The following is a 57,671-nucleotide window of genomic DNA, read 5'->3' as shown; positions in this document are numbered from 1 at the left end:
CGTAAGGTTCAGACAATGGTCGTCAAGCCGGACGGAACGATGGTTGCCTCCATTACTCCTGACGCGCCGCCGGCAGGCACTGGTGCCGCCGCTGCTCCCGTGGAACGTCCCGGCAACACAGCAACGGGGCCTGTCTCAGCGGATGATCCTGTTGCTGCACTTGCGGGAGGAGATCCGGTTGAGCCGGAACCAGCGCTTGCGCCAGAAGCGCCAGCCGCTGCGGCACCCGCTGCTCCAAAAGCTCAAGTTGCGGCCAAGCCGGTAGAAACGAAGAAGATCACACAGGAAACAGTCGCCTCGGTTGCGCCGAAAAACGTTCCCGTGGTGGAATCGCGTCCTGCGGAACAGCCGCTCGATATTGTTGATCGCGTGCCAGCCAAAAATGCTCCTGCACAACAGGTGGCTTCGGCTGCACCTGCTGCTGGAAGCTATTTCATCCAGGTTGCTTCGCAGCCAAGCGTTGAGGGTGCGCAGAAGACCTATGCATCGCTGTCGCAGAAACATGCGGGCGTTATTGGCGGACGCGGTGTCGATATCAAGCAGGCCGAGATTGCAGGAAAGGGCACATTCTATCGTGTACGTATCCCTGCCGGCTCGAAGAGCGACGCGGTGAATTTGTGCTCCAAGTACAAATCCGCAGGCGGAAGCTGCTTTGTGACGCAATAGACCGAACAGACAAAAATAAGAGAAAAGGCGGCCAGTGGCCGCCTTTTCTTTTTGTGCATTGAAGCAGTAGACTCCCAATATGAGCGAATCAAAAGCATGGATTGCCGGTACCACCGGCCTGAAACTGACTCCGGATGAGATTGCGTTTTTTCGCGATGAACGTCCTTGGGGTTTTATTCTTTTTGCACGCAATGTGAGCGAAGCTGCACAGATCGAAGATTTGTGCGCGCATTTGCGTGATCTGGTCGGGCGCAATGATGCGCCTGTGCTAATCGACCAGGAGGGTGGACGTGTGCAACGTTTACGCCCGCCATTGGCCCCTGATTATCCATCGGGTTCGGCGCTGGGCGCTCTCTACCGCGAAAATGAGGAGAAGGGGCTGCGGGCGGCTTGGCTTTTGTCCCGCCTGCATGCGTTTGATCTATTGAAGCTTGGCATTGACGTGGATTGCCTGCCAGTGCTGGACGTGCCGGTGGCAGGTGCCAATGATGTGATCGGTACGCGCGCCTATGGCAAGCATCCGGACATTGTAACAGCCATGGGCAGTGCGGCAGCAGAAGGATTGCTGGCGGGCGGCATGCTGCCGGTCATGAAACATATTCCCGGTCACGGCAGGGCCTTTGCTGATACGCATCACGAGCTACCGACCGTTGCGACCGGGCTGGATGAACTGGCTGAGCATGATTTTGCGCCCTTCAAAGCGCTATCGCATCTGCCAATGGCCATGAGCGCTCATGTGATCTTTTCAGCGGTCGACCCTAAATATCCGGCTACGACGTCTGGTAAGGTGGTCGAAGAGATTATCCGTGACTATATAGGCTTTGACGGGCTTTTGATGAGCGATGACGTCTCCATGAATGCACTTTCTGGGGATTACTTCGACCGAACCAAAGCAATCTTTGCGGCAGGATTGGATATGGTGCTTCATTGTCACGGGATTATGGAGCAAATGACGGCGGTTGCCTCATGCACTCCGGAGCTGCAAGGCAAGGCACTCGAACGGGCGGTAAAGGCCATAAAATACAAACGGAAACCCGACGCTTCCAGTGAAGAAGAGCTCAGGGACGAATTCCGCAGCATGTTCGAGGCGGTTGTATAAAGTGCGATAACAGGGAAGCGAGACAGGTTTGGCAGTTAGCGAAAAAAACATGAATGGCAACAAAGCAGCTCCAATGGAGGCGCTTTGGGAGAGCCAGGTTGATCGCGCTGCCGGCGAGCCTTCCCTTGTCATCGACATTCAAGGGTTTGAGGGGCCGCTTGATCTTTTGCTGCATCTTGCGCGAAATCAGCGCGTCGATCTGGCGCGAATTTCTGTTGTTGCCCTTGTTGAACAATATCTCGTGTTTATCCGGCAGGCACAGGCCCTTCGCCTTGAACTGGCGGCTGATTATCTGGTCATGGCCGCCTGGTTAACATATTTGAAATCGAAGCTGCTCATCCCGAAAGCTCCGGGTGAAGAAGGTGAAAGCGGCGAAGAACTGGCCGCCACTTTGCAATTCAGGCTGAAACGGCTTGAGGCAATGCGCGACGCGGCGATGAAGCTTATCAACTGCAATCGTCTTGGCCGTGATGTCTTTCCCCGTGGCATGCCGGAAGCTGTTATTGTTGATCAGACAAATGCTTACTCAGCCACGCTATATGAGCTTCTGACTGCCTATGCTTCACAAAGGCAAAAGCGCGCGACCTCGCATGTGCAGATTGCGCGGCGTTCCGTCTGGTCGCTCAAGGATGCTCGGGAAATATTGATGCGTCTCGTTGGCGAGATGAAAGACTGGACCGCGCTGGACCAATATTTGCTGGAATTTATTACGACTCCGGCAGAACGTGCTTCGGCAATAGCAAGTTCTTTTGCTGCAAGTCTTGAAATGGTCCGCGAGGGACATCTGGAAATCCGCCAGACGGGCGCTTTCAAACCGATCTACCTCCGCAACCGGCCGGAAGAACCAATGAAGGATGTGGTCAATGGCTGATCCTGCAAATGACGATGTCAAAATTGACAGGCAAGAGGCTGAGGACAACTGGAATACGGCAGTCAAAACATCAGACGCGTTGCGAATGGTTGAGGCGATCCTGTTTGCATCGGCGCAGCCTGTAACAGAAAAAGCCCTCAAAGAGCGCCTGCCATCGGATGTTGACGTTGCGATGTTGCTGGGAGAGTTGCAGGAAATATACTCCAATCGCGGTATAAATCTGCGGCAGGTTGGTGGTGCGTGGGCATTCCGCACTGCCGCAGATCTTGCATTCCTGATGAATCGCGAGGCTGTACAGCTCAAGAAATTGTCGCGGGCAGCTCTCGAAGTGCTTGCTATCATTGCCTATCACCAGCCGGTAACGCGTGCGGAACTCGAAGATATTCGCGGTGTTGAAACCTCCAAGGGCACGCTTGATGTGCTGATGGAAACGGGCTGGATCAAATTCCGGGGGCGTCGCCGCACGCCCGGTCGCCCCATAACTTATGGAACAACAGCCTCGTTCCTCGATCACTTCGGGTTACAGGAAGTACGCGATCTGCCCGGCATAGATGAGCTGCGCGGGGCAGGGCTGCTTTCCGCCCGCATGCCAACCAATTTTGCAATTCCTGTGCCTTTCAACGATCCGGACGAACTGACCGAGGATGAAGATCCTTTGACAGATATCGATCTGGAAGAACTGGGCCTTTTGACACCTAAGGTTGAGCAGGAGTGACATTATTTCTCGCCACATTTGCGGCGGATAGTCCCTTAAGGCAAAATTCGTACCTCGCAAATCAATTCGGGCTTGCGCTGGGTTTACGCGAATGTGAAAGAACAAAAGCGACTTGTGTTTGAAAAGCACGGGGAAAAAGCTTAGATCAGCTCAAACCACTGGGCGAATGTGAGGGTAAAATGGGTAGTTTTTCAATCTGGCACTGGCTTATCGTGCTTGCGGTCGTGTTGCTTCTCTTCGGACGCGGCAAAATTCCTGAGCTGATGGGCGATGTTGCCAAGGGTATCAAGAACTTCAAAAGCGGCATGAGCGACGAAGATGCTGCGGACGCCAATAATTCCAAGACCATTGACAACACGACAAGTGAGCCAGTGAATTCAGTCAAGGAAAAGACCAAGAAGTCTTGAACGGTAAGGGCGGGAGCCTTGCCCTGCGCGTGGCTGAATGGCCGCGTTGTGGCTGGAGCATGATAAATGTTTGATGTTGGTTGGTCGGAAATACTGGTCATCGCGGTCGTTCTGATTGTGGTTGTAGGTCCGAAAGACTTGCCCAAAATGCTGCGTGCGTTCGGCAAGGCGACGACTAAGTTTCGGGCAACTGCAGGTGAGTTTCGCAAGCAGTTTGATGAAGCTCTGAAAGAAGCCGAACTTGATGATGTTCGTGGCATTATAAATGATGCAAAGAGCCTCGACCCGCGCAATGACATACGCAAAGTATTCGATCCCGTCAGAACAATAGGCGAGGAAATACGCTCTACATTGAAAGATGCGACGGATACGGCGAAGGATAATGTGGCCATTCCCGACCCATCAGCGCCCGGTGCCACGCAGGCGCAACCTGTGGTGATGGAGCCATTGCCGCCTGTTGACGAGCCAAAGAAAAAGCCGAGGGCTGCGGCCAAGCCAAAGGCAGCCCCCAAAACCACGACGACCGCTAAACCCGCCAGCGCGGGGCCTGCAAAGGCAGTCGCTGTTAAGCCAGGCACAACAAAACAGACTGTCACAAAACAGACTGCTGCCAAAGCAGCCGCAGCGCCGGTCAAAAAGACGGCTAAGCCACGTGCCAAGAGCAGTGATACGGGGACGAAATCTTGAGCAATACCGACGATGAAATCGACAAGAGTTCAGCGCCGCTGATAGAGCATCTGATTGAGCTGCGCCGTCGTCTTATCTGGGCTCTGCTGGCTTTTTTCGTCGCGTTCCTGGGTTGCTTCCATTTTGGCAAGCAGCTTTTCAACCTGTTGGTTATTCCCTATCAATGGGCAGTGGGCTGGGCAGGATTTGATCCGGCAAAGGCGCAGCTGATTTACACCGCACCACAGGAGTTTTTCTTCACGCAGGTCAAGATTGCCATGTTTGGCGGTATCGTCATTGCCTTCCCTGTTATTGCTTCCCAGATTTATAAATTTGTTGCGCCCGGGCTCTACAAGAATGAGCGCATGGCCTTCTTGCCGTTTTTGATCGCCTCACCAATTCTGTTTCTCATGGGCGGTGCTCTGGTCTACTTTTTCTTCACGCCGATGGTTATGTGGTTCTTCCTTGCCATGCAGCAGACCGGCGGGGCCGGTGAAGTGCAAATTTCCTTGCTGCCCAAGGTTTCCGAATATCTCAGCCTTATCATGACGCTGATATTCGCGTTCGGACTCGTTTTTCAGTTGCCGGTTGTGACGACCCTTTTGGCCCGGGTTGGGTTGGTCGGCTATGAAGGTCTCAGATCAAAGCGCAAATATGCGATTGTGATTGCTTTCATCGTTGCCGCGGTGATTACCCCGCCTGATCCTGTCAGCCAGATCGGTCTTGCGCTTCCCACCATCCTTCTCTACGAGATTTCCATCTGGATGGCGCGTCTGATCGAGAAAAAGCGTGCGGCTGAGACAGAAGCACAGTCGAGCGAAATCTCGTCCTGACACTCTCCAGTTCGCCGGGGTTCGCCCCATAAGATATAATTATTCCAGTACGGCTTTACTCTCATGCATGACATTAAATGGATCGTCCAGAATCCGCAGGCTTTCGACGCCGCAATGGCCAAGCGCGGAATGGAGCCGATTTCGTCGCGCTTGATAGAGCTTGACGAAAAGCGGCGGCAGTCCATAGCAAAATCTCAAGGGCTGCAGGAGCGTCGCAATGCCGCTTCCAAGGAAATTGGCAAGGCGATGGCCGCCAAAGATCAGGCTGCGGCCGATCAGTTGAAGGCGGAAGTTGCCGACATCAAGCAAGCACTAACTTCCGCCGAAGAGGAAGAGCGCCAGCTAGAGCGCGCGCTCACTGAGGCGCTTGAAGTGCTGCCCAATATTCCGCTGGATAGTGTGCCTCTGGGCAAGGATGAAAGCGGCAATGTGGAAACGCGCCGCGTCGGCCATCTGAAGAACTTTTCGTTTGAACCGAAAGAACATTTCGAAATAGGCGAGAAGCTTGGATATATGGATTTCGAGCGGGCTGCGCGCCTGTCCGGCAGCCGTTTTACCGTTTTGAAGAGCCAGCTTGCGCGGCTGGAACGGGCTCTTGGTCAGTTCATGTTGGACATGCACACGACGGAGCATGGCTATATGGAGGTCAATCCGCCGCTATTGGTCAATGACGATACGCTTTATGGCACCGGGCAATTGCCGAAATTTGCCGAAGATCTCTTCAAGACCACTGACGGCCGCTATCTCATCCCCACTGCCGAGGTGCCGCTGACCAATCTGGTGCGCGACGAGATTCTCGATATTCGCGATCTGCCAATCCGTATGACTGCTTTGACGGCTTGTTTCCGTTCCGAGGCGGGTTCCGCCGGGCGTGATACGCGCGGCATGCTGCGCCAGCACCAGTTCATGAAGGTGGAACTGGTTTCGATCACCGATGCGGAACGCGCCGTCGAAGAGCATGAACGCATGACTGCCTGCGCGGAAGAGGTGCTTAAGCGCCTTGATCTGTCATTCCGTACCATGACGCTTTGCACCGGCGATATGGGGTTCGGCGCGCAAAAGACCTATGATCTGGAAGTTTGGCTTCCGGGACAGAAATCCTACCGCGAAATTTCAAGCTGTTCTGTTTGCGGTGATTTTCAAGGCCGGCGGATGAATGCCCGTTACCGGCCAGAGGGCGAGAAATCCACCCGTTTTGTCCACACATTGAATGGTTCGGGCACTGCTGTTGGCCGCGCTTTGATTGCAGTTGTCGAAAATTATCAGAATGAAGACGGCAGCGTTACAGTTCCTCAAGCACTTGTGCCTTATATGGGTGGGCTGACACGGATCGAAAAAGCGGCTTAAACAAACGGGGTAGGGCGATGCGGATTCTCTTGACCAACGATGACGGAATTCATGCGGAAGGTCTGAGTGTTCTTGAACGTGTCGCCCGCCAGCTTTCTGACGATGTTTGGGTCATTGCGCCTGAGACGGACCAGAGTGGACTTGCTCACTCGCTGACGCTTTCCAACCCATTGCGGCTGCGCAAGATTGATGACCGCCATTTTGCAGTGAGCGGCACGCCGACCGATTGCGTCATCATGGGCGTCAAGCATGTGATGCCCGAGCCACCAGATCTTGTGCTTTCCGGCGTCAACTCCGGATCAAATACTGCAGATGACGTAACTTATTCGGGTACGATCGCCGCAGCCATTGAAGGCACTTTGCTGGGGATCAAATCCATCGCTTTATCGCAAGAGTATAATCTCAACGGTGGCGCTCGCGTCCTGCCATGGGAGATTGTGGAAGAGCGCGCTCCGGATGTGCTTCGAAAAGTGCTTGGTGTTGAATTGAACAAGGGCGTTCTCGTCAACATTAATTTCCCCAGTTGCCAGGCTTCCGAGATCGCAGGCACCCGCGTGACGGTACAGGGAAAGCTTTCGCACGGGTTGACGATTGAAGAGCGTCACGATGGGCGGGGTTTGCCCTATTACTGGCTTCGATATGGACGGGGTAAGGATGTGCCTGCCGAAAACAGCGATGTCGCTGCGATCCGCAACAACTACATTTCCATAACGCCATTGCAGCTTGATCTGACCGCGCATGAGATGCGAGCCGTTCTTGAGGAAACATTTATATGAAACCGGCCATGTCCGAGCGTGAAGGTTTTGCGGCTTTTGTGCTGCGTATGCGCAGGTTGGGCCTAAGCGACCAGAGATTGATGAGCGCTCTTGAGGCCACGCCTCGCATGAGTTTCGTGAGCGGTAACCTTGGCAATGTCGCTTATAGTAAGGGCGTATTGCCTATTGAGTGCGGAGAATTCATTGAAGGCCTGGACCTTCAGGCTCAGTTGATCAAGGCGCTCGAGCTGGAACCATCGCACCGGGTTTTGGAAATTGGAACGGGTTCCGGTTTTACCGCCGCCGTCATGGCCCGGCTTTCAGGACGTGTCCTATCACTTGAACGCTATCGCACACTGGTTGAGCTTGCGCAGCAGCGTCTTCAGGCTTTGAAAATTGAAAACTGTATTATCAAACATGCAGACGGGCGGTTGGGGCTCGCAAGCGATGGCCCCTTTGACCGGATCATCGTCTGGTCTGCGTTCGACGCTATGCCAAGGCATTTTGTCGATCTCCTTTCGTCCAACGGTATTTTGGTGGCGCCTATCGGCCCTGTTGACGGGGAGCAGACAGTTGCACGTCTAACAAAGATTGGCAGCCGTTTTGACCAGCAGGAGTTGATGCGCGTAAGGTTCCTGCCCTTGGCCGAAGGGGTTTCCTCGGCGCTTTAACCTGACTGCGGCCGAGCCAAGCGTTTACGAGCTTGGTGAATTTTTTGCAAATTTTCGAAAGTTTTAACGGTCGGGTAACATTAACGCGATCTAATGCGTCTAATATTCTTGTATGAGTACGGGCGGGATTAAGCGATGCGTTTGAGTACACTAGACAAAGCGTCACGGCGGTTGGCTCTCAATGCCGCCATTCTCACAGTTGCCGGCATTGCTGCCGGTTGCAGCTCCGGGGTGTCACGTTTCTCCAGTGCAGATTTCAGCTCTGGTTACAGTGATAACCAGAGATCGATCATGCAGACCCAGAACAGTGGTTCGGTGGCGCCGGTCGATTCAACCTACACTGCTTCGGTCAATAATGCGCCGATCCGCTCATCGGGCGGTGTTCAGCGCGGTAGTCTGCCGCCCGTTGGCAGCCAAAGCGCTTCTTCATTGCCGCCGGTTTCCTCGCAGCCTTCGCGCCCGGCTCTCGCTCCCGTTGCGAACAATGCGCCAGTACGTCAGCAGCAGGTCGCCATGGCGGCACCCATGCAGACAGCGCCCGCAGGGTCTGCAACTTTGAAGACACCAGATGGACGCGAAGCCAGAATGCCTGCCGCTACTGCGCCCGCGCAGGCCGCAGCAAAACCCATCACGACTTCAACGGCAAGCGGCACCTATAAGGTTCAATCCGGCGATACGCTTCATGCCATTTCGCGCAAGACAGGCGCGAATGTCGATGCGATCAAGCAAGCCAATAATATGCAGGACGGAACAGTCCGTCTCGGGCAATCGCTGATCATTCCGCCGTCCAATTCATCGCTGGCACAAAATGTTGCCAATACGATGAAGCCCAAGGGCGGCACTGACCAGGTGAAAACTGCTGCTACACCGCCTGTCGAACAGCCTAAGGTTGTAGCAAGCGCACCTGCTGCAGCTGCGCCTGCTACAGCCGCCGCCGGATCGGAAGCCAAGCCCTATACCCCGCCGCAAGCGAGTGAAAAGGCTGCAGGCGAAGCGGAGAAGGAAGTCGCATCAATTCCATCGGCTTCGGGTGCATCGCAATTGCGCTGGCCTGTACGGGGCCGCGTTGTCGCCAATTACGGCAAAGGTAGCGACGGCATAGACATTTCGGTTCCGGAAGGCACCCCAATCAAGGCCGCCGAAAGCGGTGTCGTGATCTATTCGGGCGATGGACTGAAGGAATTCGGCAATACGGTTCTGGTCCGCCATGATAATGGCTTGGTCACCGTTTACGGCAATGCGAGCAAGCTGAACGTTCAGCGCGGCCAGAAGGTCAAGCGTGGCGAAGAGCTGGGCGCATCCGGAATGACTGGCAATGCTACAACGCCGAAGCTTCACTTCGAAGTTCGCAAGAATTCGACGCCTGTCGATCCTACAAAATATCTCGAACTATAGTCAGTTCATTGATTTCCAAAAAAGCCCGTATTGTTTCGATACGGGCTTTTTTATTTTAAAGCTTTTTGCCAAGGCGCCCGGCAAGATCCTGTATGAACTGCCACGCAACGCGACCGGAGCGCGCGCCACGCGTGGTTGACCATTCAAGTGCCTGCGCATGAAGCTGATCTTTTTCCATAGCCAGATCAAAATGTGCGGCGTAGCCGTCGATCATTGCAAGATAATCATCTTGGCTACACTTGTGAAATCCAAGCCAAAGACCAAAGCGGTCCGATAGAGACACCTTTTCTTCTACGGCTTCCGATGGATTGATGGCTGTTGAACGCTCGTTCTCGATCATATCCCGCGGGAGCAGATGGCGGCGGTTCGATGTCGCATAAAAAATCACATTGTCCGGGCGGCCTTCGACACCGCCCTCGAGCGCGGCTTTCAATGATTTGTACGACGTATCATCATGGTCGAAAGAAAGATCATCGCAGAACAGGATAAACAGGTAGGGCGTATTCTTGATGATGCCCATCAAGGCTGGCAGGCTATCAATGTCTTCGCGGTGAATTTCAATGAGTTTGAGCGGGTGAGCGACGGCCGGAGCTTCAGCATTTACCGAAGCGTGCACGGCTTTCACAAGCGAAGACTTGCCCATGCCGCGCGCACCCCAGAGCAGAACATTATTTGCCTGCATGCCATCGGCAAACCGTTTGGTATTATCAAAGAGAATGTCGCGGACCGTATCGACACCTCTGATCAAGGAAATGTCGACGCGATTGACCTTATTGACGGGATCGAAACCGAGACGGGATGGGTTCCATACAAAACAATCGGCAATTTCCAGATTGACAGGCTGCGGGGTTGGCGGCGCCATGCGCTCTAGCACAGCAATCAAACGGTCAAGTTTTTCGCTCAGCAATTCCTCAATCATACCAGACATGCCCTTACATTCTTCAGTTTGAACGTCACTATCATGTTGACTGATAATGGAAAAGCAGTCGTGGTGGTTTTGTACTGTTGCTTTTGCCAGCTTAAACATTGTATTGCGCTGGTTCTGACTGTTTCAAATTTGATCTATCTGGAGGTTCTATGTTCGTAACTCCCGCATATGCACAGGCAACGGGTGCCGGTGGCGCTCCGGAAATGCTGATGAGCATTCTTCCCTTCATTTTGATCTTCGTGATCATGTATTTCCTGATCATCCGCCCGCAGCGTACAGCCGCGAAGAAGCGTGAAGAGCAGCTGAAGAATATTCGCCGCGGCGACACCATTATTACCGGTGGTGGTTTTATCGCCAAGGTTACGAAAGTTTATGAAGACACTGGTGAGCTCGACGTTGAAATCGGTGATGGCGTAAAGGCTCGTGTTCTTCGTGGCATGGTTGCAGATGTTCGCGTTAAAGGCGAACCGGTTGCCGACAACAAGAAATAAAGCTTAAGTGATGGGCGGCCCTGGAGCCGCCCTTCTGATTCTTGAGGTTGCGACCGTATGCTTTACTTTAGCCGCTGGAAGACTGTTCTCATCTGGACTGTGGTCCTTGCCGGACTGATACTTTCGCTTCCCAATGCCTTTACGCAGAGCCAGCTGGACAGTTTGCCGGACTGGCTACCCAAGAAACAGCTTGCTCTCGGGCTTGATCTTGAAGGCGGCTCACGCATGCGCCTGCAGGTGGATAAAGAACATCTGCCTGATACCGATGCCACCGTTGCAGTTCTTACGCGCCGTCTCAGCGAGCTTGGCTACGCCAACCCGCATGTTGTGACTGAACGCAATGGCCGGGTGTTGATTGAAGTGCCTGGTCTTTACGATTCCCAGCTACTCAAGGACATTCTAAGTCTCACAGGCGAATTAAGTTTTCGCATGGTCGATTCTTCCGTGCCCGTGCAGCAGGCGATAGACGGCACGCCGCCCGAAGGCGATGAGGTAGTCTACTCTTTTGACGATCCGCCTGTTGCCTATCTCGTCAAAAAAGAGCCGCTCGTTACCAACGAGAATTTTGTCGATGCACAAGCGGGAATTGACACGGCCACGCAGCAGCCGGTGATTACATTCCACCTCGACAGTGTCGGTGCGGATCGCTTCTCCAAGGCGACAAAGGCCGGTATCGGACAGTCATTCGCCATTGTTCTCGATAATCAGGTTCTCTCGGCTCCTGTTATTCAGGAAGCGATACCCGGAAATACGGGGCAAATTGCTGGAAATTTCGATCTTTCAGGTGCCAGCAATCTCGCACTCGTCATGCGCGCCGGTTCGCTGCCTGCCAGTGTAACTGTCATTGAAGAGCGCACCGTGGGTACTGACCTTGGTGCTGCCTCCGTCTCCTACGGGAAAATCGCTGCCCTTGTTGGCGCAGCATTGGTTATCCTGTTCATGCTTTTGACTTATGGGTTGCTGGGTGTGATCGCCAGCATTGCTCTGGTTGTGAACGTCATTCTCATCTTGGCCGTCCTGACATTGTTCGGTGCGCCGCTCACGCTTGCCGGCGTTGCCGGTATCGTTCTCACCATCGGAATGGCTGTCGATTCCAATGTACTTATTTATGAGCGTATTCGCGAGGACAGGCGGGCTGGTTTCTCGGTTATCCAGGCTATAGATTCGGGCTTCGCCCGTGCTCTTGCAACTATTGTCGATGCCAATATCACGACATTGATCGCAGCTCTGGTCCTCTTCACACTTGGCAGCGGCCCCGTGCATGGATTTGCGCTGACGGTTACCATCGGCATTGTCACGACATTGTTCACCACGTTCACTTTGACCCGATTGCTTGTTTCGGTTTGGGTGCAACGCTCCAAGCCAAAAGAAGTGCCCGGCGCGCTGCTCAAGCTTGTTCCTTACAATACCAAGATCGCCTTCATGAAGCTGCGGAGTTTGACGCTGGGCTTTTCCGCCCTTTCAAGCATTGCAGCGATTGCGCTTTTCCTGATCATCGGGATGAATTTCGGCATTGATTTCAAGGGTGGAACGATGGTCGAAATGCAATCGTCGGAAGGTGCAATCGATCTTGATGACGTCTACAGCCGCCTCGATGAACTCAATATAGGTGACGTGAAGATCGAACGCTTCAAATCCGACGACCGGGCGTTGATTACTGTGGGAAGTCAGGGCGAAGGCGAAGATGCGGAACAGACCGTGGGGGTCAAAATCCGCGGCGAGTTTCAGGACGAGTATAATCTTCCACGGGTAGATGTCATTGGGCCGTCCGTATCATCGGAATTGTCTCAAGCAGGCATTTTGGCTGTGGGCCTTTGCCTCGTCTTGATCTTTGCCTATGTCTGGTTCCGATTTGAGTGGCACTTTGCTCTCGGTGCTATTCTCGCAACGATCCACGATGTGCTGCTTCTGCTTTTGATGTTCATTGTCTTCAAGATGGAATTCAATCTCTGGAGCATTGCCGCCTTGCTGGCGATTGTCGGCTATTCGCTGAACGATACAGTGGTCATTTATGACCGGGTACGCGAGAATTTGCGCAAATATGGCAGCAATGTTTCGCTGTCCAGCATATTGGATGCGTCTATTAATCAAACGCTATCACGTACCATTCTCACGTCTCTGGCGACCTTTCTGGCCCTCATTGTGCTTTACCTCTATGGCGGCGATGACGTGCGTTCCTTCGCGTTGACCATCGGTGTAGGCATTATTGTTGCGACATACTCCTCGATCTTCGTTGCTGGCCCGCTATTGATGCTCTTCGGGCTGAAGGGCCGCGACGTCATGGATGAGCAGCATCCTGCGCCAATTACCGACGAAAGCAGGATTTAAAAGTGGCAAAAGGCATAGAGATTAGGGATGCGCATTTTCCAGGGCGCGCACCCATTGACGCTTATGGCAATGGCGGCTTTCGGTTTGCCGATATGTCACATCGCGGCTCGATCCTGTGCCTTCCTTCCGGGATACATGGCTGGGAGCCAAAAACACCGCCCGTACCGACTGTGGCTGATTTGGCCCTTGTTCTCGAACAATCTGCGGAAATTGAAATCCTGCTGGTCGGCACTGGTACAGAACTGCGCCGTTTGCCGGAAGAGTTGCGGGAAATATTGCGCAAGCACCGTATTTCATCCGATCCGATGAGCACCGGCGCGGCGGTGCGTACCTATAATGTGCTCTTGGCTGAAAACCGCGCCGTCGCTGCGGCGTTGTTTGCGGTGGATTAATTCTCCGGTCCGGCTATATCTCACCCCATGAATGTCAATGAAACTCACTGCATCCAGTTGCTGCGGGACGCCGATCCTGATCGCTATCTGTCTGTCTTATATGCACCGGAAGCCAAGCGGGGCGCTTTAGCGGCTCTTTACGCGTTTAATGTCGAAATCGCGCGGATTCGCGATTTGATTCACGATCCTTTGCCGGGCGAAGTGCGGCTACAATGGTGGCGCGATCTGATCAATGGCACAGAGCATGGTGCAGCAGCAGGTAACCCGGTTGCCGCCGCCCTTGTGGATACTATTCAAACATACAATCTGCCCCATGCGGCTTTCGACAATTATTGCGAAGCGCGGATTTTTGACTTTTACGATGATCCCATGCCGAGCCGAAATGATCTGGAAGGTTATTGCGGAGAAACGGCTTCAGCCATGATCCAGCTTGCATCGCTGATCCTTGACACGGAGCAGGCGGCAAAGCATGCCGATCTTGCAGGACATGCCGGTGTTGCCCAAGCCATCACAGGACTTTTGCGGAGTTTGCCGCTACACCGCCGTCGCGGCCAAGTTTATATACCTGCTGATGTACTTAGCGCTGTGGGGTGTACCTCGCAGGTCCTGCTGGATGGCACTGACCGGCAAGCGACCGAGCGTGCTGTCGCGGCCATGATCGCGCTGGCTGAGGATCATTTTTCCAAATTTCAGGCAGGTTCTGAAGGGTTGCCGAAATCTTTGCGCCCCGCTTACCTGCCCGTTTGGCTGACGCCCGTCTACTTGAAGCGGTTGAAAGCAAAGGGTTTCGATGCGTCGACCGAGATCGCAGAAATCTCACCTCTGCGCCGCCAATGGACGACGTTTAGAGCATCGATAGGTTGATTATTCGACTTGGCTGCAAGACTTATTCTGCGTGGTTCGACAAGCTCACCGTGAGGAAGGTTGAGGTTTGCAGGGAGTAGTTCTGCTAACTCATAGCTATCTATGCAGCCAAGCCACCTTCCTCATGGTAAGCAATCCTGAGCTTGTCGAAGGGCGAACTACGCATGAAGCTCATGCCACCTTGTTCTAAATATCCAGCTCTTCAACAAAGGCAGCGCGATCCTGAATGAACCGGAAGCGCGCGTCAGGACGCGTTCCCATCAGATCATCGACTGCAAGGCGCGTTTCATTGGCCCACTCTTCATCAATCTGAACGCGAAGCAGCGTGCGCTTCTTGCGATCCATCGTGGTTTCTTTGAGCTGATCGGCGCGCATCTCGCCCAGTCCCTTGAACCGGCCGATTTCGATCTTTCCACGACCCGTGAAAAGCGTCTTCATCAACTCGTCCTTATGGGCGTCGTTGCGCGCATAGGCCACTGTTCCGCCTTGAGCGATGCGGTAAAGTGGCGGGACGCCAAGGAACAAATGGCCATTGCGGATAAGGTCGGGCATTTCCTGATAAAAGAATGTGATCAAGAGCGATGCGATATGAGCGCCGTCAACGTCAGCATCGGTCATGATGATGATGCGATCATAGCGCAGATCTTCATCGCGATATTTTGACCGGGTACCGCAGCCAAGCGCTTGTATAAGATCGCTAATCTGCTGATTGGCCGTCATTTTTTCCCGGCCGGCGCTGACAACATTCAAAATCTTGCCGCGCAACGGCAGAACAGCCTGCGTCGCACGATCCCGCGCCTGCTTTGCGGAACCGCCCGCGGAATCACCCTCAACGATAAAGAGTTCTGCACCGAGCGCTCCGGTTTGACTGCAATCAGCCAGTTTGCCCGGCAGACGCAGTTTTTTCACCGCTGATTTACGGTTGACCTCTTTTTCCTGACGGCGTTTTACCCGCTCTTCCGCGCGGTCCACCACCCAATCGAGCAGTTTCGATGCTTCTTGCGGCGATGCAGCAAGCCAATGGTCGAACGGGTCGCGAATGGCGTTTTCAACAAGGCGCTGTGCTTCCACCGTTGCAAGCTTATCCTTGGTTTGGCCGACAAATTCAGGTTCGCGAATAAAGACGGAAAGCATGGCAGCAGATGAAATCATCACGTCGTCGGTGGTGATGATCGATGCCCGCTTGTTGTTCGTCAGTTCCGCATAGGCTTTCAACCCACGGGTGAGGGCGATGCGGAGTCCCGCTTCATGCGTTCCACCTTCGCCTGTGGGAATGGTGTTGCAATAGGAGTTGACGAACCCATCGCCGCCATACCAGGCAACCGCCCATTCCATTGATCCATGCCCGCCGGATTTTTCCGTCTTGCCCGCAAACATTTCGCGGGTAACTTGAAAATCCTTGCCCAGCGAAGCGGCCAGATATTCTTTTAGACCTCCGGGAAAATGGAAAACTGCTTTGTCCGGTGTCGGATCCTTGGGATCGAGCAGCGAGGGAGCGCAACTCCAACGAATCTCAACGCCGCCGAACAAATAAGCCTTGGAACGGGCCATCTTGTACAGGCGCGCTGGATCAAACTTTGCTTCCTGCCCGAAGATTTCTGCATCCGGATGGAAAGTTATGCGCGTGCCACGACGGTTTTGCACTTCACCCACTTCTTCAAGCGGGCCAAGCGCTATGCCGCGTGAGAAACGTTGGCGATAAAGGCGTCGATTTCGCGCAACTTCTACCTCAAGATGGTCGGAAAGCGCGTTGACCACTGATACGCCGACACCATGCAGACCGCCGGATGTTTCATAGACTTTGGAATCAAACTTACCGCCCGCATGCAATGTCGTCATGATGACTTCGAGGGCGGACTTATCCTTGAATTTCGGGTGAGCATCGACCGGGATACCACGACCATTATCCGTTACTGAGAGATAGCCGTTTTCATCCAGATCAATGTCAATAAAATTGGCATGACCGGCAACGGCCTCATCCATGGAATTGTCGATGACTTCAGCAAAAAGGTGATGCAGCGCCCGCTCATCCGTGCCACCGATATACATGCCGGGGCGACGCCGAACCGGCTCCAGACCTTCGAGAACCTCAATGTCCGACGCGTTATAATTACCGCTCGTTTCCGGAACGGCACGCGCAGGAGCGCGAGCCGGAACTGGCTTGGTCGGCGTAACAGGCAAAGCCGCAGCAACCTGTGAAGGTGCTTCGGTTTTTTGGGCCGGTGCTATTGCTTCCTGCCGCTCGCGTGCAGTCTTCACGATTGCTGAAAATAGGTCGTTAGTATCATCCATGGCAGGCCAGTATTTTATGGTTTCGAATCACTTTTAATCTTTGCATGGTTCCGGTTTAAACGCGATGGGCGTTCGCCATATGTTCCAAGGTTCGCCGCTGAACATAACGGTGAATCCCCATATTTTACGCTGCTTTGAGCGCTGCTATACGATCTTCCAGATTGGAAATCCGATTGCCGAGTTTTTCATGATGGTTCTTGAGTATGCTTATTTCGGCATTGATGGTCGCCGCATCTTCAGCGATATCCACAGGGGCCTGACCAATACCGTGCATCAACCATGTTGGCGTAACACCGAGAAACCCGGCAAGCATGACAAGCCTATTGGCCCGCGGCTCTGACCGGTCCGACTCCCATGCAAGGATTGTCTGGGTCTTGACGCCAATGCGCTCGGCAACTTGCGAAACACTCATGGATTTGGCATCGCGAGCCCGTAGCAGCCGTCCACCCATGGTGTCCATGTCAGGCGTTTCGGTCATGATATTCGAGCGAAAATTCATGGAATTCTCCAGTTTTTCTTATTTTTTCAGTCTTGGGAGGGCTCGTTGCACCATTTACGGCCCCAAAAGTCAAATTTTGCAGCTATTGCGCGAGATTGTTTAGGCGCCGAGATTGCTTTTTCTGGTGGAGCAGATATGCCAAAATTCCTACCAGCGGACTTTCTTCAGAAAGGTATTGGCGATGGAAAATACGACCTCACAACAGGTGCGGGGCGTTTCTGCGATGGCTGCCGCCATGTTCTTCCTGCCTATGATGGACGCTATAGCCAAATGGCTTTCGGTCTTTGACAGCCTGCCGCCTGCAACAGCTACGCTTTTCAGGTTTGTTGTCCAAACCATTTTGACCATGATGATCATTGTGCCCATGACGGGCTTCAAATCCCTGATACCTGTGAAACTGTGGGGAAATCTGTTTCGCGGTTTCCTTATGGGTATTGGCAGCCTGTGCTTTTATGCAGCCGTCAAATATATGCCGCTCGCAGACGCAATGGCGGTGTTTTTCGTTGAGCCACTGATGTTGACCGTCTTGTCGGCGCTTATTCTAAAGGAGCAAGTTGGTTGGCGACGCCGGGTTGCAGTGGCAATCGGCTTCATTGGAACATTGATCGTCATACAGCCAAGCTGGGAGCTGTTTGGGTGGGTATCGTTGCTGCCGCTTGGAACAGCAGCGGTCTTTGCAATCTACCTTATCCTCAATCGCCGCTATGGCACTGTCGATACGCCGCTTGTGATGCAGCTTTATGCCGGGATTGGCGGAACGATTACCGTTTTGATTGCCCTCATACCTGCTGCATTTCTGGGTATTCAAGACATGACATTCGCCATGCCAGGAAATGCCATGTCGTGGTTTTTGCTGTTCATGATGGGATTGATAGCCACAATCGGACATCTCCTGATCACACATGCCTCACGACTTGCACCGGCTTCCCTGCTGGCATCATTCCAATATCTCGAAATTGTCATGGCAGTTCTCATCGGCTTATTGGTTTTCGGTGATTTTCCAACGCCATCTAAATGGGTCGGGATCATCATCATCGTTGCATCAGGCGCCTATCTGATCTGGCGCGAGGGCAAGAAGCGAGAGACCACGGAACCGGCGTACAATTAATTGACAGCTGTTGAGCAAAGTTGTGTTTCACAATAGAAACAAAGATCTGTTGGGAGGTCTAAGTGTTTAAAAAAATTCTGATTGCCAATCGTGGTGAGATTGCGTGCCGCGTTATCAAGTCTGCACGGAAAATGGGAATTGCAACAGTAGCGGTCTATTCTGACGCTGATCGTGATGCTGTGCATGTTGAGATGGCGGATGAGGCCGTGCATATCGGACCAGCTGCGGCATCCGAAAGCTATCTCGTCCCTGAAAAGATTATCGCTGCTTGCAAGGAAACCGGGGCAGAGGCTGTCCATCCCGGTTATGGCTTTCTTTCCGAACGCGCCTCTTTTTGCGAAGAGCTGGAAAAGCAGGGCATTATATTCATTGGTCCGAAGCCCCGCGCGATCATCGCGATGGGCGACAAAATCGAATCGAAAAAATTTGCCAATGAGGCAAAGGTCAGCACTGTGCCCGGTTCACCCGATGTGATTATTGACGTTGCACATGCTGAACGGATCGCCGGAGAAATCGGCTATCCCGTCATGATCAAGGCTTCCGCTGGCGGCGGCGGTAAGGGCATGCGCATAGCCTGGAACAAGGCTGAAGTGCGCGACGGATTTGAACGCGCGACCTCGGAAGCGCGTAATTCCTTCGGAGATGATCGCATCTTCATCGAAAAGTTCATTGTCGATCCGCGCCACATCGAAATTCAGGTTCTTGCAGATAGCTTTGGCAATTGCATTTATCTTGGCGAACGGGAATGTTCCGTACAACGGCGCAACCAGAAGGTCGTCGAAGAGGCACCATCACCATTTTTGGATGAGGCAACTCGCAAAGCAATGGGCGAACAGGCCGTGGCGCTGTCCAAAGCCGTTGATTATCAGAGCGCCGGCACCGTCGAATTTATCGTAGACAAGGACCGCAACTTTTATTTCCTTGAGATGAATACACGCTTGCAGGTGGAGCATCCTGTAACTGAGCTGATTACCGGCATCGATCTGGTTGAACAGATGATCCGCATTGCCGCTGGGGAAAAGCTTGCAATCAAGCAAAACGAGGTGAAGCTCAATGGATGGGCCGTTGAAAGCCGTCTTTATGCAGAAGATCCATATCGTAATTTTCTGCCATCAATCGGGCGGCTGACGCGGTATCGTCCGCCGCTGGAGGGTCCTGTGGGCAAAGCTGTCATCCGGAATGATACGGGCGTGACGGAAGGGTCCGAAATTTCGATGTTCTATGATCCTATGGTGGCAAAGCTTTGCACCTGGGCACCGACACGGCTGGAAGCTGTCGATGCGATGGCCGATGCGCTCGACAATTTTGTCGTCGACGGAATTGAGCATAATATTCCATTTCTCGCGGCGCTGATGCAGCACCCCCGCTGGAGGGAAGGCAGGCTTTCAACGGCTTTTATCGCCGAGGAATTTCCGGACGGGTTCCAGCCGATATCCCCAACCGTAGATGACCTTGATGTTCTGGCGGCAATTGGACTTTCTGCCGAGCTTGTACGCAAAGAGCGCCTGGACCGTCTGGGTGACCGCCTGCGCCCGCATTCCGGCAGGATTCACGCGGAATGGGAGGTGCGGATTGGTGACGATTATGTGCCGGTGATTATTCGCAGCAGCGCAGCCAAACCTCCCGTCAAGCTTGAACTCTCCTTGCGGGGTGGGGACTTTGTCACCGTTCGTAGCGATTGGCGTCCGGGGGAGGCCGTTTGGGATGGCTATGTCAACGAGCGCCCTGTCAAAGCCCAGTTGCGCCCCGTTTCCAACGGTATGCGAATTGACTGGAAGGGCATGTCGGTCATCGCCCATCCCATGCAAAAGCATGTTGCGGCGCTGGAAAAGCTGATGCCGGTCAAGATTCCGCCGGACACATCAAAACTGTTGCTTTGTCCTATGCCGGGATTGCTCGTCTCGGTAAATGTGAGTGCCGGGCAGGAGGTCAAGGCGGGCGAAACACTTGCTATCGTTGAAGCCATGAAGATGGAGAATGTGTTGCGCGCCGAGCGCGATCTGACCGTCTCCGTGATCAATGCAAAGCAGGGCGACAGCCTTGCCGTGGACGCTGTCATTATGGAGTTTGACTAAGCCGGCTCGATAGGGCCAAAGACGCTTTCAAAAGATTCTAGCAGCGCGCGGTCGAGATCATGCATTTCGACCGGCAACCCCAGATCAACAAGGCTGGTGACGCCATGGCCGCGCACGCCACACGGAACAATTCCGTCAAAATGTGACAGCTCCGGCTCGACGTTGATGGAGATGCCGTGAAAACTGACCCATTTACGCAAACGAATGCCAATGGCGGCGATTTTGTCTTCCGCAGGCGAGCCATCTGCCAGCGCTGGGCGTTCCGGTCTGCTCACCCAAACGCCGACGCGATCTTCACGCCGTTCGCCCTTCACATTGAATGAAGCGAGCGTGAAAATGATCCATTGTTCGAGCGCTGTCACGAATGCACGGATATCTTCGCGCCGCTTTTTCAGGTCCAGCATGACATAAACCACGCGCTGGCCAGGTCCGTGATAAGTATATTCGCCGCCACGACCGGTTGCATAGATCGGGAAGCGGTCGGTTGCCAGCAGGTCTACCTCCTTGGCGCTCGTGCCGGCCGTGTAAAGCGGTGGATGCTCGACGAACCAGACCAGTTCGGACGCTGTTCCATCTCTGATGGCTGCGACGCGTTCTTCCATGAAGGCAAGGGCGAAATCATAATCAGTGAGGCCGTCGGCAACTGCCCATGCCACCGGTGATGATCCCTCGAGGGGTAAAAAGGCGGGAGCGAGTTCATCGCGGCTGGACTTCATAGAGCGGATAATTCCAATTAAGACTGCCTGTCATGCTCCGCGCGCGGAGATCAAGGATGGGTCCCGCGCATATGGACTTTTTCGCGGGTTATTTCCAGTGGGATGCGACAAGAGCGGCTTTTTGACAAGTTTATGAAAAACTATCTGAGATAAAGCGTGATAGGGCTTGTTTCCCGGAAACCTATTTGCTACTAGCGCCAAGCCGACATGTTCGGCTTCTACCACAGTGCGGTCGTGGCGGAATTGGTAGACGCGCAGCGTTGAGGTCGCTGTGTCGCAAGACGTGGAAGTTCGAGTCTTCTCGACCGCACCATAATACTTTTCCAAGTATTTGATTATAAAGCAGAATACGGCGCCCATCGGGCGCCGTATTGCTTTTTGTGCATGTGGTCTGTCGCACAGACTTGGCGAGGCTTGCAACGCCTGCAGCAATATAGGCCTCAATCCATACGGTGAATCGATCGGCTATAATCACAGTCGCTACAATCGAGATAAGGAAAACGGCGGCTGGGATAGATATCGAGGTCAGCGGCATTTTTTAACAAGGCAGACGGTCGTACCCAAATAATTCAAAGTCACGGAAAAACAGGGAGTTGATCTTTTCAATAGACTTCTTATCCATTCGGTTAATGTATCGATAGCTGAATGGATTTTCAGAAGCTGCCCCCTCCAAATCTACAACGTTTGCGTTGCGCGCCTCTGTTACTATGCCCACCTTCGAACAAAAATCAGAAAAGTCTTTTTCAAAGTGTTCGACGCGGCCGATAAAGTTCGCAAATTGTGTTTGGTTTATATGGGTCCAATAGTGGCCGGGATGCAGTGGGAAATTGGTGTTATATCCAATCTCGTAAATTTGATCCTCAGTCACGCTGGCTAGCCATTTGTCGAAGTCAAAGTCTGCCGCCTGAAGTTGTCGGTGATTCTCGTCCAATTGTTTCATGACCAGCGTTTTGATCCATTCTGCTTCATAAATATATGAAGGCTGCGTTCGAATGTCTTCCTGCAGCTGACGAAATCCCGAATAGACGCGATCATAAGGGTTTCGAACGAATGATCCAATGAAATAGTTTAACTTGCTTTCCGGTAAACAGGCAAAATCCGCACATGTCATGTGCTGGTGGACAATTCTATTCAAAATGGGATTGAAACTGAAAAAAGCGCTATACGAACTCTCGTTATAACCAGAAAGTCTGGCAACCATGGTTTGGCTTGCTGTTTTCCATGGAAGTAGCATGCAAAACTTCTTTGAATGAGAGATTATCATCTTTGATCTTTCACATAAATCCTGCGAAAGCTATGATGTCAGGTTGCAATAAATACAACTATAAAGTTCATCCCGGTGTGTAAATAAACTTAGAATTGAGAGCGGCTTGCGTTTTTGCAACCTCATATAGCGCATTATAAATGACTGCTGATTCCTCCTATCTCGGGCTAATGGGAGAAATCCAAAGGAAGCGCAATTGGCGACAGCTCAATCAAGCTGAGCTATCTCGGAAAATTAGATTCTACCTTTTAATCTTGGCAAACCACAGTTGTCGTAAATGTAGCCATGAAGCGTCCATTATCGCACCTTTCGCACGGGTGATGTATTGGCCACGCCATCTTAAGAAAATGCTCTAACACCGTACGTAAATTGTTTACTTAACAACAGCATTCGTCTAGCGCTGCCAGGTGTATCGGGTTTATGGGATGTCGACAAAGTGATTAAGAGATACTTTCTGCGAGCCAAGGGTGTATATCGCAAGCGAGGTGTGCGAGGCTTTTTAGCGCATTTTCTTCGATATGTGGCCTATCGTATCGAAACCATCCGATCACCATTTTCAGGTGTATTCAGCAAAAGAATTTCTTCCGCTGATACCAAGATGAAGAGGCTTGGTAGCTTGAATGAAATAGGAGCCGTGATTGCTCGAACGATGCCGGATCGCGTTAACCCCGTTGTCTACACGCCAAATTCTATTGGCACTGAAATAGCGTTCGAAAAAATTGCCGTTATCATTCATATATTCTACCCTGAAGTGACAGGAGAAATCGTCAAGAACCTATCAAATATACCTCTTCCTTTTGGCCTGTTCATTACAACTGACACAGAAGAAAAGAGAGCGTCGATTACTAACACACTGCAACAACTTGGTATCGAAGCCCTCGAAACACAGATCCGCTTGGCTCCAAATAGAGGCCGCGACATCGCTCCTAAATACCTTGCCTTCAAAGATGTCTACGATAGGTATCCTGCCTTTCTACATCTTCACTCAAAGCAGTCCCTTCACGCAGCAGGGGCATACGCAAACTGGCGTGATTATCTGGTTGGATCGCTTATAGGTAGTAAGGAAATCGCGGACACTAATCTTCGGCTATTGTCCGAAGGGAATGTAGGGGTTGTCTATCCGGAGCATGCTGAGTACATCAAGGACGTGATCAACTGGGGTTATGACTTTCCTATTGCGAAAGACCTTGTCGCTCGAATCGGCCTGGTTCTCGATACTTTTGATATCCTGGAATTCCCCTCGGGCTCAATGTATTGGGGCCGCTCATCAGCAATAAGAAATCTTCTCGATCTGAATCTTGATTACTCGGATTTTCCCGAAGAAAACGGTCAGGTTGATGGAACTCTCGCCCACGCAATAGAGCGCACACTGCTGCTGTTTGTTGAGAAGGCCGGCCATAGTTGGGTCCGCGTTTCGACCAAGAAATCGCCAATATTCCCAGAATCTGCTGATAAGGCTCTTGAGGGTATTGCAGCGTTTGAACCATTGATAGTTTCCAATTATCATTTCCCGACGATTACTCAAGTTTCGATACCTGAGACTTTGCGTATTACGGCAGTGCCAAAATATGAGTCGCGTCGGCGCCTGAATTTGCTGGTTCCAACGCTAGCAGCTGCTCATATATTTGGTGGCATCGACACTGCTTTGAAGGTGTTCAAACAGATTGCAGACGTCTCCGATGACGATACGGACTTCAGAGTGATTGTGAGCGAAGTAGGCATCAGTGAAAATGACGAGTTGCCGAGTATCCTCAGTGGTTATGAAGTGCAGTATCTTGGCAAAGAAACACGCCGACAGTCCACAATTGTTGATGCTACCGATCGTATGTACAACTCTCTTGAGATTACTGAAAACGATGTATTCATGGCAACAGCATGGTGGACTGCAGTAAATGCTTATCGATTGCAGGATATGCAAAAAATCTTGTTCGGCAAGGCACCACGAGTGGTTTATCTAATTCAAGACTTTGAGCCGGGATTCTATGGCTGGTCAACTAAATATGCGTTGGCTGATTCTACCTATGGCAGAGATGATGACACATTTGCGATCTTCAACTCTGAGGAATTGGAGCGCTATTTTGCAAAGTATTATCACCACACACACAGATGTCTGGTGCCATATCGAGTAAACGCTAAGATTGATGCTGCCTTATCTGAAATAAGGCGAGAGAAAATAATCTTATTTTATTCGAGGCCCTCTGCCGTTAGAAACTGCTTTGAGGCCGGTGTTGATGGCATAAATTTGTGGGCGAGGCGAAACCCGGTCGAAGCAGCAGAGTGGACCATATATTGCATAGGTGAGAAATTTGAAAATCATCAGCTTGGGTATTTGAATAACGCAGTTATCACCGGAAAGATGCCACTGGAAGTTTACGCGGAACTTTTAAGCAAGGCATCCATTGGCTTGTCATTGATGATTTCGCCGCACCCAAGCTATCCACCTCTCGAAATGGCCTATGCTGGAGTTAGGACGATATCAAACCTGTATGAATGCAAGGACATCTCAGAAAGAAGCCCGCTTCTAACGAGCCTCAAAGAGGTCACTCCGGAGAGTATTGCAGATGCAATCGATTCGGCGGTGGCAGCCTGTTTAAACTCAATTGGCTATGTCACACAAATTCGTGTTCCAGTGAAAGACATACCAACAACAGCGCCCATTTTTTCCGCCGAATCTGTCTGGCCATCGGTGATGAGGTGTGACTAAGACCCGGCAGCTTCCAAAATAAGAACATCTTGCCCGTCTTCATAGGTATCGAAGAAACCAGACCATCCGCCGAAGAGAATAGGGTGGGCGTATTTCATTCCGGTCGCTTTTATCATCTTATCCCATCGATCCTGGGTGAAAGCGATTGCTCCCAGTGGTTGGTCAACGTCATTTATTCTACATCCATCATCGAGCTGGTGTTCAAACCTTAGATTGTAGGCCGTGCGATTTGTTTCCCTAGCTTTCTTCAGAATGTTGTTGTCATAGATGAACGTAGTGGCCAATACTATTCCGCCCGGCTTAAGCACTCTACGAAACTCGCGAAGATAGTGTTCGATATCAGACTGGTACAAGTGAGTGAAAACAGAAAACAGAAAAATCCGATCGATTGATCCGTCTGGAATCGGCAAAATAATGTCGGTGGTTTTGGTTACTCCGCCAACGTTGTGAAGTTTATCTTCCACGTTGAAATGTAGAAACTGGAAGTTAGGGTTCCGAGCGCCTATCTCGTGCTTACACCACTCTATGGAATCCCCAATAATATCTATCCCGAGGTAGGACCCCTCTGTTACTTGATAAGAGAGGGGTATCGCGTCCCTGCCGATACCACACCCAATCTCTAATATATTGTGCTGCGGTTCTATACCAAGTTTTTTATGGAGCAATTTATTGTGGTTGTCTGAAATCGTATCGAATGTTTCAGGTCCGCCACCTGTCATCAACATGAGGCGGATCGGGATATTATATCCTTTAAAATGATACGTATTGACTGCAGGAGGAGTTTTCTTAAGCGCATCGTATTGTTGTTCAACTGTGGACTTTTCCAGTTCCAGCTTCGCAACGCGATCATGAAGCCGTTGTATTTCCGCGTCCAATGGTGCTCGGTTAATGACCAGATTAGGGAAAATTCGAGCTTTCAGTCTACGTAACGCCCGCATGCAATCTCCGCTGATATCTAAAAGATCAATTGGCGACTAGTACCCTATACCCATCCATACGGCAATCCATCGCTACCGGATCCGAGTTTTGCGCTTCGTACGCCGTTTATGCAGGTACTCGGTCGTCGGGAGGAGATAGACTTTTGTAATCGTTTGAACTCTTTCAGACGCCACTTTCCTAGCTGTCTAACAATAATTCTTAACCACACACCGGGAGGTAAAATTGTAAATTACTTAGGAGGAACGACTAACCTTGCCAGCATCTTTGCTACTGTCTTCAAAAATGGACTTTTAGTGATGATGTGGTTAAAGCGAGTTGCCAGCCGCCATGTCGTACTGGAGTGAATGTTTTGAAGTTGCTCTCTCAAATCATCAACCGCTTGGGATAGACTACTAATGCGGGCTGCATTGACCTCATTTTCCAATCTGGCTGCTTTAAGTGTACTTGAGATCCTCTGCTTTTCATTATGTGTTGTTTCCAGAGAGGACCGTAGTGAGTTGACTTCCATCTTATGATTGTGGAGATCTTGGGTAGTTGTTTCAAGCTGCGAATTGCGCGCTTTTAGATCGTTAGCACATGTGTCTAAATCATTTTGAGTTTTGCGGAGAAGGAACTCCTCATCAATTACCTGCCAGTCGCTTGCATCAAAAAATCCGTAATTCTCAACGTTAGAATCGATGGTTGTATTCGAGCAAACTGCTAGAAAGTACATTGGAGTAGCGGTGACGCCGTCAAATCTTTCCGTCCATTTCGGGACGTCTGCATAAGTCATCTTAAAGTCGTTGTTTGGCATTTTCCATTCTCCATGGCTGTCGATTTCAACGACGTGCGAGGATGCTCCCGAAAATTGGCCAAACAATTTGGTGTGCTTAAACGTATTGTTTAGCGCGTTCTGGAATTCGGAAAATGCTAATTCTTTCAGATGATATGGATTATCATAGTTGAAGCGATCGCTATAATTCTCCTTATTTGGAGTGGATATTATCAACAAGCCGTTGCTCTTCAGCACTCGCTGCAATTCATTGATTGCGGCAAGCGGGTCATCGACATGTTCTACTGTTTCAAAGCAGACGATTACGTCAAATGTGTCTGTATCGAAAGGCAAATGCGCAAGATCGCCAACTTCAAATTGAACATTGCGAATTTTCGCGTATTTGCGTTTCGCATAGGCAATCGCGTTGGCGGCAACGTCCATGCCAATGATGTTTTTTGCCTTCTCGGCCATAATGGCGGTGCCATATCCTTCGCCAGATGCAATGTCCAACACTGCTTTCCCGCGTATAAATTGGGTCGCAAATGCGTAGCGGGCTAAGTGCTCCGCCGCGATTCGTCCGCCCATGCCGGGTATATATCGCTCGCCATCGAACGGAAGCTCGATAATTTCTTCGACAGTTTGTTCAGCGTCACTTAAGTTATTGCTCTTAGGCATGGCGAAGTCCCCTATTTTTAGTTTTTGGTTGCCTGCCGGCACCTCTCAACGCATCAAGCGTAGAGAGAAACTGTAGATTTGCTGGCTCAAGCAACTTTCATCTTGTGGCGCGCTATAACGTTTTCGAGATACCCAAACAACTCAGCAGCCTGGTTGTCGAAACTTTGAATATTATCCTTATAGGGATTGGAATAGGTTTTGAGAAATTCTCGCTTCTGAATGACGTTTTCCATGGCGTTTTTCAAATGGATACTGTTATTTGAAATGGGGATAATGTCGCCATTTTCTCCAGGAACTATGTCTTCAGTTGCTCCCCCGGCTTCAGTTACAATCACCCAGACATCGCGTATCAGTGCTTCTCGAACGGTTAGTCCGAAGCTTTCTTTCCATTGTGACGGAAATAGAAGAACGTCTATTTGGGAAAAGAACTCATCGATTGTTTCTTGGGTGTAGGCCGGAACTACACGCACCGGATTCGAAGCGTTTAGTCCTTCTAAATCCACCGTGCTACGGCCTTGATTAAGGGTATTGTCTACAAGCACCAGCTCAACGTTGCATGGTGGTAAGTCCGAAAAAGCCTTTCGAACCAATTCATAACCTTTAATCGGAGTAGCTCCCCCGACGTAGCCAAATCTAATGCGGTCAGATGGGTGGCGCTTATAAGTTTGAAGTGGTTTTTTTATTCCGTTTTTATTTACCGAAATTCGCTCGGGCTCAAATCCATTTTGGATGTGAAGTTCTTTGAAATAAGCGCTTGGCGAGATTATCCCATCCGCTCGGTGGAGACACTCCAAGACAATTGCGCTGCGATCTCTGTTAAATTGGCTGTCCTGAACGCAGCTGGAGCAGATTTGGGGATCAATCCATTGTTGATTACAGAACTTGTTGTCACCGGTCACCATGAACTGCCGCTCACAAAGCCACCATGCATCGTGAAGGGTAACCGTGTATGGGATATCAAAATCATTACAAGCGGTTGCCAACTCAACGCCCAGAGTTTGGATTGAATGCAGTTGTACGATGTCAGGTTTGATAGATCTCAGGACCTCTTTGAAAACCTGGCCCATTATATAGTCCTTGATATCCATAAGACGGCTTCGGACTATTGGCACCTTTGCGGCAAAAACTGTGGCTCCCTTGGCGCTATATCGCACTAGGTCGTAGTCGCCTGCACTGGTATTTGACCAAGATGTGAATATGTAAACTTCAACATTTTTGTTAGCTGCGAAACGTTGCGCAATCTCCTCAACAACTATGGTCGCTCCTCCATACGATTGAGGAGAGAAGTAAATATTCGCAAGAAGTATTCTTGTAACATTTGGATTGGGACTGGCAAAGGTCGATACAAGTGAGGCCAATTGCCGGTTTGCGATGTTTTCCGGCGCGTATATTTGGCGGACCATGCGATAGGCATTTTCACCAATCTGAGAAGCTCTTACAGGATCATCCACGAGCGAGAGCAGGGCTTGTTCCCATTCAGTTGGACTTGAGGCTAGAAGGCCAGTTTCACAGTCGACGATAACAGAAGAGAAGGCCTCGGCGGGTGAGCATACAGTCGGAAGCCCCACAATCGACGCCTCAAGAAACTTAATGTTGCTTTTCGCGTCGTTGAAAACGCTTTTTTCTAACGGGGCAATTGAAATATCTGCACTGGCGATACTCTCTAAATAGCCTTCGAAGGTAGTGAACGGGATTCGCTCGATCCTATGGGCAAACCTGCCAAATCTGGATTCGATGTTCAACTCGCCGATGATGCGGAGCTTGACGTTGGCACGCTTCGCAAGAACGTTATAAATAGCTTCACTGGCACACAAAAAGTCGACATCATGAGTTTTTGTGCCGGAACCATAGACGATGGTTACCCCGTCTTCGAAGGGCACCCGTTTTGTAACCTTGTCGCGGATATTTTCTGCTATTCTTATGGTGTCAGCATCCAACGCGTTTTCGATAACGTATGCCGGTCTGCCCGTAGTTTCGGTCATCACTTGGGCAATGACTTTCGTCGATCCTATTCCTTCATCGCAGAGAAGTAGCGCCTCGCGATATAGCTTCATCCCGTCCAACAGGCTGTTTCGGATGTGAGAATCTAAACGCTGTAAATTCGTATTGGACGAATAGCCTTCCGGATCGAAGATTAAGTCATCAACTTCCCAAAATGTTCGTATCCCGAGGCGCTTACACTCGTTCGCCAGTAAGATGACATCCGGCACCGCAGGCACTCTATAAAATATTACTATCGGGTAGCTCTGAAGAAGGTTTCGGACTTTGTCGAAGTCCGTCCAATTGACAATCTTGGTTTCAATATCAAGTTCGGCAAACAATTCGGTTTTTTGGTCCACCCGATATTTTTTGCATTGGGGAATGGACATTTCCGCAACTATTAAAACGCGCCGAGTCATGAATTCAGATGCGCTGGGGCCTTCCGACACAGGATAAAACGTTGACAGGGCGGCTTTGCTTTCATCGGTAGCCGAGGACAAAAGCGACGCCCGTCTTTTTGCAATTAGGGACCATAATGTGCCATTTATTGCGAACCCGAAAATCCTCAACAAGGTTTTTCGTATGCCAAAGATGCGAACAGATTCTAACAGTTTTCTGCCGGCAAAATGCAGCACATTTGTTGCGCGTCGAATGTGCCAGGAAATTCCTTGCAAAGAATTCATCCCATTACCGGTAATGCGCGAACAAATGGACTATTGGTGCGCTCCAATCACTGATGGCCAAAGTAAGCGTCTGCAACAGTTTGTGAATCCCCATCCATCTTTATCTTTCCGTGTTCCAACCAAACAATCCGGGTGCAATTTTTAAGGAGAAGTTCCCGAGAGTGACTAGCAATGATAAGAATTTTCGTCTCGTTGACGAGTCCCCGCAACCGCTCGTTTGCCTTGTTTTGAAAACTCTCGTCTCCTGCAGCGAGCCACTCGTCCATGATCAATATTTCGGGCTTGATGACTGTAGAAATCGAGAACGCTAGCCGCAATTGCATACCTGTCGAGTATGTCCTGACGGGCATATCCAGAAAGCTTCCCAATTCGGAAAACTCTTCGATCTCATTTTGCTTCTCGGCCATTTGTTTTTTTGAGAAGCCAAGAAGCGCCCCGCGTATGCCGATATTTTCCCTGCCAGTTGCCTCAGGATCGATACCCAGCGAAATATTAATTAAAGACGTGCATTTGCCGTTGATAGATATGCGGCCACCCGAAGGGTAATATACACCGCTCATCACCCGCAAAAGTGTGGTTTTTCCTGAGCCGTTGTGGCCGATAAGTCCAAGCCGATCGCCTTCTTTGAGGCTTATATTTATCGAATCCAAGCCTCGAATGACAACATGTCCTTCCGAGTTCGAGCCGATTGTCCCCCCGGTTGCCAGGCTCATAACCTGGTTCTTAAGCGATCTGCTTCTGGCGTTATAAATAGGGAAATCTACAGTAACATCTTCAAGAGACATGGAAGTCATGTTTACCTTCACAATTTCATTCATAGTTCTGATTAGAGCCAGTACGTCACGCGTGAGCGAAACCGGTTCAGGAATAACATCGCAACTGCCCAACCTATGACAGCCATGGCGGACACAACGCCCCAGTTTAATGCGCTACCGGTACTTCCGAGCAACGGCTCACGTATGACGCTGATGAGGTGATAGAAGGGATTGAAGTCCAAAATGAGTAGCGATTTATCGGCAGGCAGTTGATGCGGTTGCCACATGATGGGGGTAACATACATTCCCACTTGCATGATGTTTTGTATGATTTGCGTCAGGTCGCGATAACGGGTGCAGACTATTGACAGGATTACCATCATCCAGAGCAGATTTATCGAAACGAGTGCGAATCCTGGAATCACTAGAAGCGCTTCCCATCCAAAGAATTTTCCGAATATTAAAAGGATGACCGGAAGAATTATGATATTGTGGAAGAGGATTATGGAGTTTCGCCACCAGGTTCTGAGAATATATGTGAAGAACGGCAGGGGCAACTGCAACATCGTGTCGGAGTTTGATATGAAACTGACACAGCCTTCGTTGATGAGCTGAGAATAGTATCCCCACATAATCAGGCCCACGCAGATGAAGGGCAGAAACTCCGACATCGGGGACCGGAAGATTGTGCCGAAAACCAGGCCAAGAGCTGCGATTAACACGCCCATATTGATGGTTAGCCAAAAGGCGCCCACACTTGATCGTCGATAACGTTGAGCGACATCCTGCCAACCTAATAGTGCTGCAAGCCGAAAATTGCCGACGGCGCTGGTTATGTCTTCCCAGGCCGTTATCTTCTGCGAATTCGCTATAGTCATATGGAAGCGCGTCTTTCTGTCATTTAAAGCGAGGGTAGTGGCGCTGGCTATATACCGAAAATCACGGCAATTCCATGAGGAGATTAAATTTCTAAATACTCGTGGCAACTGTTCCCACTTGGAGTGTGGCCCTGAAGCCTCCACATTTTGTGCTGCTTCGCGGGTGTCAAAGTGTTGGTGCCGCGGCGGATGCGTGTCAAAAGAGGTCGCGGGCAAGAAACTCATAGGCCGATTGCTGGATTAGGATGAACCCAAATAAAAGGGGACTGGTCCATTGCCGTCACATGATGATCCGCTTTTGCAACCCTATCAGCTGAAACATTTGCGGCTTAAAAACCGCATCATGTCGACCAGTCATGAGCCTGCCTATTCAGAAGATGGCATGCCGAAGCAGCGGTACAGGCTTTATCATACGGAAAAGGCAAAGGGCGGCATTGCGCTGACGATGACCGCTGGTTCGGCTGTCGTGTCGCGGGAATCGCCGCCTGCTTTCGGTAATCTGCACGCCTATAACGATGAGATCGTGCCGTGGTTGCGCGAATTGACAGATGATTGTCATGAGCACGGTGCTGCCGTGATGATACAGCTTACACATCTTGGCCGCCGCACCAGCTGGAACAAGGCCGATTGGCTGCCCGTCATATCAGCATCACCCATACGCGAGCCAGCCCACCGCGCTTTTCCCAAAGAGGCCGAGGACTGGGATATTGAACGGATCATCATGGATTATGCTTCTGCGGCGCAGCGCATGCAGGCAGCCGGATTGGATGGCATTGAGTTCGAGGCATATGGCCATCTTATGGATGGTTTCTGGTCGCCCGCCACGAATAAACGAGGAGACGAATATGGCGGTTCGCTGGATAATCGTCTGCGTTTTACATGGTTGGTGATCGATGCTGTACGCAAAGCTGTCGGACCGGATTTCATCGTCGGCATTCGCATGGTTGCGGATGAAGATTGGGAGCAGGGGCTTTCAAAACAGGAAGGTATGGAGATTGCCCGGCGTATCGCAGCATCGGGAAAGTTTGATTTTCTGAATATTATTCGTGGTCATATCGATACGGATGCGGCGCTGAATGAAGTGATTCCCATTCAGGGCATGCGCTCTTCCCCGCATCTCGATTTTGCCGGAGATGTTCGCGAGGCGACAAAGTTTCCTGTGTTTCATGCGGCCAGAATTGCCGATGTTGCCACTGCCAGACATGCGGTTGCCGAGGGTAAGCTGGATATGGTGGGGATGACACGTGCTCATATCGCTGACCCGCATATCGTGCGTAAAATAATGGCAGGCGAAGAACATCGTATAAGGCCCTGCGTTGGAGCAACCTATTGCCTTGACCGAATTTATGAGGGCGGAGAGGCGCTGTGTATTCACAATGCTGCAACAGGCCGCGAGATTTCAATGCCGCATGTGATTTCCAAAGCCAGCCAAAGCAAGTCGGTGGTTGTCGTAGGAGCAGGTCCCGCAGGACTTGAAGTGGCACGCGTTGCAGCTGAGGCTGGCCACAGGGTCGAAATACTCGAGGCTGCTGATAAAGCGGGCGGCCAAGTGATGTTGGCTTCAAAAAACCCCCGCCGTAAGGAAATGATCGGCATTGTTGATTGGCGTCTTGCCGAGCTTGAGCGCCTCGGTGTTCCGCTGCAATACAATATATGGGCTGAGGCTAATGATATTATATCTCTTGATCCGGATATTGTCGTTATCGCAACGGGTGGACTGCCACAGAACCCGCCACTTGCTGCCGGGGACGATCTGGTTACGTCGAGCTGGGATATTTTGGCTGGATCCGTGAAACCCGGTGAAAATGTCCTGCTCTACGACGATAATGGCGGGCACCAAGGTATGAGTGCGGCTGAAGTCATCGCGCAAGGTGGTTCAAAGCTGGAGCTGGTTAGTCCTGAGCGCTTTTTCGCGCCAGAGATGGGAGGCATGAATCACGTGCCCTATATGCGCGTGTTTCAACAGCAAGGCGTGCGCGTGACGATCAATACTCGGCTGTTGTCGGTTAAGCGCCTTGGCAATCAACTCATCGCCATATTGGGCTCTGATTACGCACCAGACTATCGGGAAGAAAGAACGGTCGACCAGGTGGTTGTCGAGCATGGCACATTGCCCATCGACGATCTCTACCGCGAATTGAAGCCGCTTTCGCGCAATGGTGGTGCGGTCGATTATGACAGGCTGGTCAATGGCGGAGCGATTTTCCCGGTTCGTTCGGAGGGGCAATTCGATCTTTTGCGCATTGGCGATGCCGTTCATGCCCGCAACATTCATGCGGCGATCTATGACGGCCTGCGTTACGCAACACGCTTTTAGGGTCCGGACCCTAGAATGGAGGGCAGCGACCAAGCCGCTGCCCCCTATTTTCTGGGTTAGTTGATTTCAGCTTTTACCTTTTCGGCCACTTCAGCGCTGACCCATTTGGTCCAGATCGCTTCATTGTTCTTCAGGAAGTGCTTTGCACCATCTTCGCCTGTCGCCTGATTGTCTGTCATCCAGGCGAGCAGTTCGTTGACCGTTTTGTTGTCCCAGGAGCGGGCTTTCAAATAATCCATGATGGGGCCGGCATTTTCGCTGAACTTCTTGGTAACGACTGTGTCGACCTCGGCGATTTCCCAATCATTTTTCTTCGGGTCAGGACAATCGGCAACCGTGTTGCAGCGCTTCCATTCGGCAGCATCAAATTTCACGCCATGATCCAGTTTGACCATCGCATATTTGCCAAGAAGGGCTGTCGGTTCCCAGTAATATCCGACCCAACCTTCCTTGCGTTCATATGCCTTAGCCAGTGAGCCATCAAGACCGGCGGCCGATCCTGTGTCCACGAGCGTGAAGCCTTTCTTTTCGGCATCATAGGCCTTGAAGAACTGGGCGGTTGCCACAGTACCGCCCCAGCCGGGAGGTCCGTTGAATACCGCGCCTTTTGTCTTGTCTTCGGGAGCGGGGAAAAGTTCCGGATGCTTAAGCGCATCATCGATTGTTTTAATATCGGGATGAGCGTCAGCCAAATATTTTGGAATCCACCAACCCTGCACGCCGCCATCCGATAGCGACTTGGAAGCATAGACAAGTTTGCCGTCAGCTACGGCCTTGTCCATGATATCGCGCATGAAATCGATCCAACCTTCGGGCGCAATGTCCGGCTGTCCCTTTTCCGTCATTGAGGTGAGGGTCGGAATAGTGTCGCCTTGCACAACGTCTGCGTTGCAGCCATAGCCAGCATTGAGGATGATCTTGTCGAGATTAGCGAGAACCTCCGCCGACTGCCAGTTCATGCTGGCAATGGTGACATCGCCGCATTCCGCAGCGGATGCGTTGCTGACCGCGCCGAGTAACGCCAATCCCATAACGCTGCTCAATAAGAGTGATTTCATCAAAGTACCCCTTCATTTTTTATTTGAATTCTGGCTTGGAAGTTATGGGCATTCGCCATTGACCGGATGCTGTGAGCAGCGCCCGGTTGTGATTGCACGTGCTCGATGCAGGAATGAACCATAGGGCGAGGATAGTACCGCAACACACAGCCAAGAAGCTTGGATGCGGCAAGTCGTATATTGTCTGCGACATCAAATATATTCAGCCACAGCGGGCCTTGCCATCGTCTGATTGATGGTCAGAATGGGGAAAGTTCGGTTAGCAGGAGGATGATCTATGCTCGACAAACGCAAATTCTATATCAATGGTGAATGGGTCGATCCGCTGCAACCAAATGATCTGGAAGTGCTTAATCCGGCAACGGAAAAGCCGATTGCCGTTATTTCAATGGGGACTGCGGCGGATGTTAATCGTGCAGTCGCAGCGGCAAAGAAAGCCTTTGAAAGTTACAGCCGGACGTCGGTAGAGGAGCGGCTGGCGTTACTCGAAAAACTGCTGGCAGTTTACCGACGTCGTTATGATGAGATGGCACGGACGATCACGCTGGAACTGGGCGCTCCGATTACAATGAGCACGCAGCAGCAGGCCGATGTTGGTGTGGGACATCTTCAGGGCTTTATAGATGCCCTCAAAAGCATTCATATGCGAGAGGATTTGCCCAATGGCGACCTGCTGGTACGTGAGCCAATCGGCGTTTGCGGGCTGATTACGCCATGGAACTGGCCGGTGAATCAAATTGCATTGAAGGTCATTCCAGCTCTGGCGACAGGCAGCACCTGCGTATTGAAACCAAGTGAGTTCACGCCGCTTAATGCGATGCTCTATGCGGAAATGGTGCATGAGGCAGGATTTCCGGCCGGAACTTTTAATCTCATCAATGGTGATGGGCCTTCAGTCGGTGCTGCGCTTTCAAAGCACAAGGACGTCGACATGATGTCATTCACCGGTTCCACGCGCGCTGGCATCGCCGTCAGCAAGGATGCGGCAGATACCGTAAAGCGTGTCACGCTGGAACTGGGGGGCAAATCTCCCAATATTGTATTTGAGGATGCAGACCTTGAAGACCGGGTTTCCAGTAGCGTGTTTGAGTGCTTCAACAATAGCGGTCAATCATGTGATGCGCCGACGCGTATGCTCGTGCAGCGCTCGGTCTATGACAAGGTTGTGAAAATTGCGGAAGAAACCGGAAAGCAAGCACGCGTTGGCAATCCGGAAGAGGAGGGCGACCATATCGGCCCACTTGTCAGCAATGTTCAGTATGGCCGCGTCCAAAGTCTGATCGAGGCCGGTATTGCAGAAGGCGCTCGTGTATTGGTTGGCGGCGCTGGCAAGCCGAAAGGATATGAGACCGGCTATTTCGTGCAACCAACCATTTTTGCCGACGTGAATAATGACATGCGCATCGCCAAGGAAGAAGTGTTCGGTCCGGTTCTGGCACTAATCCCGTTCGACACGGAAGAAGAAGCTATCGCAATTGCCAATGACACGCCCTATGGCCTTGCGGCCTATGTGCAGACGGGAGATGCAAAGCGGGCGGAACGGGTTGCGTCACGCCTCAAGGCGGGAATGGTGCATATCAATGGTGGCCCCCATCGCTATGGCAGCCCGTTTGGTGGCTACAAGCAATCCGGTAACGGGCGCGAGGGTGGAAAATTCGGGCTTGAGGATTTTCTGGAAGTCAAAACAATCCATAGGCCATAGGCAAATCGGGTTGGCTGGTAGGACATCCTCAGCCAACCAGTTTTTCATCTATTTCAATGAGATAGGGCTTTTCGCTCTCTTTTGCCGCTAAAAGAGCGGAAGGCAGCTCATTGATATTGCTGAGCCGCTTTGAAGGCAGACCATAGGCTTCAGCGATCTTGATATAATCTGGAGCCGAGGGGCGGACACCAACCGGATTGATATTGACCTCAACCATTGCGCGTTCGATTTCTTGATAGCCCTGATTGTTCCAGACGATGAAGATAACGGGGACTTGTTCGTCAATTGCAGCGCCAAGTTCGCCGAGAACAAACTGAAACCCGCCATCGCCGACAATACAAATCGTCGTGGTGTCCGGCTTGCCTAATGCCGCACCAATTGCTGCGGGAGGACCGAAGCCAAGCGCGCCAAAGCCTGTAGCTGCATTGAACCAGCCGCCTACGCGGTCGTGGTCGTAATACATATTGCCGGAATAGATGGTCTGGGTGGAATCACCCACGATCAATGAATTGGGCAACGTATCGCGCAGTGTATTCAAAAACCGCACTTGGCCTTGTGTGCGGGTATCAATGTCAGCCCATGCACTCTCGCGGGCCTTGCGTGCGCGATCTTCACCGGATTGAGCATTGCGACGTTCCGGCAATGCGCCAGCCAATTTCTCGACCGTTTCCTTGGCTGAGGCTTCTATTGGCAGAAATGCCGGCCAGCGATCGAGCTGGCTCGCATCAATATCGATACGGACAAAGCGCGTCAGTTCGGGAAAGCCACCGTCGCCATACATGTCATAATCGGTCGGACCCATTTCTGTGCCGATGGCAATCACAAGGTCACTGTCGGCGATAAGCTCCCGCACTGCCTTAAGGCTGGGGCTGGCAGGGATAAGCAAAGGGTGATCATGCATGATGCCGCGTGCATTGGTCGTGGCGACGACCGGTGCATCGAGCTTTTCGGAAAGTTCTACCAGACCGTCCGCAGCTGCTTTCGCGCCGCCGCCTATGAGGAGTACCGGACGCCGTGCATTGAGACACAGGCGGGTTAATTCCACCATTGTCTCAGTAGATGCCTGTGGAATTGGAGCATCGGAGAGCAGGCGTGACGCATTTTCCAGCGGAAGGGCCATGATATCGAGCGGAATTTCGATGTGAACAGGGCCGGGCCGTCGGGATGCGAACAAGGCAAAAGCCCTTGCCAGAACAATCGGAAGCTCGTCCGGCTGTTCAATGCGATGCGAGAACATGGCGACGGTTTGCAACATGGCGCGTTGATTGGGCAGTTCATGCAGAAAACCCATGCCCTTGCCGAGCGAATCGCGCTGATTTACCCCGGAAATGACCAGCATCGGAATGGAGTCCGCCCGTGCCTGTCCCATCGCCGTGATCGTGTTGGTGATACCAGGGCCGGTGATTACAAATGCAACGCCCGGTTTGCCCGTAGCCCGCGCGTAACCATCGGCCATAAAGCCAGCACCTTGCTCGTGGCGCGGTGTAATATGGCGTATTTTGGATCCGGCAAGCCCACGGTAGAGTTCTATCGTATGGACGCCAGGAATGCCGAAAACCGTGTCGACATCATAAGATTCGAGCAGTTGAACCAGAGCTTCACCGACAGTGGTCATGCGGATTTCCGTTGTTGCAAGCGGGAAGCGAGGCGGACAATACCGGCGCAAGCAGCGTCAATCTTGTCTTCAGCAACGCTAAGGCTGAGGCGAAGATAGCCGGAAAGGTTTTCGCCAAAGGATTCACCCGGCATGACAGCAACAAGCTCTTCTTCCAGCAAGCGCATGGCAAAATCTTGCCCTGAAAGGCCTGTTGCCCGGATGTCGACCAGAATGAACATGCCAGCTTGTGGTGGTTTGGCGGAGATTCCTGCTACCCCATCGAGACGCTCGGAAATCATTTGCGCGCGGTGCAAAAAGTTTGCCTTCATGATTGCGGCAGCAGCTGCCGGTTGGCTGAGCGCATAGGCTGTCATGTCCGCGATGAATGGCTGAACGCCAAAAAGGATCGATTCCGACAAGGGCAATAGCTTTTGCGTAAACTCTTTTGGTCCAACACACCATCCACTGCGGAAGCCGGGGGCCGCATGCGATTTGGAGATCGATGCGACGGCAACTGTCCGGTCTGCCAGCTCTGGTCTATCCAAGGGAGAGGCGAATTTGCCGTCGAAAATCAGCAGCTCGTACACCTCGTCGGAGACGATCCAGAGATTGTGCTTGCGGCAGACTTCACCAATTTCTGCAACTTCCTTCTCGCTTAATACAGCTCCAGTTGGATTATGCGGCGTATTGAGCAAGAGGACTTTGGCGTTTGGCGTAATCACCTTTTCAAGATCAGACGCCTGCATGCGAAAACCTTTTTCCGGACGAAGCGGCACTGAAACACGAGTGGCGCCGGTGGCGCGCACCACGCCGTCATAAGTCGCATAAAGGGGATCACCGGTGATAATCTCGTCGCCTTCTTCAGCCAGTCCCAGCATGACCAGCGAGAGCGCTGTCTGTGTGCCGGGAAAGCACATGATATTATCCGGATTAATCTGCCGACCAGTGCGGGCGGTATATTTTTTTGACAGTTCAGCAAGGACCGCAGGCTCGCCGCGGCCATTCGAATAGCCGGTGCGGCCCGAACGCATCGCGCTTTCGGCCACGTCCATCATGTCGGTTGGAGTAGGAATATCAGGTTCACCAATGGTCAATTCGATGATCTTGGCACCGGCGTGTTTCATCTCACGCGCACGCATATGCACGGCCCATTTATCTGAGCCTAATCCGGCCAGACGATCAGTAACAGACGCAAAGCGCATCATATCGCGCCTCCTTTGGTGCTAAGTGAAATTCCAAGAACCGCCTCGATAGCGGCAATGCCGGTTTCCGCCAACTCCCCGTCGGCAAAAATATCGCCGGCCAAACATCCTTCAAGCCATAACCCGTCGATGATGGCGTTGATAGCTATAGCATATCGCCTTGTTATCGAGCCGTCGGCAGGCTTGGAGGTGGCAAGCAAGGCGTCACGAATAAGCGCTTCCAGCTCATCGCGAAACCCCAAATAGCCGTCACGGTGTGCAGCTGCCATTGCGGGATCTGCGTGAACGAGACCGATAAAGCCGGCCCAGAGCGACAGATTATGGGGGTCCATAATTGGCGTGCCCAGATTGGCGGTCACGAATGCACTAAGACGGGCGCGGGGGTCCGAGTCCGCGTTCTTCAGCGCATCGCTAGCCTGCACAGTCATGCGACTCATCACCGCCCTGTACGCCGCGCCGATCAAATCATCTTTGACCGGAAAATAATAACGGATCAGCCCCGGAGTAACATCAGCACGCAATGCAATTTCACGCACCGTCGCACCGGCAAGTCCACGTTCCGCCACACATTCGAGCGTTGCCGCGATAAGGTCCTCGCGGCGTTTGTCTTCACCCTCGCGGCGAAAGCTCTTGCGTGTGGCGCTCTGTGTTTTCATTGACGCCAGACAGGGCGGGTGAGGCAAGTAGGGCCGCCTTCACAGGCGATGCACAGTGCATCCGCGTCGAATGTCGTAACGGTGCAACCGGCAGCTTCCATTGCGGCCTTGGTCTTCTCAAATCCGGCCACCGCTATCACTTCGTAAGGAGCAGTGGGGAGGACATTGAGATTAAGACCATTGCTTGCCGCAAACTCTTCTTCCGGTGCTACAACGAGACGAATGCCGCGCTCTTTCAGGAGCTGGTAGAATGCGGCTGGCAAAAGAGGCAAATGGACCAACGCCAAATCTTCCGCGAGCGGTGAAATGATCGACATGAGATGCAAGCAGGCTTCCTCGCCCTGCCAAAGTGGCAAGTCAAAGCCCAGAACAGCAATGCCTAGCGGCTCAAGAATTGCACGAAGCTGATCAATACCCGACTGATTGGTGCGAACGCCACGGCCGACTGCAAGCGTTTTGCTATCCACCCACACGCAATCACCACCTTCGACGGTGCCCGGCGCTTCAATACGGCCAAGGACCGGCACATTCATCTCGCGATAGGTTTCCTCGTGAAGATCGGTTTCATCTAGCCGCAGACTTTTACCCATGCGCAAGAGAACAGCACCCTTGTCGGTTACGAGCGATGGATCGTGGGTGAAGATGGAGTCTGAAAGCCCGTCATTGCCGTCACGAATCCAGGTAATATCGGCACCTGATTTTGCGACCAGATCTGCAAACACACTGTGCTGCTCAGACGCCTTGCGTGGATCAAACTGAGGTCCATAGTGCCAGACATCGCGCTCGGCACCGGCCATAACGCGATCGGGCAGACGCATGATGACGCGTTTCAAGGGAAGGGCCATGGATTGGGAACCGAATGCGCTCATGCCGGATGCTCTCAAAAAATTGCAACTTCCCGTATTTATACGCTTGCATAATTAGAGCGCAAGTGGTGTGATGCGGTTAATTCAGGCAAATTAGACCTGTGCTGACAAAAGAGGCGGATTGAGATTGTCATGAGTGATTCTGCACGACCAAGACAGACTGGAGCTCCCGCATGACGGTGAGCGATGCGGTTTTAACGGACCCGCTCCAACCGCAGTCAGCTGAGCAGGCTGAAGCCATTCATGTGTGGAATTTACATAAGCGCTTTGGTTCGCTTGAGGTACTCAAGGGCGTTTCCATGACTGCCAGAGATGGCGATGTCGTTGCACTGATCGGTGGTAGCGGTTCCGGCAAATCCACCTTTCTGCGCTGCATCAATTTTCTCGAAAACCCCACAAGCGGCGTTATACGCATCAATGGCGAAGACATTGAAATGGTCAGCGACGGGGTGGGTGGGCAATATCCTGCCAATCGCCGCCAGATCGAGCGTATTCGTAGCCGTCTGGGAATGGTCTTTCAAAACTTCAACCTCTGGCAGCATATGACACTGTTGCAGAACGTCATCGAAGTGCCAGTGCATGTGCTTGGCGTGAAACGCGATGAAGCGATTGCCGTGGGCGAACAACTTCTTGAGCGTGTTGGGCTGTCTGCCAAACGTGATGTTTATCCTGCTTATCTGTCCGGCGGCCAGCAGCAACGCGGCGCTATTGCCCGTGCGTTGGCTATTCAGCCGCGTGTCATGTTGTTTGACGAACCAACCTCAGCGCTTGATCCCGAACTTGTCGGCGAAGTCCTGAAAGTGATTGCGGATCTGGCCAAGGAAGGCCGGACAATGCTTCTCGTTACGCACGAGATGAAGTTTGCGCGCGAAGTGGCAAGCCATGTCATGTACCTGCACAACGGCATTGTCGAGGAAGAGGGACCACCGGAAGATTTGTTCGGATCACCAAAATCAGAACGTTTAAAACAGTTTATCCGAACTGTCTCATAAACTGAATCAATAATACGGGGAATAATCCCGGGGAACAGCAAGAGTGGAGATAATGATGAAGACACTATTGAAATCAACAGTTGCGGCCTTTGTTATTCTGGCCGGATTGGGCGTGGCAAATGCTGAAACAATCAAGGTTGGCATTGCGGCAGAGCCATATCCGCCATTCGCCTCGCCGGACGCATCGGGCAAATGGCAGGGCTGGGAGGTCGACATTGCCATGGCGCTTTGTGAAGAAGCGAAACTGGATTGTGTTATTACTCCGGTCTCGTGGGATGGCATTATTCCGGCTCTGACGACCAAGAAGATCGACATTATCACCGCTTCAATGTCGATCACGGCTGAACGCGAAAAGACAATCGATTTCTCGGATAAATATTACAACACGCCGACTGTTATCCTGGGCTCAAAAGACATCAAGATGGAGCCTACGCCGGAAGGGTTGAAAGACAGGATTATCGGTGTGCAGGTTTCGACAGTACACCAGGTCTACGTGAAGAAGCATTTCGCTGGCACGGCAGCTGAGATCAAGGAATATCAGACACAGGACGAGGCCAATCAGGATCTTGCGGCCGGTCGTATTGATGCGACACAGGCAGATGCGCTGGCACTGGAAACCTTTGCGGCAACGGATGCCGGAAAAGCGTGCTGTGAAATCAAAGGCAAGGTTGCCGACGATCTCGAAGTGTTGGGACCTGGCGTCGGTGTTGGTTTGCGTAAGGGCGATACGGCACTCAAGGAAAAAATGAATGCCGCGATCAAAGGCATTCGCGCTAATGGCAAATATGACGAAATCTCAAAGAAGTATTTCAACTTCGATATGTATGGTGGCTGATATGCCTTTGGCCGGGCGGGTATGACCCGCCCGGATTATCTTGCAGAACTGCGCTGACAGCGCTGAATCGAGGACGGCTTGGCCGACGTGTCGATTATTCCTGAAACACTATCGCAGATGCTGACATTGCTTTCTCCCAGCCCACCCGGCTGGGGTGGTAATCTGCTCCGCGGGCTTATGCACTCACTGCAGATCGCATTGGGAGCATTTGGTATGGGGCTGATAATCGGCACTCTGGGTGCATATGGGAAGCTTTATGGATCGCCCTTGGTTCGGGATCTGGCCGGGATTTACACAACCATCGTCCGGGCAGTGCCGGAACTCGTATTGATCCTGCTGCTCTATTATGCGGGTACCGACCTTATCAATCGCATTCTTGAGATGGCCGGATATCAACGTATTGATATTAGCGGCTTGGTGGCCGGCATAGTCGTGCTTGGTTTCGTGCAGGGTGCCTATGCTACCGAAGTGTTGCGCGGTGCCATAAAGGCGATTCCTTATGGGGAGATAGAAGCAGCTCGCGCCTATGGCATGTCTCCAATATTGATGATGCGCCGCATAACGCTTCCCTCAATGCTGCCTTATGCTTTGCCAGGCCTGGCCAATCTCTGGCTGATAGCCACCAAGGATACGGCGTTACTTGCCGTTGTCGGTTTTAGTGAATTGACGCTGGAAACCCGGCAAGCCGCAGGAACGACCAAAGCATATTTCCTGTTCTTTATGGCTGCGGGGGTGCTCTATCTGCTCACCACGCTTTTCTCCAATCTCATAGTTGGGCGAATTGAGAAATGGGCGCGGCGTGGTATGCCGTCGGTCAGGGAGGCAGGGTAATGTCCAACCTGACTGTTGATACGAAAATTGAAATCCCCCTTGAGACCTTTCCCATTCATAAGGATGCGGACCCCGATCGACCGCGTGAGTGGATGCAGCCGCACCGGATTGTTCTGATATTGATCGGTCTGGCGCTCGTGGCATCCGCGATATTCTTTCTGCGCTGGGATTGGTTGCCCAATTATGGCGGACTTATTCTCCAAGGATTATGGCGCACCATCTGGATATTATGCGTCACAGTGTTTCTCGGCTTTCTGCTGGCGGTTCCGCTGGGTCTCGCGCAAGCTGCAGGGCCTGCCATTCTCGCTGTTCCAGCACGCTGGTTTTGCACGGTCATTCGCGGAACGCCGCTTCTCCTGCAGCTTTGGCTCCTTTACTACGGATTGGGGTCACTTTTCCCTCAATATCCCTGGATACGCGGATCAGAGCTTTGGCCGTATTTGAGGCAGGCATGGCCCTATGCGGTGCTTGCCCTTACGCTGTCTTATGCGGGCTATGAAGGTGAGGTCATGCGCGGTGCTTTTGCCGGTGTGCCCAAGGGACAATTGGAAGCTGCACGGGCGTTTGGAATGCGCCGATTCACGATATTAAGGCGCATCTGGCTTCCACAAGCTATTCATCGTGCTCTGCCAACACTTGCGGGCGAGGCGGTGTTGCAGCTGAAATCCACGCCTCTTGTAGCAACGATTACCGTCGTGGACCTTTATTCGGTGGCGTCGCGGATTCGCCAGGATACGTTCATCACCTATGAACCGCTGCTTTTGCTTGCGGCGGGCTACCTGATCATAACCGGAATAATTGTCTTCCTGTTCAGGCGTTTGGAACGGCTTGTTCCCTCTCGCCTTGGCTGACGAATATACTGATGTTTGACGCAAATGGCGGGACTTATGTCGCAAGTGTTTGGTGTGTTGTCGTGGGCAAATGCGCATAGTGTGAGCATAAGGGAACGCCTCGCAAAGACGAGAAAATGGGATTGTATCATTCGCGGGCGCTCCGCCCGGTATGCATCGCCATTTTCGTATCCATGTGAGGGCGAAAGGTGGTAATGCGAACAGTCGAAACTTTTCCGCATAAGATCACAGAGCAAGCCGATATGGGCATCGTCATGCCCGACGGCTGCCGCCTTTCAGCGCGGGTCTGGATGCCTGAGGAAGCTGACGAAAACCCTGTTCCGGCCATTCTTGAATTTCTGCCATATCGCAAACGTGACGGAACGACCGCGCGCGATAATCTGACCCATCCTTATTTTGCCGGGCATGGCTATGCCTGCTTGCGTGTTGATATGCGCGGGAATGGCGATTCCGAAGGATTGATGGAAGACGAATATTCCGAACAGGAATTGCAGGATGCCTGCGATGTCATCAAATGGATCGCGGCTCAATCCTGGTCGACCGGCAAGGTTGGCATGATGGGCATTTCCTGGGGCGGTTTTAACTCGCTTCAAGTGGCGGCAATGCAACCGGATGCACTCAAAGCCATCATTACGCTTTGTTCGACCGATGATCGTTATGCCGACGATATTCACTATAAGGGCGGTCTTCTGCTGAATGAAAATCTGGGTTGGGGCGCAACGATGCTGTCCTATTCGTCCCGGGCGCCTGATCCGGCCTTGGTTGGTGAAAAATGGCGGGGTATGTGGCTCGAGCGCTTGGACAATGAGCCATTTTTGCCTGCTGTCTGGTTGAATCACCAGACACGCGATGGCTATTGGCAGCGCGGCTCCGTTTGCGAAGATTTTTCGAAGATAAAGGCCGCGACACTTGCAGTTGGAGGATGGGGCGACGCTTACAAGAATGCCGTTTCCAGATTGATGACTGGAATTACGGCGCCGGTAAAAGGCATAATTGGGCCTTGGGTGCACAAATATCCGCATTTTGCGGTGCCGGGGCCGCGTATCGGCTTTCTCCAAGAGGCTCTGCGCTGGTGGGATCGATGGCTTAAGGACATTGAGACCGGCGTTGAGAATGATCCGGCCTATCGCGGCTATCTGATGGATTCCGTACGGCCTAAAAGCTGGTATACGGAGCGGCCTGGTCGCTGGATTGCAGAAGAACAATGGCCATCGCAAACTATTGGAACTGCGCTGTTTCATCTTCACGACGACAAGAGCCTGTCAGGGCAGCCACCAGATGCCTTTTCGCATCTGGTGTCATCGCCGCAGGATTGCGGGATGATGGGAGGCGAATACTGCGCGATCTGGCTGGGTCCGGAAATGCCGGGCGATCAGCGCCGCGATGACGCTCTTTCCGTTTGCTATGATATGCAACTCGACCGGTCGATGGATATTGTCGGTGCGCCCGAAATTACATTGAAACTGACGAGCGACAAGCCTGTTGCCATGGTTGCCGTGCGACTTTGCGATGTGCATCCGGACGGCGCCTCAACACGCATCACCTATGGTGTTTTCAATCTTTGCCATCGCAATAGTCACGCTGTACCCGAAGCATTGGAGCCGGGCAAAAGCTATGAAATCAGCTTCAAGCTTGATGATATCGCTTATCGCCTCCCTGCGGGGCATAAGTTGCGGGTTGCCGTATCCTCGTCATACTGGCCAATGGTCTGGCCTTCACCGGAACCCGTCAGTCTGACAATTCAATCTGGAACAGTTGCTGTTCCGTCGCGGGCAATGGCTGAGGGTGACGAGTGGACCTTCGCCGAGCCGGAAGCAGCATCGCCATGGCAATTGGAGACGTTGCGCGACAGTGCCAATAGTCGCTCAATTGTCCATGATCAGGTCAGTGGAAAGATTGTATTGTTGATCGAAGATGATTTCGGCGAAGCGCGAGACAAGGACCACGGTCTGATCCATGGCGGTGTGGCGCGTGAACGCTGGGAAATTCAGGCCGATGATCCGCTATCGGCGCGGGGTGAAACCCATTGGACCGAGATTTCGGGGCGTGACAATTGGCGTATCAGAACTGAGACTTTTACGAGCATGCATTCTGACAAGCACAAATTTTATCTCACGGGCCGGATCGAGGCCTATGAGAATGACAATGTCGTATTCGAGCGTGATTTTGCGGAAACAATTGATCGAAATTTCATATGAGAATGTCCGGCATTCGCGCATGAGAAGTATCTAAAGGTTGAAATACATAGTTATCAGGTCGCATAATTAGAGAAAACCAGAAGGCGCAAAGCGTCTTAGACAAGAAGGGGAATTCAATGTCTAATGAACTCGACTATCTCAGCCGCAGGGTTGCACTTGGAAAGCTTTCGCGCCGGGATTTCCTCGGTCGCGCCGCTGCGCTCGGCGTAACCACAGTTTTTGCCAATTCACTCCTGACCAGCGCAGCCTTGGCTGAGGGGCCGGTCAAAGGCGGTACGCTTAAAGCCGGTATGCAGGGTGGCGCATCGACTGACAGTCTTGATCCAGCCACCTGGCAAAGTCAGGTTCCCTACAAGTTTGGGCGCCAATGGGGCGAGCAACTGGTCGAGATCCAGCCCGACGGAACTTTGCAACCCAAGCTTGCCGAAGAGTGGGGCTCATCTGACGATGCGAAGGTCTGGACATTCAAGATTCGCAAAGGCGTTCAGTTTCACGACGGCAAGGACATGACGCCGGACGATGTTGTGGCAACGATGGAACGCCACTCCGACGCGAATTCCAAGTCCGGTGCGCTAGGCGTCATGGGTGGTATCTCCAATGTGAAGAAAGACGGCGATACCGTTGTATTTACACTGAAAGAAGCCAATGCCGACCTGCCATTCCTGATGGACGACTACCATCTCATGATTCAGCCGAATGGCGGCAAGGACAAGCCCACAGCCGGTATTGGCACGGGTCCCTATAAGGTCGTGACTGACGAGCCCGGCGTTCGCCATATCGGCGCAAAGTTTGAAAACTATTGGAATGGCGACAAGCGCGGTCATGCCGAGCAAATTGAAATCATCGTGATCAATGATGCAACTGCACGTACTTCCGCGCTGCAGTCGGGTCAGGTGCACATGATCAACCGGGTCGAGCCGAAGATTGTCGATCTGGTCAAGCGCGTGCCGGGCGTTACCATTCAGAACGTGGCCGGTAAGGGACACTACGTTTTCATCGCTCATTGCAACACGGCGCCATTCAATAATAACGACCTGCGGTTGGCGCTTAAATATGCGATGAACCGTGAGGACATGGTGCAGAAAATTCTGCGTGGTTACGGTTCGGTCGGCAATGATTTCCCGATCAACAAGGCCTATCCATTATTCTCTGACGATATTGAGCAGCGCGCATACGATCCTGATAAAGCCGCCTTCCACTTCAAAAAGTCGGGCCATGACGGGCCAATACTGCTTCGCACATCCGACGTTGCCTTCCCGGGCGCTGTGGATGCGGCTCAGCTTTATCAGCAGAGCGCTGCAAAGGCCGGTATTACCATTGAGGTCAAGCGTGAGCCCGGCGATGGCTATTGGTCAGAAGTGTGGAACAAACAGCCATTTTCCGAATCCTATTGGGGCGGGCGTCCAACGCAAGATCAGATGTATTCGACGGCCTACCTTTCTACCGCCGATTGGAATGACACGCGCTTCTTCAATGAAAAGTTTGACAAGATGCTGATTACGGCACGCGGCGAACTGGACGAAGCCAAGCGCAAGTCGATGTACCGCGACATGTCAGTCATCGTGCGCGATGAGGGTGGGGTGATCGTGCCAATGTTCAACGACTTCATTGATGCGACAAGCGCAAAGGTGGGCGGTTGGGTACCAGATGGCAATCAGGAGATGAGCGGCGGTTACGCATTGTCGCGTTGCTGGCTGAACGCCTGATCGGCCGCGTGAGATGAGTACACCTGTCCTGAAACTGGTTGCCCAACGCATCGCGATGGGCATCCTTCTTCTCCTTGCAGTTTCCGTGCTGATTTTTGCAGGCACGCAGATTCTGCCCGGAGACGTTGCGCAATCCATACTCGGGCAATCAGCCACGCCGCAAGCGCTTGAAAACCTGCGACGTGACATGGGCCTGAATGATCCAGCCTATATCCGCTATCTCCATTGGCTTGGCGGCATATTGACCGGTGATTTGGGAACGGCCCTCTCAAGCGGGCAGGACATTGCAAGCTCACTGAAAGGAAGGCTGTGGAATACCTTGTTCCTTGCATTCTGGGCGGCAATTGTTTCCATTCCATTGGCTATTGGTCTGGGACTGTTGGCAGTGCGCTATCGCAATGGTTTCGTGGACAAGCTCATTTCCGGCCTCGGTCTGGCCTCAACTTCGTTGCCCGAGTTTTTTACCGGATACCTGCTGATCTACTTTGTCGCCGTTCGTCTGCAATGGTTTCCAAGTGTTTCAACGGTTTATGAAGGCATGCCGCTGGGTGAAAGGCTCAGCGCCATCGCCTTGCCGGTGACCGTTCTGACACTGGTTGTGCTGGCGCATATGATGCGCATGACACGCGCCGCCATTTTAAACGTCATGCAGTCTGCCTATGTGGAGACAGCGGAACTAAAGGGGCTTTCGCCCTTGCAGATCATCACGCGGCACGCATTTCCAAATGCTATCGCGCCGATCGTAAATGTGGTCATGCTCAATCTGGCATTCTTGATCGTCGGCGTTGTCGTAGTCGAGGTTATCTTTGTCTATCCCGGCATGGGACAGTACCTTGTGGACCACGTGGCCAAACGCGATGTGCCGGTTGTTCAGGCATGTGGGCTTATTTTCGCGGCTGTATATGTCAGCCTGAATATTATTGCTGACATCGTGGCGATTGTTTCCAATCCCCGCCTCAGACACCCGAAGTGAGGCCCACGCAATGTTGAATGTAAAGAATATTCCTATCAGTGCGTGGATCGGACTTCTCGTCACTGCTGTATTCGTCTTCGCAGCGGTTTTTGCGCCGTGGGTTGCTCCTTATCCTGTGGGGGAGACGGTTGGTGACGTATGGGAACCGATGTCGGCCAAATATTTGCTTGGCACAGATAATCTGGGTCGCGATTTGCTCTCACGCATGATTTTTGGCGCACGCATCACCATCTTCATTGCGGCCACAGCAACGGCACTATCGTTCATTTTGGGTTCTGTTCTAGGTTTCGCCGCAGCCGTAATCGGAGGCTGGTTTGATCAGCTCATGTCGCGGTTTGTCGATCTGATCATGGCTATTCCGACCCTGATTTTTGCGCTTGTCGTGCTTTCGGTTTTGCCGGCAAATATAATGACATTGATCCTCGTCATGGGGCTATTGGATGCGACGCGCGTTTACCGGCTGGCCCGGGCAGTAGCAGTTGATATCAATGTCATGGACTTTGTCGAGGCTGCGAAACTTCGTGGCGAGGGCCGTATCTGGATTATTTTCAGGGAAATATTACCCAATGCCCTGACACCTTTGATCGCAGAGCTTGGCCTGAGATTCATATTTGCAGTTCTTTTCCTTTCGGCACTTTCCTTCCTTGGCCTCGGTGTCCAGCCGCCTGACGCTGATTGGGGTGGAATGGTGAAGGAAAACAAGGAGGGTATCGTCTTTGGCATTCCTGCAGCTTTGATACCTGCTGCGGCCATTGCTGTGCTTGCGATCTCGGTCAACCTTGTCGCGGACTGGATATTGAACCGAACCACCAGCCTGAAGGGAGGTCGCGGATAATGGTCAAAGCTCCATTGAAAGACAAAACAGGCCTTCTTCTCGACATCCGCAATCTGCGTATCGAAGCAACCAGTTATCCGCCTGGAGAACCGCCCAGGAATATTATTATTGTCGACGGTGTGTCGGTAAAGCTTGAGCGGGGTAAGGTGCTCGGACTTATAGGCGAATCCGGTGCGGGCAAATCGACAATCGGGCTCTCCAGCATGGGCTATGGCAGGGGTGGCGTACGCATTACCGGTGGTGAAGTGCTGTTGAACGGCCGAGATATTCTGAAAGGCGGCGCCAAGATATTGCGACAGATACGGGGCCGCGAAGTTTGCTACGTGGCGCAATCGGCTGCTGCGGCCTTCAATCCTGCGCGCAAATTGATGGATCAGGTGATTGAAGCCGCGCTGCTTCACAAAATATGCACCAAGGCCGAGGCAGAAAAGCGCGCGGTCGGACTTTTCAAAAAGCTGGGTCTTCCAAATCCTGAAACTTTTGGCCAGCGCTTTCCGCATCAGGTGTCGGGCGGACAGCTACAACGTGCCATGACAGCTATGGCTCTATGTTCGGAGCCGGATCTGATTGTCTTTGATGAGCCAACGACGGCTCTTGATGTGACCACGCAGATTGATGTGCTGGCTTCTATCAAGGATGCAATCCGCGATACGAATGTCGCCGCACTCTATATCACGCACGATCTTGCTGTGGTTGCACAGGTCGCTGACGACATTCTCGTCTTGCGCCATGGCAAACAGGTCGAATACGGAGATACACAACAGATAATCAAAGCGCCGCGCCAAGCCTATACAAAACAGCTTGTGTCCGTGCATCACATTCCGCACGAACAAAAAAGTCCTGCCGACAAGCCAATTCTATCGGTGAGGAACGTCACCGCTGCCTATGGCGGCGGATTGGTCAAAGTGCTCAAGAACGTTTCTGTCGATATACATCTTGGTCAGACCTTGGCTGTGGTCGGTGAATCCGGTTCTGGTAAATCAACACTTGCTCGCGTCATCACTGGGCTTTTGCCGCCGATGGAAGGGGCGATCACCTTTGAAGGCAGAACATTATCGGCGCGACTTGCCAATCGCACGCGCGACGATCTGCGAGAATTGCAGATGATCTATCAAATGGCTGATACCGCGATGAATCCACGCCAAACGGTCGGTACCATTATCGGCCGTCCGTTGGAATTCTATTTCGGTATGGGTGGTAAGGAACGCGACAAGCGCGTTGCCGAATTGCTGGAAAAAATGGAAATGGGCAAAAATTTTGCTGGCTGCTATCCGGCAGAACTGTCCGGCGGGCAGAAGCAGCGTGTTTGCATCGCGCGCGCACTGGCTGCAAAACCCAAGCTCATCATCTGCGACGAGGTAACCAGCGCGCTTGATCCCTTGGTTGCTGACGGTATTTTGAAACTGCTTTTGAATTTGCAAAAGGATGAAAACGTCGCTTATCTTTTTATCACGCATGACCTTGCGACAGTGAAATCCATATCCGACTCCATCGCAGTCATGTATCGGGGTGAAGTGGTTCGCTACGGTCCGAAGTCGGACGTGTTGAAACCGCCATTTGACGATTACACGGATTTGCTCTTGTCGTCGGTTCCAGAAATGGAACTCGGCTGGCTGGAAACGGCTATGAAGACAAGGCGAATGGCAAGCGCTGGAAACTAAATTAAAGCTGGCCGGGCCAACGGCCTTGGCCGAGCAAATGTACGGCGGTTGTGATCCGGCGAAAGCTCGCTCGCGCACGATCAACGCTGTGGCGCGCACGAAGGTAACCATGAACAAGACCGGGTTCATTGTTCCAGAGCGCCTTTCCCCCGGCAGCGCTGATTTTGTTGCAATAGTCGCGGCCATCGTCGGATAGTGGGTCACATTCCGCCGAGATGGCGATCGTATCGGGCAATCCGTTGAAATCCTGATCATTCAAAGGTGCAAAGCGCGGATCGTTTGACCAATTAAAACCACCGCCGCGAATTTCAGCATAGTAGAGCGTATCGCGCGTCGTCAGCATTGGTGCTTGAGCATGGGTGAGATACGAGCCTTGATCTGTTTCACCACCCAGCCCGGGATAGATAAGAACCTGACCAACGGGAGCACGTTCGTGACGGCGCACATGGTGTGTGACCGCGGCGGCGAGATTTCCGCCAGCACTATCACCGCATAAAATGATCGGCAATTCGCAGGTGGATGCGACGTGTTCAAACGCCGCGAGGCAGTCAAGGAATGCTGCTGGATGCAAATGTTCAGGCGCTAAACGATAATCAACCGAGACGATACGAAAGCCGGTAGCATCGCAAAGCTCAGCACAGACATCATCATGGCTCTCAAGCCCACCCACGACAAATCCGCCACCATGGAAATAGAGGCATACAGCCTCTGGATCGCTATCAGACTTTTCGTAGACCCGGATCGGTATCCGCTGTTCTGCGGTATGAACGAATTTGTTAGTCGAGGAAACCGATCCTGGATATTGCGAAAAGAATGCCCGGCACATGGTGTTGTAGACTTCGCGTTGCCGGGCAACGGAATGATCCGTAGAATCTGGCGGATAAAAACTATTGGTCCGCTCAATGAAAGCCCAGGTCTGCTCGTCGATCAGGGCGGAGTAGTCAGTGGTCATTTTCCCTTCCAAACGGGCTCGCGTTTTTCGGCGAATGCCTTGAACCCTTCTTGCCCATCTTCCGAAGCATAAAGTGTGTCGACTGTACGGAATTTCCGCTTTGTGATCCAGTTCATGGCTTCCTGAAAGCCCATGCTTTCCGCTTCGCGCGCGACTTCCTTGATTGCAGCGAAAACCAATGGAGGTCCGCTTTCAAGCATGCGGGCAATTTCCCAAACGCGTGCCATGAGATTGTCTTTGGGCAGCACCTCGTTGACCAGCCCCCAACGATGGGCTTCAGCAACATCCATCCAGCGGCCAGTCAGGAGCAGGTCCATTGCAACATGGTAGGGAATGCGTTTTGGCAATTTTACAGTCGCGGCATCTGCCAGCGTACCAGCGCGTATTTCCGGCAGTGCAAAACTCGAATGATCGGAGGCATAAATCAGATCGCAGGAAAGGGCGAGTTCAAAACCACCGCCGACCGCCATGCCATTGACGGCAGCAATAACCGGCTTGTTAAGATCCAGTAATTCTTGCAGGCCGCCGAAGCCCCCAACACCGTAATCACCATCCACAGCATCGCCGCTGGCAGCTGCCTTCAAATCCCAGCCGGCGCAAAAGAACTTGTCGCCCTCGGTTTGTACGATTGCCACACGTAGCTCCGGATCATCGCGGAACTTTTTGAATGTTTCGCCCAGCAGTCTGCTGGTTGTCAGATCAATGGCATTGGCCTTTGGCCGATCAAGCGTAACTTCGAGAATGCCTCCCTCGCGCCGCGTTCTGACAACATCATTCATGAAAGTTCTCCCTTTGTAACCAGCAGCGCATCGGCGATCCAGGCACCTTGTGCCACGCCACAGATCAGCAGCGGATTAATATCGAGTTCAACAATTTTTCCTGCATTTTTGACCGCAAATGTAGCGATCCCCATAATAGCGTCCAAAGCCGCATCCAGATCAGCCTTCGGTCTATTGCGGAAGCCATCAAGCAAGGGGAACATACGCAGTGAACGCAAAGCGGTTTCAATATCGCTGCGGCTTGATGGCAGAAGCAGCGTTACCGTGTCTTGCAGCAATTCTACCATGACCCCGCCAGTACCCAGCGTCATAACAGGGCCGAACTGCGGATCGTCGATAATGCCGACAATGAGTTCTGCCACTGTACCTGTTACCATGCGCTCGACATAAATGCCGGAACCAAGATCAATCAGGTCGTCCGCCGCTGCTTTGACTGCATCTGCATTCTTTAGATTCAGCCTGACGGCATTTTGCTCTGACTTGTGGGAAATGCCGAGCGCCTTGAGGGCGACCGGATAGGCCAGTTTATTGGCGACGTCTACGGCTTCAGCAGACGTCGTACAGCGTTGACCTTCAGGAACCGGCAAGCCTGCGGCTTTCAAAATGGTTTTAGCTTGAGCTTCATCAGGTGCTGCCGTGTTGCCAAAGTTTTTACCGGGAGTAGCCACCGGCAGAGCAATTTCTGTGACCCAAGCCTTGCCGATGAACGCTGCCGCCTCAGCAGCGTCAAAAGCTTCGACAATTCCGCAAAGTGGGGCGATGCCTTTGGCGATGAGCTGCGCCATATATTCTTCCGGAATGTTTTCAGGCAATGAGGCCACGATAGCGCCCTTAGCATTGTTCGTGCGCAATGCATTCTCAAAGCCGCGAACAGTGGACCACCAATCAACGTCCGAGCACCGGTCCTTGCGCGGAAAATCGAGGACAAGACAGCTCAAAGAAAACCCGCCCGCGACCATCGTCGTAAATGTTTCAGTCAGTGCTGGTTCATTATTCCAGATAAAAGTGTGGTAATCGAGCGGATTGGCCACCGCAACGAGAGGTCCGAGCGTCGACTTCACTTTGGCGCGATGTTCCGGCGTCAAAGCAGGGAAGTGAACCAGGCGGCCTTCAGCACTGTCAGCCATAACAGAGGCTTCACCGCCCGAACAACTCATTGAACAGAGCGTGTTTCCATCAAGTGGTCCATGCACGTGCAACAATTTGAGCGTCTCGAGGAACGATGCGATTGAATTGACACGAGCAATGCCCAGCCTTTTCAGAAATGCATCGGAAGCAGCATCCGAACCAGCCAGCGAAGCCGTATGGGAAACTGTCGCAGCTCGTGCTTGTTCTGAGCGTCCAACTTTCATCGCAACGATCGGCTTGCCGAGTTCACGGGCGCGCTTTGCCAGTAGTTCAAATTTGGATGCCGATTGAAAAGCCTCAATATGCAGACCGAGCGCTGTGACGCGTTCATCCTCAAGCAGGGCAATCGCCATGTCAGGCAAGCCGGTCTGAGCCTGGTTGCCCGCCGTCATGACGTGAGCAATCGGCAGTCCGCGGGTCTGCATCGTCATATTGATGGCGATGTTGGACGACTGCGTGATGATGGCTACGCCCCGTTCGTCCGGCTCCAGCCGTCTGCCGCCATGTTGATCGGGCCAAAGCAGAGCGCCATCACAATAATTGATAAGCCCATAGCAATTAGGCCCGATGATCGGCATTTCACCCGCCGCCTCGATCAGTTCTTCCTGAAGTCTTGCGCCGTCGGCGTCATCCGCGCCTGCTTCGAGGAAACCCGATGCATAGCAGACTGCCACGCCCGTTCCGATCGCGCGCAGTTCACGCACAATATCGAGCGTTAGAAGGCGATTAACTCCGATAAATGCGGCGTCAGGACCTGCCGGTAAGTCGGCAACCGAGCGGTAAACTTTCAACCCGCATATTTCATCATGTTTGGGATGCACCGGCCATATCTCACCGGAAAAACCCATTTTTTGCGATTGCTTTATGACTTCGGCAGCTTGAAGGCCGCCGAAGACAGCAATGGTCTTGGGCCGAAGCAGGCGATCCAGTTTATGCGCCATCAAATACTCCGTTACGCGCCATGCGGACGGAGCAGGGCGCGCGATATGATATGCCGCTGAATCTCGGACGTGCCTTCCCAGATGCGCTCGACCCGGGCGTCGCGCCAAATTCGCTCCAGCGGCAGATCATCCATCAACCCCATTCCGCCATGAATCTGGATCGCTTCATCGGCAACGAAAGCCAGCATTTCAGTGGCTTTGAGCTTGGCCATTGCCATATCCTGATCCGTAACGGTGCCTTGATCGAATTTCCAGCCGGCTTCAAACGTGAGCAGATCCGCCGCTTTTAATTCAGTTGCCATATCAGCCAATTTGAACGACACACCCTGAAACTTGCCGATCTGCTGGCCGAACTGCTGACGTTGGGCAGCATATTCAATGGCATGATCCAGCGCGCGCTCAGCACGGCCCAAGCAGGTGGCCGCAACTTGCAAACGGGTAGCGCCCAGCCAGGTATTGGCAACTTCGAAGCCTTTGTGTACTTCACCCAGAATAGCATCTTGCGGCAAGCGGCAATCATCGAACTCGATAATCGCATTGCTATATCCACGGTGCGAAACATTGCGGTAGCCTTCGCGGATGGTCATGCCCGGATGACCTTTATCGACAAAGAATGCCGTGATTTTCTTTTTCTTGCCGCGCGGCGTGTCTTCCTCGCCTGAAGCCACGAAAAGAATAACGAAATCGGCCTCAAGCGCGTGGCTTATGAAGTGTTTCGTGCCATTCACCACCCAATCGCCATTATTCTCGACGGCAGATGCTTTCATGCCGCGCAAATCGGAACCAGCGCCGGGCTCTGTCATGGCCAGACAATCGGATTTCTCGCCCCGAATACATGGATAGAGATATTTCTCTTTTTGTGCGTCAGTTCCCGCGAGCAATATATTCGACGGACGTCCGACACAGGTCCAGTGCAGGGCATAGTTTGCGCGGCCGAGTTCTTTTTCATAGAGCAGCCAGGTAACAGTATCGAGACCAGCACCGCCAACTGATTCCGGCATGTTGGCCGCATAAAGGCCTGCTTCAATGGCCTTTTGCTTCAACTCGTCCGCGAGTTCTTTTCGCAGGATGCCAGTGCGTTCGACTTCTGCCTCATGCGGATAAAGCTCATTCTCGACAAAAGCCCGCGTCGTATCAACGATCAGGCGTTGTTCTTCCGAAAGACCAAAATCCATTGTTTCAGCCTTTCTTCTTTTTGGGCTTACTCGTCACGGCCTTTGCTGCTGCCTTGGACAGAGCGGGTTTTTGTGCCAGTTTTGAAAGGCGCTTCGTATAGTCCTTATAGAGCGCACCAGCACCCCACCCTTTGCCCTTATTCTGCTTGGAAAGAGCATCCATGATGGCCACGAGATTGTCGTCACGTATGCGTTCGAGTTCACGAATGGAAAGTCCGTGAGCCTGTTCGTCAGATTGGTTGGCAATCTTGTCGACCAGTTCTTCGGTCAGTTCCGGCACATCCATGAGCTTGGTCCATGGCCATGACAGGCACGGACCGAACTGGGCAATGAAATGACGCATCCCGGCTTCGCCGCCAGCAACGCGGTAGACCTGGAACATACCCATTTGCGCCCAGCGAATGCCGAAAGAATAGCGCATGATGTCGTCAAGTTCTTCAACGGTCGTGATGTCATCCTTGATGAGCCAGAGAGCCTCGCGCCAAACAGCTTCAAGCAGACGATCACCGACAAAAGCTTCAATTTCCTTGCGAATGACCACTGGTTTCATGCCGATAGACGCGTAAAGTTCCCGTGCTTTTTCGACGGCTTCCGGAGATGTCAGTTTGCCTCCGACAATTTCTACCAGTGGTAAAAGATAGACCGGATTATAGGGGTGGCCGACGA

Annotated in this window: 49 protein-coding genes and 1 tRNA gene (2 of these 50 only partly in view); 30 read left to right on the top strand and 20 right to left on the bottom strand. The window is 52.3% G+C overall.

The window, feature by feature from the left end; translation table 11 throughout:
* The 11 genes from AC6CHM_RS04090 to AC6CHM_RS04040 all read left to right on the top strand — a co-directional run.
* Nucleotides 1-666: the final stretch of an SPOR domain-containing protein gene (locus tag AC6CHM_RS04090; RefSeq protein ID WP_498172078.1), read on the top strand. Its footprint begins 1,854 nt before the window's first position; the window shows 666 of its 2,520 coding nt (coding positions 1,855-2,520); its start codon lies off the left edge, out of view; its stop codon occupies nucleotides 664-666.
* Between the two features lie 79 nt (nucleotides 667-745).
* Nucleotides 746-1,765: a beta-N-acetylhexosaminidase gene (gene nagZ, locus AC6CHM_RS04085; protein WP_498172076.1), complete on the top strand. Its 1,020-nt coding sequence runs from the start codon at nucleotides 746-748 to the stop codon at nucleotides 1,763-1,765.
* A gap of 28 nt (nucleotides 1,766-1,793) precedes the next feature.
* The gene (locus AC6CHM_RS04080; protein WP_498172075.1) at nucleotides 1,794-2,636 is read left to right on the top strand and encodes a segregation and condensation protein A; all 843 of its coding nucleotides are present in this window, start codon (nucleotides 1,794-1,796) and stop codon (nucleotides 2,634-2,636) included.
* Nucleotides 2,620-3,351 carry an SMC-Scp complex subunit ScpB gene (scpB, locus tag AC6CHM_RS04075; protein WP_370878826.1) on the top strand — a complete coding sequence of 244 codons (732 nt, stop codon included), beginning with the start codon at nucleotides 2,620-2,622 and terminating at the stop codon, nucleotides 3,349-3,351. The genes AC6CHM_RS04080 and scpB overlap by 17 nt, the downstream gene beginning before the upstream one ends.
* Before the next feature lie 179 nt (nucleotides 3,352-3,530).
* Complete coding sequence (locus AC6CHM_RS04070) at nucleotides 3,531-3,758, top strand: twin-arginine translocase TatA/TatE family subunit (protein WP_115052922.1); 228 nt, start codon at nucleotides 3,531-3,533, stop codon at nucleotides 3,756-3,758.
* A gap of 66 nt (nucleotides 3,759-3,824) precedes the next feature.
* Nucleotides 3,825-4,445: a Sec-independent protein translocase protein TatB gene (gene tatB / locus AC6CHM_RS04065; RefSeq protein WP_115052923.1), complete on the top strand. Its 621-nt coding sequence runs from the start codon at nucleotides 3,825-3,827 to the stop codon at nucleotides 4,443-4,445.
* On the top strand, nucleotides 4,442-5,257 hold the full coding sequence (gene tatC / locus AC6CHM_RS04060) for a twin-arginine translocase subunit TatC (RefSeq protein ID WP_307285424.1): 816 nt from the start codon (nucleotides 4,442-4,444) through the stop codon (nucleotides 5,255-5,257). The genes tatB and tatC overlap by 4 nt, the downstream gene beginning before the upstream one ends.
* Nucleotides 5,258-5,320: 63 nt before the next feature.
* Nucleotides 5,321-6,604: a serine--tRNA ligase gene (serS, locus tag AC6CHM_RS04055; protein WP_440809314.1), complete on the top strand. Its 1,284-nt coding sequence runs from the start codon at nucleotides 5,321-5,323 to the stop codon at nucleotides 6,602-6,604.
* Between the two features lie 17 nt (nucleotides 6,605-6,621).
* Complete coding sequence (surE, locus tag AC6CHM_RS04050) at nucleotides 6,622-7,380, top strand: 5'/3'-nucleotidase SurE (protein ID WP_336440013.1); 759 nt, start codon at nucleotides 6,622-6,624, stop codon at nucleotides 7,378-7,380.
* Complete coding sequence (locus AC6CHM_RS04045) at nucleotides 7,377-8,030, top strand: protein-L-isoaspartate(D-aspartate) O-methyltransferase (protein ID WP_115052927.1); 654 nt, start codon at nucleotides 7,377-7,379, stop codon at nucleotides 8,028-8,030. Before surE ends, AC6CHM_RS04045 begins: the two co-directional genes overlap by 4 nt.
* A 135-nt stretch (nucleotides 8,031-8,165) precedes the next feature.
* Nucleotides 8,166-9,425 (top strand): peptidoglycan DD-metalloendopeptidase family protein, encoded by a 1,260-nt coding sequence (locus tag AC6CHM_RS04040; RefSeq protein WP_498172072.1) that lies wholly within the window; start codon nucleotides 8,166-8,168, stop codon nucleotides 9,423-9,425.
* A gap of 55 nt (nucleotides 9,426-9,480) precedes the next feature.
* Here AC6CHM_RS04040 and AC6CHM_RS04035 read toward each other — a convergent pair whose 3' ends face one another.
* Complete coding sequence (locus tag AC6CHM_RS04035) at nucleotides 9,481-10,344, bottom strand: ATP-binding protein (protein ID WP_498172647.1); 864 nt, start codon at nucleotides 10,342-10,344, stop codon at nucleotides 9,481-9,483.
* Between the two features lie 158 nt (nucleotides 10,345-10,502).
* Here AC6CHM_RS04035 and yajC point away from each other — a divergent pair, with 158 nt between their 5' ends.
* From yajC to AC6CHM_RS04015, 4 genes are read left to right on the top strand one after another with little or no spacing between them, the layout of a single operon-like run.
* Nucleotides 10,503-10,844: a preprotein translocase subunit YajC gene (gene yajC / locus AC6CHM_RS04030; RefSeq protein WP_106663125.1), complete on the top strand. Its 342-nt coding sequence runs from the start codon at nucleotides 10,503-10,505 to the stop codon at nucleotides 10,842-10,844.
* 57 nt (nucleotides 10,845-10,901) lie between these two features.
* Nucleotides 10,902-13,172, top strand: coding sequence for a protein translocase subunit SecD (gene secD / locus AC6CHM_RS04025; protein WP_498172070.1), 2,271 nt, complete (start codon nucleotides 10,902-10,904; stop codon nucleotides 13,170-13,172).
* A gap of 2 nt (nucleotides 13,173-13,174) precedes the next feature.
* Nucleotides 13,175-13,564, top strand: coding sequence for an Mth938-like domain-containing protein (locus AC6CHM_RS04020; protein ID WP_354343831.1), 390 nt, complete (start codon nucleotides 13,175-13,177; stop codon nucleotides 13,562-13,564).
* Nucleotides 13,565-13,591: 27 nt separating this feature from the next.
* Nucleotides 13,592-14,428, top strand: coding sequence for a phytoene/squalene synthase family protein (locus AC6CHM_RS04015; protein ID WP_354343829.1), 837 nt, complete (start codon nucleotides 13,592-13,594; stop codon nucleotides 14,426-14,428).
* Nucleotides 14,429-14,614: 186 nt separating this feature from the next.
* Here AC6CHM_RS04015 and parE read toward each other — a convergent pair whose 3' ends face one another.
* Nucleotides 14,615-16,720, bottom strand: coding sequence for a DNA topoisomerase IV subunit B (gene parE / locus AC6CHM_RS04010; RefSeq protein ID WP_307285395.1), 2,106 nt, complete (start codon nucleotides 16,718-16,720; stop codon nucleotides 14,615-14,617).
* Between the two features lie 124 nt (nucleotides 16,721-16,844).
* Nucleotides 16,845-17,219, bottom strand: coding sequence for a helix-turn-helix domain-containing protein (locus AC6CHM_RS04005; RefSeq protein WP_498172068.1), 375 nt, complete (start codon nucleotides 17,217-17,219; stop codon nucleotides 16,845-16,847).
* A gap of 181 nt (nucleotides 17,220-17,400) precedes the next feature.
* On the opposite strand from AC6CHM_RS04005, the gene AC6CHM_RS04000 reads away from it, so the two are divergent.
* Nucleotides 17,401-18,327, top strand: coding sequence for a DMT family transporter (locus AC6CHM_RS04000; protein WP_115052935.1), 927 nt, complete (start codon nucleotides 17,401-17,403; stop codon nucleotides 18,325-18,327).
* A 62-nt stretch (nucleotides 18,328-18,389) separates the two neighbouring features.
* Nucleotides 18,390-20,402 carry an acetyl-CoA carboxylase biotin carboxylase subunit gene (locus tag AC6CHM_RS03995; RefSeq protein WP_307285390.1) on the top strand — a complete coding sequence of 671 codons (2,013 nt, stop codon included), beginning with the start codon at nucleotides 18,390-18,392 and terminating at the stop codon, nucleotides 20,400-20,402.
* Here AC6CHM_RS03995 and lipB read toward each other — a convergent pair.
* Nucleotides 20,399-21,118, bottom strand: coding sequence for a lipoyl(octanoyl) transferase LipB (gene lipB, locus AC6CHM_RS03990; protein ID WP_498172067.1), 720 nt, complete (start codon nucleotides 21,116-21,118; stop codon nucleotides 20,399-20,401). The genes AC6CHM_RS03995 and lipB overlap by 4 nt on opposite strands.
* 228 nt (nucleotides 21,119-21,346) lie before the next feature.
* Here lipB and AC6CHM_RS03985 point away from each other — a divergent pair.
* Nucleotides 21,347-21,431 (top strand) — tRNA-Leu (locus AC6CHM_RS03985).
* Between the two features lie 225 nt (nucleotides 21,432-21,656).
* Here AC6CHM_RS03985 and AC6CHM_RS03980 read toward each other — a convergent pair.
* Nucleotides 21,657-22,352 (bottom strand): sulfotransferase family 2 domain-containing protein, encoded by a 696-nt coding sequence (locus AC6CHM_RS03980; protein ID WP_498172066.1) that lies wholly within the window; start codon nucleotides 22,350-22,352, stop codon nucleotides 21,657-21,659.
* A gap of 466 nt (nucleotides 22,353-22,818) precedes the next feature.
* Here AC6CHM_RS03980 and AC6CHM_RS03975 point away from each other — a divergent pair, with 466 nt between their 5' ends.
* Complete coding sequence (locus AC6CHM_RS03975; protein ID WP_498172065.1) at nucleotides 22,819-25,086, top strand: rhamnosyltransferase WsaF family glycosyltransferase; 2,268 nt, start codon at nucleotides 22,819-22,821, stop codon at nucleotides 25,084-25,086.
* On the opposite strand, the gene AC6CHM_RS03970 is transcribed toward AC6CHM_RS03975, so the two are convergent.
* From AC6CHM_RS03970 to AC6CHM_RS03950, 5 genes are all read right to left on the bottom strand, one after another.
* Nucleotides 25,083-26,024, bottom strand: a complete 942-nt coding sequence (locus AC6CHM_RS03970; RefSeq protein ID WP_498172063.1) for a class I SAM-dependent methyltransferase — start codon at nucleotides 26,022-26,024, stop codon at nucleotides 25,083-25,085. The two genes, AC6CHM_RS03975 and AC6CHM_RS03970, sit on opposite strands and share 4 nt — an antisense overlap.
* Before the next feature lie 230 nt (nucleotides 26,025-26,254).
* A complete protein-coding gene (locus AC6CHM_RS03965; RefSeq protein ID WP_498172062.1) occupies nucleotides 26,255-27,454 on the bottom strand; it encodes a methyltransferase domain-containing protein in 1,200 nt (399 codons plus the stop codon).
* Nucleotides 27,455-27,540: 86 nt separating this feature from the next.
* Entirely contained in the window at nucleotides 27,541-30,117 is a 2,577-nt protein-coding gene (locus AC6CHM_RS03960) for a glycosyltransferase (RefSeq protein ID WP_498172060.1), read from the bottom strand.
* 47 nt (nucleotides 30,118-30,164) lie between these two features.
* Nucleotides 30,165-30,911, bottom strand: a complete 747-nt coding sequence (locus AC6CHM_RS03955) for an ABC transporter ATP-binding protein (RefSeq protein WP_115053288.1) — start codon at nucleotides 30,909-30,911, stop codon at nucleotides 30,165-30,167.
* Nucleotides 30,912-30,943: 32 nt separating this feature from the next.
* Complete coding sequence (locus AC6CHM_RS03950; RefSeq protein WP_498172058.1) at nucleotides 30,944-31,975, bottom strand: ABC transporter permease; 1,032 nt, start codon at nucleotides 31,973-31,975, stop codon at nucleotides 30,944-30,946.
* Nucleotides 31,976-32,024: 49 nt separating this feature from the next.
* Between AC6CHM_RS03950 and AC6CHM_RS03945 the strand changes: the two genes are divergently transcribed.
* Entirely contained in the window at nucleotides 32,025-34,067 is a 2,043-nt protein-coding gene (locus tag AC6CHM_RS03945) for an oxidoreductase (protein ID WP_354343822.1), read from the top strand.
* A 56-nt stretch (nucleotides 34,068-34,123) separates the two neighbouring features.
* On the opposite strand, the gene AC6CHM_RS03940 is transcribed toward AC6CHM_RS03945, so the two are convergent.
* A complete protein-coding gene (locus AC6CHM_RS03940) occupies nucleotides 34,124-35,125 on the bottom strand; it encodes a glycine betaine ABC transporter substrate-binding protein (RefSeq protein WP_115052948.1) in 1,002 nt (333 codons plus the stop codon).
* A gap of 277 nt (nucleotides 35,126-35,402) precedes the next feature.
* Here AC6CHM_RS03940 and AC6CHM_RS03935 point away from each other — a divergent pair, with 277 nt between their 5' ends.
* Nucleotides 35,403-36,827: an aldehyde dehydrogenase family protein gene (locus AC6CHM_RS03935; protein WP_337354697.1), complete on the top strand. Its 1,425-nt coding sequence runs from the start codon at nucleotides 35,403-35,405 to the stop codon at nucleotides 36,825-36,827.
* A gap of 28 nt (nucleotides 36,828-36,855) precedes the next feature.
* Here the strand turns inward: AC6CHM_RS03935 and AC6CHM_RS03930 are convergent, their stop codons facing one another.
* From AC6CHM_RS03930 to AC6CHM_RS03915, 4 genes are read right to left on the bottom strand one after another with little or no spacing between them, the layout of a single operon-like run.
* The gene (locus tag AC6CHM_RS03930) at nucleotides 36,856-38,442 is read right to left on the bottom strand and encodes a 5-guanidino-2-oxopentanoate decarboxylase (RefSeq protein ID WP_337354698.1); all 1,587 of its coding nucleotides are present in this window, start codon (nucleotides 38,440-38,442) and stop codon (nucleotides 36,856-36,858) included.
* Nucleotides 38,439-39,626: a pyridoxal phosphate-dependent aminotransferase gene (locus AC6CHM_RS03925; RefSeq protein WP_307286555.1), complete on the bottom strand. Its 1,188-nt coding sequence runs from the start codon at nucleotides 39,624-39,626 to the stop codon at nucleotides 38,439-38,441. The genes AC6CHM_RS03930 and AC6CHM_RS03925 overlap by 4 nt, the downstream gene beginning before the upstream one ends.
* A complete protein-coding gene (locus AC6CHM_RS03920) occupies nucleotides 39,626-40,282 on the bottom strand; it encodes a TetR/AcrR family transcriptional regulator (protein ID WP_115052952.1) in 657 nt (218 codons plus the stop codon). Before AC6CHM_RS03920 ends, AC6CHM_RS03925 begins: the two co-directional genes overlap by 1 nt.
* Nucleotides 40,279-41,151, bottom strand: coding sequence for a dimethylarginine dimethylaminohydrolase family protein (locus AC6CHM_RS03915; protein WP_307285351.1), 873 nt, complete (start codon nucleotides 41,149-41,151; stop codon nucleotides 40,279-40,281). Before AC6CHM_RS03915 ends, AC6CHM_RS03920 begins: the two co-directional genes overlap by 4 nt.
* A 170-nt stretch (nucleotides 41,152-41,321) precedes the next feature.
* Between AC6CHM_RS03915 and AC6CHM_RS03910 the strand changes: the two genes are divergently transcribed.
* From AC6CHM_RS03910 to AC6CHM_RS03870, 9 genes are all read left to right on the top strand, one after another.
* Nucleotides 41,322-42,140 carry an ATP-binding cassette domain-containing protein gene (locus tag AC6CHM_RS03910; RefSeq protein ID WP_115052954.1) on the top strand — a complete coding sequence of 273 codons (819 nt, stop codon included), beginning with the start codon at nucleotides 41,322-41,324 and terminating at the stop codon, nucleotides 42,138-42,140.
* A gap of 52 nt (nucleotides 42,141-42,192) precedes the next feature.
* Nucleotides 42,193-42,975, top strand: coding sequence for a transporter substrate-binding domain-containing protein (locus AC6CHM_RS03905; RefSeq protein ID WP_370878825.1), 783 nt, complete (start codon nucleotides 42,193-42,195; stop codon nucleotides 42,973-42,975).
* A 117-nt stretch (nucleotides 42,976-43,092) separates the two neighbouring features.
* Nucleotides 43,093-43,806, top strand: a complete 714-nt coding sequence (locus AC6CHM_RS03900; RefSeq protein WP_354344494.1) for an ABC transporter permease — start codon at nucleotides 43,093-43,095, stop codon at nucleotides 43,804-43,806.
* A 92-nt stretch (nucleotides 43,807-43,898) separates the two neighbouring features.
* Nucleotides 43,899-44,657 carry an ABC transporter permease gene (locus tag AC6CHM_RS03895; protein WP_354344493.1) on the top strand — a complete coding sequence of 253 codons (759 nt, stop codon included), beginning with the start codon at nucleotides 43,899-43,901 and terminating at the stop codon, nucleotides 44,655-44,657.
* A 194-nt stretch (nucleotides 44,658-44,851) separates the two neighbouring features.
* On the top strand, nucleotides 44,852-46,855 hold the full coding sequence (locus tag AC6CHM_RS03890; RefSeq protein WP_498172055.1) for a CocE/NonD family hydrolase: 2,004 nt from the start codon (nucleotides 44,852-44,854) through the stop codon (nucleotides 46,853-46,855).
* Between the two features lie 116 nt (nucleotides 46,856-46,971).
* Nucleotides 46,972-48,561: an ABC transporter substrate-binding protein gene (locus AC6CHM_RS03885; RefSeq protein ID WP_115052958.1), complete on the top strand. Its 1,590-nt coding sequence runs from the start codon at nucleotides 46,972-46,974 to the stop codon at nucleotides 48,559-48,561.
* Nucleotides 48,562-48,574: 13 nt separating this feature from the next.
* A complete protein-coding gene (locus tag AC6CHM_RS03880) occupies nucleotides 48,575-49,534 on the top strand; it encodes an ABC transporter permease (protein WP_498172054.1) in 960 nt (319 codons plus the stop codon).
* A 10-nt stretch (nucleotides 49,535-49,544) separates the two neighbouring features.
* The gene (locus AC6CHM_RS03875) at nucleotides 49,545-50,369 is read left to right on the top strand and encodes an ABC transporter permease (RefSeq protein WP_115052960.1); all 825 of its coding nucleotides are present in this window, start codon (nucleotides 49,545-49,547) and stop codon (nucleotides 50,367-50,369) included.
* Nucleotides 50,369-52,030 carry an ABC transporter ATP-binding protein gene (locus AC6CHM_RS03870; protein WP_498172052.1) on the top strand — a complete coding sequence of 554 codons (1,662 nt, stop codon included), beginning with the start codon at nucleotides 50,369-50,371 and terminating at the stop codon, nucleotides 52,028-52,030. The genes AC6CHM_RS03875 and AC6CHM_RS03870 overlap by 1 nt, the downstream gene beginning before the upstream one ends.
* A gap of 1 nt (nucleotide 52,031) precedes the next feature.
* On the opposite strand, the gene AC6CHM_RS03865 is transcribed toward AC6CHM_RS03870, so the two are convergent.
* The 5 genes in view from AC6CHM_RS03865 to AC6CHM_RS03845 are tightly spaced (at most 11 nt apart) and all read right to left on the bottom strand, a layout consistent with a single transcriptional unit that may run on beyond the window.
* Nucleotides 52,032-52,982: an alpha/beta hydrolase gene (locus AC6CHM_RS03865; RefSeq protein WP_498172051.1), complete on the bottom strand. Its 951-nt coding sequence runs from the start codon at nucleotides 52,980-52,982 to the stop codon at nucleotides 52,032-52,034.
* Entirely contained in the window at nucleotides 52,979-53,761 is a 783-nt protein-coding gene (locus AC6CHM_RS03860; RefSeq protein ID WP_115052963.1) for a carnitinyl-CoA dehydratase, read from the bottom strand. Before AC6CHM_RS03860 ends, AC6CHM_RS03865 begins: the two co-directional genes overlap by 4 nt.
* Nucleotides 53,758-55,830 carry an acetate--CoA ligase family protein gene (locus AC6CHM_RS03855; RefSeq protein WP_498172050.1) on the bottom strand — a complete coding sequence of 691 codons (2,073 nt, stop codon included), beginning with the start codon at nucleotides 55,828-55,830 and terminating at the stop codon, nucleotides 53,758-53,760. The genes AC6CHM_RS03860 and AC6CHM_RS03855 overlap by 4 nt, the downstream gene beginning before the upstream one ends.
* Before the next feature lie 11 nt (nucleotides 55,831-55,841).
* On the bottom strand, nucleotides 55,842-57,005 hold the full coding sequence (locus tag AC6CHM_RS03850; protein ID WP_307285325.1) for an acyl-CoA dehydrogenase family protein: 1,164 nt from the start codon (nucleotides 57,003-57,005) through the stop codon (nucleotides 55,842-55,844).
* Nucleotides 57,006-57,009: 4 nt separating this feature from the next.
* On the bottom strand, nucleotides 57,010-57,671 hold the 3' portion of the coding sequence (locus AC6CHM_RS03845; RefSeq protein ID WP_498172048.1) for a carnitine 3-dehydrogenase. Its footprint extends 403 nt past the window's final position; the window shows 662 of its 1,065 coding nt (coding positions 404-1,065); the start codon falls outside the window, past its right edge; its stop codon occupies nucleotides 57,010-57,012.

This window comes from Phyllobacterium sp. GQ127 (genome assembly GCF_059758635.1).
The sequence above is the reverse complement of the archived record's forward strand: the minus strand, read 5'-3'. Positions and strand labels throughout refer to the sequence as shown.

What these genes read in the sequence shown, in the direction of transcription:
- AC6CHM_RS03930 (WP_337354698.1), bottom strand. Translation starts at nt 38,442, where the DNA reads ATGACCACTGTCGGTGAAGCTCTGGTTCAACTGCTCGAATCTTATGAT.
- AC6CHM_RS03860 (WP_115052963.1), bottom strand. Translation starts at nt 53,761, where the DNA reads ATGAATGATGTTGTCAGAACGCGGCGCGAGGGAGGCATTCTCGAAGTT.
- AC6CHM_RS03940 (WP_115052948.1), bottom strand. Translation starts at nt 35,125, where the DNA reads ATGAAATCACTCTTATTGAGCAGCGTTATGGGATTGGCGTTACTCGGC.
- AC6CHM_RS03890 (WP_498172055.1), top strand. Translation starts at nt 44,852, where the DNA reads ATGCGAACAGTCGAAACTTTTCCGCATAAGATCACAGAGCAAGCCGAT.
- AC6CHM_RS04000 (WP_115052935.1), top strand. Translation starts at nt 17,401, where the DNA reads ATGGAAAATACGACCTCACAACAGGTGCGGGGCGTTTCTGCGATGGCT.
- AC6CHM_RS03870 (WP_498172052.1), top strand. Translation starts at nt 50,369, where the DNA reads ATGGTCAAAGCTCCATTGAAAGACAAAACAGGCCTTCTTCTCGACATC.
- AC6CHM_RS04045 (WP_115052927.1), top strand. Translation starts at nt 7,377, where the DNA reads ATGAAACCGGCCATGTCCGAGCGTGAAGGTTTTGCGGCTTTTGTGCTG.
- yajC (WP_106663125.1), top strand. Translation starts at nt 10,503, where the DNA reads ATGTTCGTAACTCCCGCATATGCACAGGCAACGGGTGCCGGTGGCGCT.
- AC6CHM_RS03865 (WP_498172051.1), bottom strand. Translation starts at nt 52,982, where the DNA reads ATGACCACTGACTACTCCGCCCTGATCGACGAGCAGACCTGGGCTTTC.
- AC6CHM_RS03950 (WP_498172058.1), bottom strand. Translation starts at nt 31,975, where the DNA reads ATGAGTTTCTTGCCCGCGACCTCTTTTGACACGCATCCGCCGCGGCAC.
- serS (WP_440809314.1), top strand. Translation starts at nt 5,321, where the DNA reads ATGCATGACATTAAATGGATCGTCCAGAATCCGCAGGCTTTCGACGCC.
- AC6CHM_RS04035 (WP_498172647.1), bottom strand. Translation starts at nt 10,344, where the DNA reads ATGATTGAGGAATTGCTGAGCGAAAAACTTGACCGTTTGATTGCTGTG.
- parE (WP_307285395.1), bottom strand. Translation starts at nt 16,720, where the DNA reads ATGGATGATACTAACGACCTATTTTCAGCAATCGTGAAGACTGCACGC.
- AC6CHM_RS03915 (WP_307285351.1), bottom strand. Translation starts at nt 41,151, where the DNA reads ATGAGCGCATTCGGTTCCCAATCCATGGCCCTTCCCTTGAAACGCGTC.
- AC6CHM_RS03925 (WP_307286555.1), bottom strand. Translation starts at nt 39,626, where the DNA reads ATGCGCTTTGCGTCTGTTACTGATCGTCTGGCCGGATTAGGCTCAGAT.
- AC6CHM_RS03900 (WP_354344494.1), top strand. Translation starts at nt 43,093, where the DNA reads ATGCTGACATTGCTTTCTCCCAGCCCACCCGGCTGGGGTGGTAATCTG.
- AC6CHM_RS03855 (WP_498172050.1), bottom strand. Translation starts at nt 55,830, where the DNA reads ATGGCGCATAAACTGGATCGCCTGCTTCGGCCCAAGACCATTGCTGTC.
- AC6CHM_RS04070 (WP_115052922.1), top strand. Translation starts at nt 3,531, where the DNA reads ATGGGTAGTTTTTCAATCTGGCACTGGCTTATCGTGCTTGCGGTCGTG.
- AC6CHM_RS03910 (WP_115052954.1), top strand. Translation starts at nt 41,322, where the DNA reads ATGACGGTGAGCGATGCGGTTTTAACGGACCCGCTCCAACCGCAGTCA.
- tatB (WP_115052923.1), top strand. Translation starts at nt 3,825, where the DNA reads ATGTTTGATGTTGGTTGGTCGGAAATACTGGTCATCGCGGTCGTTCTG.
- AC6CHM_RS03970 (WP_498172063.1), bottom strand. Translation starts at nt 26,024, where the DNA reads ATGCGGGCGTTACGTAGACTGAAAGCTCGAATTTTCCCTAATCTGGTC.
- scpB (WP_370878826.1), top strand. Translation starts at nt 2,620, where the DNA reads ATGTGGTCAATGGCTGATCCTGCAAATGACGATGTCAAAATTGACAGG.
- AC6CHM_RS03895 (WP_354344493.1), top strand. Translation starts at nt 43,899, where the DNA reads ATGCAGCCGCACCGGATTGTTCTGATATTGATCGGTCTGGCGCTCGTG.
- AC6CHM_RS03965 (WP_498172062.1), bottom strand. Translation starts at nt 27,454, where the DNA reads ATGCCTAAGAGCAATAACTTAAGTGACGCTGAACAAACTGTCGAAGAA.
- AC6CHM_RS03880 (WP_498172054.1), top strand. Translation starts at nt 48,575, where the DNA reads ATGAGTACACCTGTCCTGAAACTGGTTGCCCAACGCATCGCGATGGGC.
- AC6CHM_RS03885 (WP_115052958.1), top strand. Translation starts at nt 46,972, where the DNA reads ATGTCTAATGAACTCGACTATCTCAGCCGCAGGGTTGCACTTGGAAAG.
- AC6CHM_RS03935 (WP_337354697.1), top strand. Translation starts at nt 35,403, where the DNA reads ATGCTCGACAAACGCAAATTCTATATCAATGGTGAATGGGTCGATCCG.
- AC6CHM_RS03955 (WP_115053288.1), bottom strand. Translation starts at nt 30,911, where the DNA reads ATGACTTCCATGTCTCTTGAAGATGTTACTGTAGATTTCCCTATTTAT.
- AC6CHM_RS04015 (WP_354343829.1), top strand. Translation starts at nt 13,592, where the DNA reads ATGAATGTCAATGAAACTCACTGCATCCAGTTGCTGCGGGACGCCGAT.
- AC6CHM_RS03850 (WP_307285325.1), bottom strand. Translation starts at nt 57,005, where the DNA reads ATGGATTTTGGTCTTTCGGAAGAACAACGCCTGATCGTTGATACGACG.
- AC6CHM_RS03905 (WP_370878825.1), top strand. Translation starts at nt 42,193, where the DNA reads ATGATGAAGACACTATTGAAATCAACAGTTGCGGCCTTTGTTATTCTG.
- secD (WP_498172070.1), top strand. Translation starts at nt 10,902, where the DNA reads ATGCTTTACTTTAGCCGCTGGAAGACTGTTCTCATCTGGACTGTGGTC.
- AC6CHM_RS03920 (WP_115052952.1), bottom strand. Translation starts at nt 40,282, where the DNA reads ATGAAAACACAGAGCGCCACACGCAAGAGCTTTCGCCGCGAGGGTGAA.
- nagZ (WP_498172076.1), top strand. Translation starts at nt 746, where the DNA reads ATGAGCGAATCAAAAGCATGGATTGCCGGTACCACCGGCCTGAAACTG.
- AC6CHM_RS04005 (WP_498172068.1), bottom strand. Translation starts at nt 17,219, where the DNA reads ATGAATTTTCGCTCGAATATCATGACCGAAACGCCTGACATGGACACC.
- AC6CHM_RS03980 (WP_498172066.1), bottom strand. Translation starts at nt 22,352, where the DNA reads ATGCTACTTCCATGGAAAACAGCAAGCCAAACCATGGTTGCCAGACTT.
- AC6CHM_RS03875 (WP_115052960.1), top strand. Translation starts at nt 49,545, where the DNA reads ATGTTGAATGTAAAGAATATTCCTATCAGTGCGTGGATCGGACTTCTC.
- lipB (WP_498172067.1), bottom strand. Translation starts at nt 21,118, where the DNA reads ATGAAGTCCAGCCGCGATGAACTCGCTCCCGCCTTTTTACCCCTCGAG.
- surE (WP_336440013.1), top strand. Translation starts at nt 6,622, where the DNA reads ATGCGGATTCTCTTGACCAACGATGACGGAATTCATGCGGAAGGTCTG.
- AC6CHM_RS03960 (WP_498172060.1), bottom strand. Translation starts at nt 30,117, where the DNA reads ATGAATTCTTTGCAAGGAATTTCCTGGCACATTCGACGCGCAACAAAT.
- AC6CHM_RS04040 (WP_498172072.1), top strand. Translation starts at nt 8,166, where the DNA reads ATGCGTTTGAGTACACTAGACAAAGCGTCACGGCGGTTGGCTCTCAAT.